Here is a 54,520-nt window from a genome sequence, read left to right as displayed (position 1 = left end):
ACGGGCCGCCGTCGAGCACCGTGAGCGCCGTGTCGAGGTGGTAGTAGCGCGGGTCCACGAGCTCGAGGGTCACGACCTCGATGCCGAGCAGCGCGGCGACCTCGGCGTGCGCGGCGCGGGAGGTGCGGAAGCCGGTGCCCGCCAGCATGACGTCGCCGGCGAGCAGCAGGTCGCCCTCGCCCTCGTTCTGCTCGGCCGCCTGACCGAGGCTGACGACGCCGTCGCCCGCGGCGGCGAACCACCGCTCGTAGGCGACGCCCTCGGGCCGCCGCTCCGGGTAGGTGAACCGCGCCGCCAGGGCGCGGCCGCCGAGCACGACGCCGCCGTTCGCGGCGTACACCATGTCGGGCAGGCCGGGCACCGGGTCGATCACCTCGACATGGTGGCCGTGGGCCTCGTAGGTGGCGCGCAGGCGCTCCCACTGCGCGAGGGCGCGGCCGGTGTCGACCGGCACTCCCAGGTCCATCCACGGGTTGATCTCGTAGACCACGTCGAAGTAGGTGGGCGGGCACATGAGGAAGCGGCGCGGGGTGGCCGTGCGCTCCGGCGTGCGCTCGAGCCTCGCGGGCTGGGGAACCGTGGCCGACGTCGTCGTCGGCGTGGTGAGAGCCGTCATGACCGGGACGCTAGGGCCGCCGACGTTGCGCCGGACCCGCGATCCGTTGCGCGTCTCGGGACCCGAACCGACGGATCGTGCGCGACGGTGGAAGAAATCGGGCATGGTGGCGGCATGGAGACGCGCGTGGAGACGGTATGGACGTCCTGAACCGCAGGATCGTCGGGCACCTGCTGCGCGACGGGCGCGCGACCTACGCCGACATCGGCGCCGACGTGGGGCTGTCCGCGCCGGCGGTGAAGCGGCGGGTGGACGTCATGCTCGCGCGCGGCGAGATCACCGGGTTCACGGTGCGGGTCGCACCGGAGGAGCTCGGCTGGGGCGTCGAGGCGTACGTGGAGCTGTTCTGCCGGGGCAACGTCTCTCCCGCCACCCTGCGCCGCGACCTGGCGACCATCCCCGAGATCGTGCGGGTCGACACCGTGACCGGCGAGGCCGACGCGATGGTGCAGATCATGGCCGGGAACATGGCCGACGTGGAGCGCACCGTGGAGGCCATCCGCGCCAGCGCCCGCGTGGACAAGACGCGCACGTCCCTGGTCATGACGCGCGTCATCGACCGGCCCGCGCGCTCCTCCTCGGCGGAGGGGGCGTGACGTGCGCGCCCGTCGCGCCGTCGCGCTCGCCGCGGGCCTCGCCGTCGGCCTCGCCGTCGTGGCGACGGCCTGCACCTCCCCGGGTGACGACGTCGCGCCGCTGCCGAGCGGCGTCGCGCAGGGCCTGAGCGCCGAGCTGCGGCAGGACCGCACGCAGTACGCCGACCACCGGGCCAAGGTGCACGTCGTCAACGGTTCCGACAGCACGGTGACGCTGCTCCGCGGCTCCCTCGACGCGCCCGGCTACGGCCCGAGCAGCGCGGACGGTGCGGTCCGTGCGCGCACCCTCGCGCCCGGCGCCGGCCGCGACCTGCGGCTGCGGCTCGGGGAGGTCGACTGCGACGCCGAGCCGCCTGCGGCCCTGTCGGGCGCGGACGCGCAGACGACGCCGGTCGCGACGGCGACCGTCCGCGTCGCGGCGGGCGGGTCGTCGCCCGGCGTGGACGGCGCGGGCGCGGGGACCGCCGTCGAGGTGGAGGTCACCGACCCGCTGGCCCGCCTCGCCGCCGTGCACGCGGAGGTGTGCGCCGAGCGCCTCGTCGCCACCGGCGTCACCCTGCGCGTCACCGACGTGCGCACGGCGACCGTGCCGACGCCCGACGGCGACGCGCCCGGCGGCCGCATCACCCTCGCCGTCGAGCCCGTGGCGGGCGGCTCCGAGGTGCAGATGGTGGAGATCTCCGGCACCACGCTGCTCTCCCCCGCCGCGGGCACCGCCTGGACGGGCGACGACCTGGCCGGCCAGGCGGACGGCCAGGTCGTGCTCGACGTCGTGCCCGCACGCTGCGACCCGCACGTCGTGGCCGAGGACAAGCGCGGCACGTTCCTGCCCGTGCACGCCGAGGTCGACGGCGCGCCGCAGCCGGTGATCTACGTGCCGATGACCGACCAGCAGCGCGCCGCCATCTACGACCTGGTGCACGACGCCTGCGGCTGGGGCTGACCGCGGCGTCGCGCACCCCGAGCGGGTGAAATCTGCGCACGGGCTCCCCTTATTGAGGGTGCATCAGTAAGGTCCCTCCAGACCCGTCGACGACGACGGGCCGCGGCCACGAGCCGTGCGGACGCCTGCGTCGCCGACGACGCGGACCGGAGTGAGGCCCCGATGAACCCGACCACCCCCGTGCCACGACGATCACGCGGACCGGCCGTCTCGGCCGCCGCGGCCGTCACCGCCCTCGCGATCGCAGCACTCCTCGCGCTCGTGGTGCTCGTCCTGCTGAACGGCAAGGTCGCCGACGGCGCCACCCGCCTGGACGCGGGTGCCGTCCAGGTGCACGACGGAGCCGGCCGGTTGTCCGACGGCAGCACGCAGCTCGCCGACGGCGCCGGCGAGCTGTCCGACGGGGCCGGCGAGCTGTCCGACGGCACCGCCCGACTCGTCGACGGCGCCGACGACCTCTCGTCCGGCACGGCCGAGCTCGCCGACGGGGCCGCCGAGCTGTCCGAAGGGCTCAACGACCGCCTGAGCCCCGGCGCCACCCGCGCCTCTGACGGCATCGTCGAGCTGCATGACGGCACCGTCCGGCTTCACGACGGCAGCGCCGACCTCGCCGACGGCACGTCCCAGCTCCACGACGGCAGCGTGACCCTCGCCTCCGGCTCCGAGAAACTTGCCGACGGCGCCGCCCGTGCCGACGCCGGTGCGGGGAAGCTGGCCACAGGGTCCGACAAGGCCGCCGACGGCGCCCTCAACGTGGCGGGCGGGGCGTTCGCCCTGCGCGACGGTAACCAGGCTGCTGCCGACGGCGCCGACTCGTTGGCCTCGGGCACGGCCCAGCTCGCGACCGGCTCGAGCGCCATCGCCGACGGTGCGAAGCCGCTCGCGGCGGGGGCAAGCTCGGTCGCCGACGGCACGAAGGCCCTCGTCACCGGCAGCGGCGCGCTCGCCCAGGGCTCCGGTGATCTCACGGTCGGTGCGGCCGCAGTCTCCGACGGGGTCGCCAGTCTCTCGGAGGGACTTGACTCGCTCATGGACAGCGGCCCGAAGCTGGAGACCGGAGCGAAGGACGCCTCGGCCGGAGCCGCCACCCTCGCATCGGGCGCCAAGACGCTGCTCGATGGCACCCAGCAGGCCGCCGCCGGCGCATCGAAGACGGCCAGGGGCGCGACGGATCTCGCGGCCGGAGCGGACCAGGCCGCGATCGGCGGTGCAAAGCTCGCCGACGGCCTGAAGGCAGCCCAGGCAGGCGCCTCGAACGTAGCGGCCGGGACGTCCGGGATCGCCAAGCAGCTCACGGATCTCGCCTCTGCCACCACCGACCCCGACGCCCGTGCACGGCTCGAGGCCCTGGCCGCTCAGGCGGAGAAGGTCGCGGCGGGTGCCTCTGGCGTCGCTGACGGTGTCACGCAGGGCCGTGACGGCGCGACGACGCTGGCCGGGTCCCTGAACGAGCTCGGTGCAGGAGCGGCGAGCCTCCGCGACGGCGCCCAGCGCCTCGATGCAGGGCTGAACGACAAGGAGGAGGGCCTCGTCGCCGGAGCAGCGAGGCTCTCGGCCGGCTCCTCCGACCTCGCGGACGGCACCGTCGCAGTCAGCGACGGCGTCTCGGCCGTGCTCGCCGGCGGCAAGCGGCTCCAGGCCGGCGCCAGCGCAGCCGCCACCGGGGCGAGCAGGGTCGCGGCCGGCTCCGTCGATCTCGACGCCGGGATGAAGGACCTCGCCGGCAAGAGCGTCACTCTGAACGACGGCGCACAGCGTGTCTCTACCGGCAATGCCACCATCGCCCAGAGCACCGCGGCGCTCGCGGCTGGCGTCGCCACGGCCGACACTGGCGCACGCTCTCTGGCCACCGGGACGGCGACCCTCGCCACTGGTGCCGACCAGCTGGCCGCTGGCTCGCTGCTGGTTGCAGCGGGTACGGACCAGGTGGCGACGGGCGCGACCGAGCTCGCGGGCAAGACGCCCGCACTCGCGGCTGGGGCCGACGCCGCCGCGGCGGGCAGTGCGAAGCTCGCCGCCAAGCTGGGCGACGCCGAGGCAGGCGCCTGGCGCCTCAACACCAAGCTGGGTGACGCGGAGGCCGGTGCGAGCCGCCTGGAGGACGGCCTGGACGAGCTCGCGACCGGCGCCACGGACGCTGCCGCAGGTGCCGAGCGGCTCAGGAAGGGCAGCGTGCGCCTGGACGCGGGGGCGGCCGAGCTCGCCACGGGCTCCGGCGACCTGGCCGCCGGTGCGGGACGCCTGCTCACGGGCGCGACGCAGCTCTCGGAAGGCAGCACCGAACTCGCGGACGGAGCGGCCACGCTCGCCGCAGGGACGACCGAGCTCGCGGACGGCACAGGCACGATGAGGTCCGAGATGGAGTCCAGCCCCGCCGGGGGCGCCGCGCTCGGCGGCGGGATCCTGCTCGCCCTCGGCCTGCTGGCGGCCGTGGCCGCCACGGCGCTGCACGTCCGGCGTCGCTCCTGACGTCCGCACGCCGGCGCAAGGACGGCCCGGCCCGACGCTCAGGAGAGCGTCGGGCCGGGCCGTCGTCGCGTCAGCGCTGGTCGGTCACCATGCGCCGAAGATGACCTCCCACAGGCTCTTCACCCGGATGGTGGTGGTCGTCGTGGCCGCCTCGGTGGCGTCGTCGCCGGAGTAGCGCAGCTCCACCTCGACGGTGCCGGGCTTGAACGGTCCGACCCACAGGCGGGCGTCGCCCTTCTTGTTCAGCGTGTCGACGTCGACCTTCTTGCCCTGGATCGTGGCCGTCACCTTGCCGGTGGGCGTGCCGTCCGGCGTCTCGACCGACACGTCGAGGCGCGCGGGCTGGAGCCACGCGACGACCGTCTTCGGCGCGTCGACCGTGAGGGTCGGGGTGGCCTTCGCGGGCTCCGTCACCTCGATCGGCACCGTCACCTCGGTGCCGGTCGCGGCGCCCCTGAGGGTGAGGGCGGTGGCACCGGCCGGGGCGTCCGCCGGGAGCTGGACGGCGACGGAGGCGGTGCCGATCGTGTCGTCCGGCGTCGTGCCGGCCGCGGTGGTGACGGCGGCGGTGCCGAACTCGGTGTCGCCGAGGGACACCGTGAGCTCGGGGTCGGTCACGTCGCCGGGGGCGGACATCGACCAGGACGAGACGTCGAAGGCGACGGTCGCGCCGGGCTCGTACGCCTCGGGGGCGTCGGACGGGAACGAGACGCCGACGGCGCGCTGGCTCGGGTCCACGGCCAGGGGCTCGTCGGCGGTGTGCGTCGCCATGTAGTCGACGAACGCGGCGAGGTCGGCCTTGCCGGTGTCGCGGGCGTTCGCGCCGTCCGCGAAGGCGCGGAAGTTGTCGCCGCCCGACGCGAGGAACGAGTTCACGGTGACCGAGTACGACGTGGCGGGGTCGACCGCCTCGCCGTCCAGCCAGATGCCGGTGACGCGGTCACCCTCCTCACGGTTCGCGTCGAACGTGTAGGTGAAGCCCTCCGAGACGCCGAGCCGCAGGAACGGCCGCGACGGCACGTTGCCGTCGGCGTCGCGCTGCCACTGCTGCTCGAGGACGGTCTTGAGCTGCTCGCCCGTGAGGTCCATGTTGACGAGCGTGTTGGCGAACGGCTGCACCGCGGCTGCCTGCTTGTAGGTGAGCGTGCGCGGGAAGGCGTCTGTGCCGGAGCCCACCATGTCGGCGCGGAGGCCGCCCGGGTTCATGAACGCGATCTGCGCCTCGCCCGACTCGGGGGCCTCGGTGGCCCAGCGCTGCACCTCGGCGACCAGGTTGCCGAGCGTGGACTCGCCGCCGCGGTTCTCCGCACCCGAGGACAGCTTGGCGCGGTTGAACGCCCCGCCGATCTCGCCCAGCGGCTCCGCGCCGAGCACGTCGGCCTCCTTGACCGCGTCGGCGACGATCGTCGCGACGTCGGGGTCCGCCGGGTAGGCGCCGGCGAGCGGCAGGATCCCGGTCTCCACGCCGACCGGCTCGCCGGTCGCCGCGTCCACCGAGTACGTGAGCTGGTTGAGGTTGTAGCCGTACTGGCCCGCGGAGACGACCGGGCGCTCCGTCACGGCCTCGCCGGACCACGCGTCGACCGGGAACTTGCAGTCGTACGCGAGGTGCGTGTGCCCGGAGACGATGGCGTCCACCTCGGGGCTCACGTCGTTGACGATGCTCGCGAACGCGTTGTCCGCCGTCGGCATCGCGGCGCAGTCCGTGGACTCCGCGCCCTCGTGCACCAGCATGACGACGAGGTCGGCGCCCTCGGCCTTGAGCGCGTCGGCCTCCTCGTTCACCGAGTCGACGATGCCCCGCACGTCGAGGTCCGCGATGCCGGCCGGGCTGACGAGGGCGGGCAGCTCCTCCGTGACGGCGCCGACGAAGCCGACCTGCACGTCGCCGAAGTCCTTGATCCACGTGGCCGGGACGGCGTCGTCGCCGGTCGCCCTCACCTTGAGGTTCGCGGCCACGTACTGCCACTCGGCGCCGCCGTACGGGTTGGTCTCGGCGTCGTAGGGCGCCATCACCCGGTTCACGAGGTCGTCGTAACCCTGGTCGAGCTCGTGGTTGCCGACCGCCGACACGTCGAGGCCCGCGGCGTTGAGGGCGTCGATCGTGGGCTTGTCGTGCTGGATGAAGGACTCGAACGTCGAGGCACCGATGAGGTCGCCCGCCGCCGCGAAGACGGTGTTCGGGTTCTCGGCGCGCAGCTGCTGCACCGCGCCGGCCAGCACCGCGGCGCCGGCCTCGGTGCCGTTCGCCTGGATGCGGCCGTGGAAGTCGTTGGTGGCGAGGATCTGGACGTCGACGATCGGGTCGGCGCTGGCGGACACGGCGCCGGTGGTGGCGATCCCCGCGAAGGCGAGGGACACGCACGCGACGCCGGCGGTCCGCCGGCGGAGGGTGGGCCGAGCAGAGGTCATGGGACGCTCCCGGTGACAGTGACTGTGGTGGGCGTCACCGTAGCGGGGCCGTGCGACAGCGGCATGACGACCGCGAGAACCGGGGAAGAACGGCACCTTCCGCGCCGGGTCGGGGACTACCTCGGCGGATGCCGGACTACCTCGGCGGGTGCGGGACTACCTCGCCGAGATCGTCTCGGGCTCGGGCTCCGGTGCCGCGGACAGGCGGACGGCCGGGTCGCTCAGGTGCCCCGTGCGGCGCAGCCACCACTCGGCGAGCAGCGTCGTCAGGGGCGGGACGGCGGCCGCGAGCGCCACCAGCGTGCGGAACCAGCCCCAGCGGAGCTTCACCGCCGCGACCAGCGCGATCACCACGTACGCCACGAAGGCCGCCCCGTGCAGCCGGCCGAACAGCCAGACGCCCGCCTCCGTCGTCTCCGTGACGTACTTGAGGAACATGCCGACCAGCAGGCCCGCCCAGGTGAACGCCTCGATCACGGCGATCACCGCGTACACACGGCCGGTGCGGGACAGGGGCTGGCGGGCGGGCGACAGGGGCGCGGCAGGCATGAGGGACCTCTCGGGACGCGGGCGGTCGGGCCAGTCTGCACGACGTCGGCGCACCGCCGTCGCGGGGAGATGACAGGCCGTCGGGTCAGGCGAGCGGACCCAGGGCGGCGCGCCGGTCGGTGCCGGTCAGCGCGGCCGCGAGCGCGGGCTCGTCGAGCGCGTCGACCAGCCGCTTCTCCTCGTACCGGAAGTGCGTCTCCATGACGGCGTCGATGCCGTCGAGGTGCCGGTCGAGGGTGGCCGCGTCCGCGCCGGCGTCGACCGCGTGGGACAGCGCCCCGAGCAGGTGGTCGAGGACGCGGTGGTCCTGCTGCAGCTCGGCGACGACGCCCGCGAGGTCCGGGCGCAGCTGGAGGAGCGCGGTGAAGACGCTGCCGTCCTCGCCGCGGTGGTGACCCTCCAGCGCCTGGCAGAACCCGTGGCAGTAGAGGCCGATCAGGCGGCGGGGGTCGGCTCCGCCGGTCGGGGTGGGCGCGACGCCGTCGGCGGTGTCGACGGCCTCCCGCGCGACCTCCAGGGCGTCGCGGAGGCGGGCGTGGACGGCGAGCAGCTCCTGCCCCCACGCCACGAGGCGGGCGGTGGGATCGGAGGGATCGGTGGGTGGGGCGGTGGTCTCTCGGTACGGGTCGGTCACGATGCGCCGAGCCTAGTCGGAGCGGGCCGCCGAGGACGCGCCGCGCGGCGGTCGAGGCCCTGGTCACGGCGCCGTCGCCCGCCGTCCACCTGGCGTCCGTCGGGCGGCCACGTGCGGCCGATGGGATGGTCGGGCAACGACCGATCCCTACCCCTGGAGACGACATGGACCACCGCAGCTCCGCCGCCCCGGCCGGCATCACCCGCCGCGGCGCGCTCACCGCGGCCGGCGCGCTCAGCGCGCTCGGCGTCGCCGGCGCCCTGGCCGCGCCGGGCGCCGCCGCCACGACCTCCGCACGACCGGCCAGGGGCGCGCTGATCGGCCCGGCCAAGGGGTCGACGCTGCACGCGATGAGCTTCAACATCCGCCTGGACCGAGAGGACGCCACCCAGCCGGGCGAGCCCGACCACTGGCCGGACCGTGCCCCGCTCGTCACCGCGTTCCTCGCCCTCGAGCAACCCACGATCCTCGGGGTGCAGGAGGCGCAGTTCCAGCAGCTCGTCGCCGTCGAGCAGGGGCTGGGCAAGCACTACCGCACCGTGGGCTACGGCCGGTCCGGCGGCGCGGACGGCGAGTACTCGGCGATCTTCTACGACGCGCGCCGGCTCACGCTGCTGTGGTGGGACCAGTTCTGGCTGTCGGACACGCCGGACGTCATCGGCTCCGCCACGTGGGGCAACTCGGTGACCCGCATCGTCACCTGGGCCAGGTTCCGCGACGAGCGCACCGGCTCCGAGCTCGTGCACGTGAACTCGCACTTCGACCACCAGTCCGAGAATGCCCGCGTGCGCAGCGCCGAGGTGGTGCGCGACCTCGTCGCGGAGCTCGGGCTGCCCGTCGTCTTCACCGCCGACTGCAACGCGCCCGCCGGGCGGTCCGCGCCCTACGACGTGCTCGTCACCGACGGCGGCCTGCTCGACACGTGGGTGGCCGCCGACCGCCGGCTCACCCCCGACGTCGGCACGTTCCCCAACTACGGCGAGCCGGTCCCGGGCAACGACCGCATCGACTGGGTGCTCGCCACCGGCGGCACCGAGGTGCTCGCCGCGACCATCAACACGTGGACGCAGGACGGCCGCTGGCCCAGCGACCACACCCCGGTGCAGGCGCTGCTGCGCCTGCCGTGACGCCGTGGAGCGATGAGTCCGGCCGCGCCGCGCCGTCCCTCCTGCATGACGCGACCTTCTGATGCCTCGCCCGTCGGGCCCGCGGACGGCGACGCCCTCGGTCCGGAACGCTTCACCGACGGCACGGCGCGGCTGTGCTTCCAGGCCGTCGGCGACCCGGCCGACCCGACCGTCCTGCTGGTCGGCGGCGTCGGGTCGTCGATGGACTGGTGGCCCGCCGACCTCGTCGTGGCGCTCGCCGACCGCGGGCGGCATGTCGTCCGGTACGACCACCGGGACACGGGCCGCTCCACCACCTGCCCGCCCGGGGCGCCGGACTACACCGGCCGCGACGTCACGGAGGACGCGCTGCGCGTGCTCGACGCCGTGGGCGCCGACCGGGCGCACCTCGTGGGCCTGTCGATGGGCGGCGCCATCGTGCAGGAGTTGGCGCTCGAGCACCCCGACCGCGTCGCGTCGGCCACGCTGATGTCCACGACGCGGGCGTTCGCCGGGCCCGACGACGCGGCCCTGCCGCCGTCCGACCCCGCGCTGCACGGCCTGTGGGACGGCCCCTCCCCCGACCCGGCGGACACGGCCGCGCTGGTCGCCGCCGTCGTCGCCGAGGACCGCGCGCTCACCGGGCGGGGCGACTTCGACGAGGCCCGCACCCGCGCCCTCGCAGCCCGCGCGGTCGAGCGGTCCACCGACCCGACCGCCGGGACGAACCACTTCGCCGCGGAGCCCGGGGCCCCGTTCGAGGGCACCCTCGCCGACCTGACGGTGCCGACGCTGGTCGTGCACGGCAGCGAGGACCCGCTGTTCCCCGGCCACGGCGCGGCGCTGGCCGCGGAGATCCCGGGCGCACGGCTGCTGGTGCTCGACGGCGTCGGCCACCAGGTCGCGCCGCCGTCGTCGTGGGACGTGCTCCTCCCGGCGCTCCTCGCCCACACCTCGGCCCCCGCCTGAGGGCCGACCGGCGAGCGCCTGCCCGGGGATGAGGGCCAGGATGGCGGCATGTCCTCCCTCATCCTCACCACCTGGGGCCACGCCGGCGTCCGCCTGGAGCGCGACGACCACGTCCTCGTCATCGACCCCGGCACGTTCACCGACCCGCGCATCCTCGACGGCGCCGACGCCGTGCTCGTCACGCACGAGCACCCGGACCACGTCGACGTCCCCCGCGTGGCGGCCGCGCTGGCGACCGCGCCGACCCCCGAAGGCGGCCCGGAGCTGTGGGCCCCGGCGCCGGTCGTCGCGCTGCTGACCGGGGCGGGCGCCCCCGCCGCGCGGCTGCACGCGGTGGACGGCGGCGCGTCGTTCGACGCGGCCGGGTTCGCCGTGCAGGCCCTCGGCCACGTGCACGCGGCTATCCACCCGGACCTGCCGCCGCCGGCCAACGTGGCCTACCTCGTCGACGGCGCCGTGCTGCACCCCGGCGACTCGTTCACGCCCGCCCCCGGCGGGGTGCGGGTCGACGTGCTGGCGCTGCCCGTCGCGGCGCCGTGGCTCAAGCTCGCGGAGGCGGTCGACTACGTGCGCCAGGTGTCGCCGCGCGTCGCCGTGCCGATCCACGACGCGATCCTCAACGACGCCGGCCTGGCGCTGGTCGACCGCGTCGCGGGCGGGCTCGGCGGCGACGCGTACCGGCGGCTCGCCCCCGGCGAGCCGCTGGAGGTCCGCACGGCGTGACCTCCGCGTCCGCCGTCAGCGGCTGAGGGGCACGACGTCGGCGAGCGGCGCCTGCAGCTCCGCCGACCCGCCCGCGGGCCGGAACCCCAGGGCCACGTTGATCGCCAGCATCGGGGCGTTCGTCTCGTTGTTCCACGTGGAGATGCGGCGCGCGGCGGGGCGCAGGCGCGTGTGCTCGCGCAGGTTCACCGCCTTGAGGAGCATCCCGAGGCGGTGGCCGCGGTGCCCGGGCAGCACCACCGTGCTGTCCTGCTCGCTGAGCTCGGGGCGGTCGTCGTCCCCGACGAGCAGCGTCATCCCCGCCAGCGTGCCGGTGGCGACGTGCTCGACGACGGTGACGAGGCCGGTCCGGCCGCTCTCGGCCCGCTTCGTCTCCTCCAGGCGGATGCGCGCGCCGTCCCACCGTTCGGCCTCGAGCGCGAGACCGCCGTTCGGCTCGTCCTCGGACAGGCTGTGCTCCAGCGCCGCGAGCTGGTCCACCCACCGCTCCGGCGCCGGGTCCTGCCAGGTGTGCAGGCGGTAGGCGTCCCCGGCCCGGTCGGCGGCGTCGGCGGCGAACCGGTCCACGACGTCGCCCGGCAGCGGGACGTCGAGGACGGAGCGGCGCGCCACGATCTCCAGGCCCAGGCCTGCCCGGCGGGCGAACCGCATGCCCGGCAGGTCGGCGGAGACGTGCCCCGGTCCCTCCCGGGGCGCGAGCGCGTCCGGGGCGTCGGCGGGCGGCTCGACGGCGAGCTCGACCTCCGCGAACAGGGTGGTGCGGCACTCGGTGAGCGCGACGCGGCGCAGCCGGTCCGCGATCGCCGACCCGATCCCCCGCCCGCGGTGGGAGGGCAGCACCGCGATGCGCACGACGGCGAGGTGACGGTTGTCGGAGACGGGCAGGACGAGCTCCCCGTGCCCGACGACGCGCGGCACGCCAGGCGTCGCCTCGCCGTCCACGGCCACGAGCCGGTGGCACCGCGCGTGCTCCTGGTGGCGGTCGCCGACCAGCAGGTCGACGGCCCTGGGCGCGAGGTCGTCGTGCCCCAGGTCGGCCAGCCCCACGGCCCGCTCGAGCGCCGCGACGCCGTGGTACGCCCAGGCGTCGGCGACATCGAGGCCGTCGGCGCGGGGCGGTTCCACCAGGCGCCACGCCGGTGCGGGCGCGGGGGTGCTCATGCCTCCACGGTGCGCCGCGGCGGGGGTCCGCGTCACGTGCTTTTCGGGGGCCGACGTCGCGGTTCGCCCGCCCCGGCGCGTAGGGTGCCTGACCGTGACGACCGAGACCCCGCTGCCGGTGACCACGGGCCGACTGGTCCTGCGCGCGCACCGCGCGGAGGACCTCGAGCCCCTGCTCGCCTACTACGCCGACCCCGAGGTGGCGCGCTACCTGCTCGAGGAGCCGTGGACGCCGGACGTCGGCGAGGCGCAGCTCGCGAAGCGGCTCGCCCGCACGAGCATCGACGAGCCCGGCTCCGCCCTCGCGCTCGTCGTCGAGCACGACGGCCAGGTCGTCGGCGACGTCGCCCTGTGGACGACGGGCGACACCGTCTCCCGCGGCGAGATCGGCTGGGTCTTCCACCCCGACCACACCGGCCAGGGCTACGCGACCGAGGCCGTGCGCGCCGTCCTCGACCTGGCGTTCGGCTTCTACCGCATGCACCGCGTCGTCGCGCAGCTCGACGCCCGCAACGAGCCCTCCGCCCGGCTGTGCGAGCGCGTCGGGATGCGGCGCGAGGGGCACCTGCGGCAGGACTGGTGGTCCAAGGGCGAGTGGACGGACACGCTCGTCTACGGCGTCCTCAAGGGTGACCGCACGGCCTGACGCCGCCTCCGGGCGGCGACGCCCGACAACCTTTGTCGCGCCGTCGGCGTCTATGTCCCGTGAACACACGAGACAGGCAGCACCCATGACGGCCGACGGCGCCGTGCCGCTCGTCGCCGAGACGAGGGCCGAACCCTTCCGGGTCGTGGCGGCGGGCGAGACCCCGGCGGACCGCTTCACGGCGTTCGCCGCGGCCAGCACCCCCGCGCTCTCCCGGATCGCGTACCTCCTGTGCGGGGACGAGCACCGCGCGGGCGACCTGGTCCAGCTCGCGCTGGAACGGACCTACCGGGCCTGGGGGCGGATCGAGGACGGCGACCCCTTCGCGTACGCGCGCCGCGTGATCGCCACGGCCCGCATCGACGGGTGGCGACGCACCCGCCACGACGTGCTCTCCGACCCCGCCGACCTGCGCCCCGCGCCCGTGCCGGACGCGACCCGGACGGTGGTCGACCGCGACCGCCTCGTCCGCGCGCTGCGGCAGCTCCCCGAGGCGCAGCGGCGCGTCGTCGTCCTGCGCCACCTGCTCGACCGCTCGGAGGCGCAGACCGCGGACGAGCTGGGGATCTCGACCGGCTCGGTGAAGTCGAGCGGGTCCCGCGGCCTGGCGAGGCTGCGCGAGCTGCTGGCCGCCGACGGCACCCACGACAACACACCGGCACCGACGAGGAAGGGGACGGTCCGATGACCCTCCAGGACGATTTCGTGACCGAGCTCCGGCACGCGGCCGACCGGGTCGAGCCGGTCGCCGCGCTCGACGGTGCGGCGATGGGCCGCCGCGCCGTCCGCCGGGTGCGGGCGCGGCGCGCCGCCCTGACAGGCGTCGGTGCGCTCGCCGCCGTGGGCGCCGTCGCGGGCGTGTGGCAGGGCACGTCGCCGGACGGCGTCGTGAGCCCGGCGTCCCAGGACGTGCCGGCGGGCTGGACGCCCGTCGCCGTCGGCGGCGTGCGGCTCGCCGTGCCGCCCGGGCTCGAGCCGAGCGTCGACGGCGTCTGGGAGCAGGGCCCGGCCGACGAGGGCGGGGACTTCGTGCAGGTGGAGCAGTCCGCGGGCATGCCGCTCGTGCCGCCGGGCTCGGGGCTCACGCCGACGGACGTCAGGGTCCCGGGCGCGGAGTCGGCCCGGTACGTCACCGAGGACCACGGCGACGACCCGTCGTCCGACCAGGACTTCGTCGGGCGGCTCCAGGTGACCCTGGAGTCGGGCGACGTGGTGCAGGTGAGCCTGGTCTGGGTGGACGGCGCCGAGGCCGACGAGGTGTTCGCCGACCTGGTGGGCTCGGTGTCGGTGGACGAGGACCCCGGCTCCCTGCCGGCCCCGGAGGGGGCGGCCGCCGCCCTGCAGCCCCTCGAGGGGTACGCCGCCGGCGTCCCGGAAGGCTGGGAGAGCGCGGAGTTCGTCGGCCTCGGGTACGCGGTGCCGCCCGGCTGGGCCTCCGACCGGGAGGTCGCCGACGCCTACCCCGCCGGGGCGACCGTCCGGTCCGCCAGCGCCGACGGGACGGCCGGCCTCACGATCCGCCAGGCCACCGGAGCCGCGGGGTGGCCCGGCTCGATCGCGCCGTCGCCGCTCGACCCGGCGTCCACGTTCTCGCTCGACGGGGCGGACGTGGTCCAGGTCGGGTCGCGGGCCGAGGACGGCACGGACCGCACCACCGCGTACCTGCGGCACGAGGGCGGTCGCGGGTACGTCGTGACCGTCGAGGCGCCCGCCACCCCGGACGGGCGCGAGCTGGCCCGCCGGCTGCTGGGCACGCTCGGGTTCGCCGCCGGGGCCCAGGTGCCCGGTCCGGACGACCTGCCGCAGCTCCCGACGACGGCCGTCCCCGACGGCTGGCACACGGTGGAGCGGGGCGACGTCCGCCTCGACCTGCCCCGCGGATGGGCCCCGGTCGAGACCCCCGACGGCGCCGGCTGGGGCTCCGAGGGCGGCGCGGAGACCCTCACCGTCGGCACGCGCGCGCCGGCGGCCGTCGAGGAGGAGCCCTCGTACGGGTTCCGGTACGACGTGCCGGGAGCGGACGGCGGCGCCGTGATCCAGCAGGGCGACGACGTCACGACGGACGGGACGCCCCGCTTCCTGGCGACGGTGGAGCTGCGCACCGGCGACGACACGGTGGTGCTGTCGTACAGCGGCCCCCGCGGCGCGGACTCGCGGGAGCGGTTCGGCAGCATCGTGCGGTCGCTCCGGGTCGCCGGGAGCTGAGCCTCACCCCTCGGCGGGTCGTCGCGCCTCGCGCGTCGGCCCGCCGTCGGCGTGCCGGTGCACCACCTTCCAGCCGGCGGCCTCCCGGCGGTAGACCTGGGTCACCCGCAGCACGTAGTCGCGCGGGCGGCCGTCGACCGACGTCGACGTGACCTCCCGGTGCACCGTGTAGGCCAGGTCGCCGCCGACGTCGGCGGCGACGAGGTCGACCTCGGCGGACGCCACGTCCGAGAACGACGCGGCCAGCCGCGCGAACACCTCCCGTACCTCCTCGGGGCCGTCGGCCTCCATCCAGGCGCCGAAGAGGGTCACCGGCGGGCGGCGGGACCAGGTGCGGTCGCGGGGGCGGGCGTCGCCGTCGTGCAGCGCCGACTCCGCCGCCCGCCACGTCGTGCGGAACCAGTCGAGGAAGTCCTCGCGGTCGCCCGTGCCCGCCGTCATGGCCGCATTGAACCTCGGTCCGCCCGCGCTCGGTAGGGCCGGGCGGGGCACGATGGGGCGATGACGTCCGACATCGTGGTCCGCCCGGCGAACGAGGCGTCGTGGGACGACCTGCAGACCGTGCTCGGCCCGCGCGGCGAGGGGGCACGCTGCCAGTGCCGGTGGTACCAGACGCCCGGCTCGCGGTGGCTGGAGACGACGCGCGAGGAGCGCGCCGAGGAGCTGCGCCGGGACACCCGCTGCGGGGAGCCCGGCGCCGCCACGACGAGCGGCCTCGTCGCCTGGCTGGACGGCGAGCCGGCCGGCTGGTGCGCCGTCGAGCCCCGCACCGCGTACGCCCGGCTGCGCACCGCGCGCGTGCCGTGGTCCGGCCGCGACGAGGACAAGGACGATGACGGCGTGTGGGCCGTGGTCTGCTTCGTCACCCGGGCCGGGTACCGCCGCCGCGGGATCAGCGCGGCGCTCACGACCGCTGCGGTGGAGCATGCGCGCTCCCGCGGGGCGCGCGCCGTGGAGGGCTATCCCATCGTGGTCGAGCCGGGTCGCGCGGACGACACGGGCACGCTGTTCGTGGGGGTGGCGTCGGTGTTCGAGGCCGCCGGATTCCGCGAGGTCAGCCGCCCGACGCCGCGGCGCGCGGTGATGCGCGTCGACCTCTGAGCCCGGCACCGCTCAGCGTCGCTCGATGTGCTCCGCGAGGAACTCGCCCCACGTCTGCTTGCCGACCGCACGGTCGGGCGCGAGGTTGCCGCCCGCCGCGTACGCCCGCGACGCCGCGCCCGGCACGCGGACCGGCATCGTGGGGCGCCGCGACCCGACCGCGTCGAGGTAGTCCCGCACCATCCCGCGGAACGTGAGCACCTCCGGCCCGGCGACGTCGGGCACGCGGCCCTGCGGGTCGCCGAGCGCCAGCTCCACCAGGCGCGCCGCGACCTCGTCGGCCGCGATCGGCTGCGCCCGCCAGCCGGACGGCGTGGGCACCACCGGCAGCTTCGCGAGCGCCCGGGCCGCGATGAGCACCAGCTCGTGGAACTGGGTGGCGCGCAGGTTGGACCACGGGATCCCGGACTCCTCCAGCACCCCCTCCTGGGCCAGCTTGCTCTCCATGTATCCGAGCGCGCGGCGGTCGAAGCCGGACCTCACCGGCACCTTCTCCGCGCCCACCACCGACACGTTGACCAGGTGGGGTTCCGTCCCGGCGTCCCGGACCGCCCGGACCAGGGCCCGCGCCATCGGCTCGTTGTGGAGCTGGTCGCCGGCGAGGTGCACGACCACCTCGGCGTCGCCCACCGCCTGCGCCAGCCCCTCTCCCGTCGTCCAGTCCGCGACGACGTACCGCACGCCGTCGCCCTCCGGGTGCGGGCTGCGGCTGACCACCCGCACGTCCGCGCCCGTCCGCACCAGCCGCGGCACCACCAGCCTGCCGAGGTGCCCTGTGCCACCGGTGACCAGGATGCGTGCCATGCCGTCCTCCTCCGTCGCCGCGCCCCGACGGCGCGTCCTGCACCCCCGACGAGACGACGGACGAGGACGTGACCGCCGCCCCCGACGGCGCTGCTATGTTCCGCGGGTGATCGACGACCTGACCGCCGACCGTCTCGAGGACTGCGCGCGGCTCTTCGTCCGCACGTTCTCCGCACCCCCGTGGCACGAGGAGTGGACGGAGGCGGACGCCGCGCAACGACTCGGCGACCTGCTGGCGACGCCGCGCTCAAGGGGCGTGTGCGCGGTCGCGGACGACGGGACCGTCGTCGGCTTCGTCCTCGGGCACCGTGAACGGGTCGGCCCCGAGGACCACCTGCTGGTCAAGGAGATGTGCGTCGCGCCCGACCGTCAGCGCGAGGGCTGTGGGTCCCGGCTGCTGGCCGCCCTGGAGGACCGCCTGCCCGACGTCGAGCACTGGTACCTCCTGACGATGCGGGACGGCCCCGCGGCCGCGTTCTACGAGGCGCACGGGTTCCGTCCCGCGTCGCGGGTCGGCGTCTACGTCCGGCCCTGAGGCGGCGGGCGAGGACGTGACCGCGACTCAGGCGGCCGGGTCCCGCAGGCGCGGCAGGGTGGCGACGAGGGTGTCGCGGATGTAGGTCAGCTCGGGCGTCGGCTCCCACTCGGCGTCGCTCTCGGCATCGCTCTCGGCGTCGGTCTCGGCACCGTCGCCGGCCTCCTCCCACCCGCCCGCGGCGTCGTCCTGCGGGGTGCTGTAGACCCACCACAGGTTGTTCCAGGGGTCGACGAAGCGGGAGAAGACCTCGCCGAAGAACGCGGTGGGCTCCGTCACGACGTCCGCGCCACCGGCTCGCGCCCGCTGGAGCACCGTGTCCACGTCCTCGACGTAGACCTGCAGCAGGGACGGGGTGAACGGCCAGCCGGGCTTGCGCTCGCCGAACATGACGGTGGTTCCGCCGATCTGGAGCTCGGCGTGCAGCAGCAGCCCGTCGTGGTCGACGGTCCGCGCGTCGGGGTGCTCGACCCCGTCGAACACGTCGACGAGGAAGAGGATGAGGTTCTCGACGTCGCGGCTGATGATGAACGGGTTGATCGTCGAGAATCCTGGGGGGACGGCCATGGTGGCTCCTTTCGTCCCCGCCATCACACCGCGCCGGCCGGGGCCCGGTCTTGAACGAGAACGTCACCCGGCGGGACGTCGGCGGGCGGCGGCCGCGAGCACCGCCGCCGGGGTCCGCCCGCGGATGAGGCGCAGGCTGCGGGTCAGGTGCGCCTGGTCGGCGAACCCGGCCCGCGCCGCCGCCTCCGCCGGCGCGACGCCGCCCTGCAGGAGGGCGTACGCCCGCTCGGCCCGTCTGACCTGCTCCACCTGCCCCGCCGTCAGCCCGACGGTGCGCCGGTAGCGGCGTTGCCAGGTGCGCGGCGACGCGCCGTCCCGCTGCCCGTCGAGCGCCGCGCGCACGCCGTCGTCCACGCCCAGCGGGCCGAGCCGCACCATCTCGTCCACCCAGTCCTCGAGCTCGTCGAAGGCCGGCAGCGTCGTCCACCGCTCCCCGAGCCGGACCTGCCCGGAGCGCACCGGCAGGTCGACGGTGGCCCCCAGCACCGGCTGCTTGTCGAGGCCCGCGACCACCACGAACGGCGCCAGCTCCACGCCCCAGTAGCTCTCCCCCACGACGCTCGTCGTGCTGCGGGCGCTCAGGCTCGGCCCGTCGAGCTCACCGCCGAGGCTCCCGTCGGCGCGGCGGATGAAGGAGATGCCCCAGTACTCCGAGCCCGCGACGAGGTACTCCCCCTGCTCCTCCACGGTCGCGCGCCACACCGTGCGCACCGCAGGGGTCGAACCCGGCCGTTCGAGCCACATGACGTCACGGTATCGCCGGTCCCCCGCCCGGGGCCGCGGGGTCGAGCGGGAAGCGACGCCGCAGCAGGATCCGCTGGACCAGGGTCCACACCACCGTCACCAGGAGGTACAGCCCCGCGGCGAGCGGGACGACGCAGGCGACGGCGGCGGTGACGAACTGGAGCGCGCCGAGCGCGCGCTGCATCCCCGGCGCCCCCACCGACGCCGGGGTCGCCGAGGGCACGGCGAGCGGGCCGCCGGGCAGCGCGGCGCGCCGCGTCAGCTCGCCCACGAGCGCGACGGCGAGCACGAGCGCGCCGAGGACGACGACCGCGGCGACGCCCGGCGCCCCACCCGAGAGCACTCCGACGAGGCTGCTGCCGAGCGGCACCCCGAACAGGGTGTGGCCCAGCAGGGCGTTGGCCCCGCCGGCGATCTCCGCGTGGACGAACACCGCGTAGATCACCCCGACCACCGGGGCCTGCAGCAGCAGCGGCAGGCAACCGGCCAGGGGCGTGGTGCCCTCGTCGGCGTAGAGCTGCATCGTGGCGCGCTGGAGCGCCTCGGGGTCCTTGCGGTGCCGGCGTCGGAGCTCGGCGACGCGGGGCGCCAGGCGCACCCGCGTGCGCTCGGCACGTGCCTGCGAGACCCCGACGGGGACGAGGGCCGCCCGCACGACGAGCGTCACGGCGACGACGGCGGCCGCCGCGGCTCCGGCGCCGAGGGCGGGTTCGAGCAGGTGGGACAGGCCCATCAGGGCGTGGTACGCGCCACCGAGCACGGCGGCGACAGGGGGCAGGGCGAAGAGATCCATGGGGGTGCGTCCTCGGTCGAACGGAAAGGGTTCGCGTTCGCCGAGCACCCCGCGGGCGTGCGGGGTCGCCGCGCATGGCGCGCGACGTCGAGCCGTCCCGGCGGGGACGGTCAGGGGATGGCCCGGGGGGAGCTCAGCCGGCGAGGACGCCGGGAGCCCGGGGCCGCGGGCGGCCGGGGGCGTGGGGATCGCTCTGGGCGACCAGCGGCGGCAGCTCGCCGTCGCGCCGCACCACCGGCGCGGTCACGGGCAGCAGACGCGGTCCGCCCGCCGTCGCGCGAGCCACGAAGCTCAGCGCCATCGCGGCCAGGCCGGCGGCACCGACCAGGAGGAGCAGGGTCGTCAGCGTCGGCGTGCCGAGCAGGACCGCGAGCGACGACGACACGTCGCGCGCCAGCACGAGCAGGGCGTCACCCACGTCGTCTCCCCTCGTGGTCCTGGTCCTGAGGCCGTCCCGTCACGATAGCGCGCGCCCTCAGGTCTCGTCGGCGAGGCGGCCGAACGTCGCGAGCGGCCCCACGAGCACGCCGCCGTCCACGGGCAGGGTGACGCCCGTGACCCACGCGGCGTCGTCCGACGCGAGGAACGCGACGGCGGCGGCCACGTCCTCCGGCTCGCCCACGCGGCCGAGCGGGTACATCGGCGCGAGGCGGTCGGGGCCGCCCTGGTCGTCCCAGACGCGGGTGCGGACGGTGGCGGGCGCGACGACGTTCACGCGCACCCCGTCCGGCCCGAGCCGCACGGCGAGGTTCTTCGCCAGCACCCCCAGCCCCGCCTTCGCGGCCGAGTAGGCGTCGCCGCCGAACGCCGCGAGGCCGTTGACCGACCCGACCAGCACGACGGCGCCGCCCGGCCGGGTCAGGTGCGGCGCGGCGGCGCGCACGACGCGCGCCGGCCCGGCGAGATTGAGGTCGACCGTGGCCGCCCAGTCGGCGTCGGTGCCGCCGTCGAGCTGGTCCGGGTGCGGCAGCGCCCCGCCCGCCACGTTGACCAGCGCGTCGAGGCGGCCCCACCGCGCGACGGCGGCGGCCGCGGCCGCGTCGACGGACGCCGGGTCCGTGAGGTCGCAGGGCACGACGAGCGTGCGCCCGCGCGCGTCGGGCCCGAGGGCCGCCGCCGTCTCCTCGGCCGCGGCCGTGTCGACGTCGGCCAGCACCACCGTCGCCCCCTCGGCGGACAGGCGGCGGACGACGGCGGCGCCGATGCCGTGCGCGGCCCCCGTCACGAGCGCGACGCGCCCCGCGAAGCGGTCCATCCTCGTCCCTCCCGCCGTCCCGGCTCAGGCGCCGACGTAGTCCGCGAGGTGCTCGCCGGTCACGGTGGAGCGGGCGGCCACGAGGTCGGCGGGCGTGCCCTCGAAGACGACCGTGCCGCCGTCGTGCCCGGCGCCGGGGCCGAGGTCGATGATCCGGTCGGCGTGCGCCATGACGGCCTGGTGGTGCTCGATGACGATGACGGTCTTGCCGGCGTCGACGAGCCGGTCGAGGAGGCCGAGCAGGTTCGCCACGTCGGCCAGGTGCAGGCCGGTGGTGGGCTCGTCGAGGATGTACGTGCCGCCCTTCTCGCCCATGTGCATGGCGAGCTTGAGCCGCTGCCGCTCGCCGCCGGACAGCGTGTTGAGGGGCTGGCCGAGCTTCACGTACCCGAGCCCGACGTCCTCCAGGTGGGCCAGGATCTTGTGCGCGGCGGGGATCTTCGCCTCGCCCTCGCGGAAGAAGGCGTGCGCCTGCGCGACGGACAGGTCGAGCACGTCGGCGATGTTCTTGCCGCCGAGGGTGTACTCCAGCACCGACGCCATGAACCGCTTGCCGCCGCAGTCCTCGCAGGGCGTCTCGACGGTCTCCATGAAGCCGAGCTCGGTGTAGATGCGGCCGTTGCCCTTGCAGGTGGGGCACGCGCCCTCGGAGTTCGCGCTGAACAGGGCCGGCTTCACGCCGTTCGCCTTGGCGAACGCCTTGCGGATCGGCTCCAGCAGCCCGGTGTACGTGGCGGGGTTGGAGCGCCGCGAGCCCTTGATCGCGCCCTGGTCGACGACGACCACGCCCTCGCGCCCGGCGAGGTTGCCGTGGATCAGCGAGCTCTTGCCGGAGCCCGCGACGCCCGTGACCACCGTCAGGACGCCGGTCGGGACGTCGACGTCGACGTCGCGCAGGTTGTTCTGCGACGCTCCGCGGATCTCCAGCGCGCCCGACGGCTCCCGGACCGACTCCTTGACGCTGACCCGGTCGTCCAGGTGCCGGCCCGTGAGGGTGCCGCTCGCACGCAGGCCTTCGAGCGTGCCCTCGAAGCAGATGGTGCCGCCGTCCGTGCCGGCGCCCGGGCCGAGGTCGATCACGTGGTCGGCGATCGCGATCGCCTCCGGCTTGTGCTCGACGACGAGCACCGTGTTGCCCTTGTCGCGCAGCTCCAGGAGCAGGCCGTTCATCCGCTCGATGTCGTGCGGGTGCAGGCCGACGGTCGGCTCGTCGAAGACGTAGGTGACGTCCGTGAGCGCGGATCCGAGGTGCCGGATCATCTTGGTGCGCTGCGCCTCGCCGCCGGACAGGGTGCCCGCGGGCCGCTCGAGCGACAGGTAGCCCAGCCCGATCTCGACGAACTTGTCGAACAGGTGCAGCAGGGCGCCGACCAGGGGCGCGACGCCCGGGTCGTCGATCCCCCGCGCCCACTCGGCGGCGTCGGTGATCTGCATGCGGCACACGTCGGCGATGCCGGCGCCGTTGACCTTCGCCGACCGGGCGGACTCGTTGAGGCGGGTGCCGTCGCAGGAAGGGCAGGGCACGAACACCGCGGCCCGCTCGACGAACGCCCGGAGGTGCGGCTGCAGCGACTCGGGCGCCTTGCTGAACAGCGACTCGCGCAGCTTGGGGATGAGGCCCTGGTAGGTCATGTTCATCCCGAGCGCCTTGACCTTGCCCTTCTCCCGGTAGAGGAAGTCGTGGCGCTCGGCCTCCGTGTAGTCGCGCACCGGCTTGTCGCCGTCGACGAAGCCCGACTCCGAGAAGCCCTTCACCATCCAGCCGTCGGCCTTGTAGCCGGGCACGAGGATCGCGCCGTCGCGCAGGGACAGCGACTCGTCGACGATGACGGACAGGTCCAGGTCGGAGACGGTGCCGCGGCCCTCGCACTCCGGGCACATGCCGCCCAGGTACACCTGGTTGCGCACGACCTTCTTCTCGACCTCGCCCCCGGCCTTGCCCGTGCTGAACACGCCGCTCGCCGTCGAGGTCGGGATGTTGAAGGAGAACGCCGTCGGCGGGCCCACGTACGGCTCGCCGACGCGGCTGAACAGGTTGCGCAGCATGGCGTTCGCGTCGGTGACCGTGCCGACCGTGGACCGCACGTTGGCGCCCATCCGCTCCTGGTCCACCAGGATCGCGGTGGTGATGCCCTCCAGGACGTCGACGTCCGGGCGCGGCAGCGACGGCATGAAGCCCTGCACGAACGTCGAGTAGGTCTCGTCGATGAGCCGCCGCGACTCGGCGGCGATGGTCGCGAACACCAGCGAGCTCTTGCCCGAGCCCGACACCCCCGTGAACACGGAGAGGCGGCGCTTGGGGATCTCGACGTCCACGGCGCGCAGGTTGTTCTCGCGGGCGCCCTGCACGCGGATGACGTCGTGCGCGTCGGCGGCGTACGAGGACGTCGTGGCGGGGGACTCTGCGCGGGACTCGGTGGCGGTCACCGGGGGCTCCTTCGGTCGTGGCGGCTCGGGTGCGCCGTGGATGTGCTCGTGCTGTCCTCGGGTGGGGTCACACGCGGGTGAGCGGCAGGTGCGGCGGGGCGGGCAGCTCGACGCCGATCGCGTCCCCGGGGCGGACCGTGCCGCCGCGCGACACGATCCCCATCACCCCGGCGAGCCGCTCGACCCCGCCGTCGGCCCCGCGGCGCAGCACCTGCTTGAGCAGGCCGGGCTGGAAGTCGTCGATCTGCCGGCAGGGGTTGCGCAGCCCGGTGACGGTCACGACGGCTGCCCCGATCGTCAGCCGGGTGCCCACGGGCAGCGCCAGCAGGCCGATCCCGCGGGTGGTGAGGTTCTCCCCCAGGTCCCCGGGGGCCACGGCGTGGCCGGCCTCGCGGAGCAGGTCGAAGAGCTCCGCGTGGATGAGGTGCACCTGGCGCAGGTTCGGTTGCGACGGGTCCCTCGCGACGCGGCTGCGGTGCTGCACGGTGACCCCGGCGTGCACGTCGCCCTCGACTCCCACCCCTTCGACGAGGAGCACCCCGTCGAGGGCCGGCTTGCTGAAACCGTGCACGGCGCTCGCGTGCACCGCGACGACGCTCGCCGTCGTGCCGTACGACGGGGCGGTGGTCGAGGGGTCCGTGACGGTCACCAGGGGTTCTCCTTCGCTCGGGCGTCAGCCGTGCAGCTCGGCAAGAGCCTTGTCGATGCGGCGGGCGCGTGTCGAGGCCTGCTTGGCCCCGTCGACGTCGAGCACGAGGCGGCGCCGGCGGCCCGGCGGAAGGGCATCGTACGCCGTACGGGCAACAGGGTCGGCGTCGAGCGCCCGGGCGAGGTCGTCGGGCTCGACGACGACGCGCGGCGCGGTGTCGAGCGCCAGCTCGACCTCCACGTCGGCGCCGACCTCGAGGCCCGCGGCCTCCCGGTTCGCCCGGCTCAGGCCGAGCAGGTGCCGGCCCCGCATGATCGCGACCCGGCTGCGCCACGTGTGACCGTTCACCGTGATCGTCACCGGTGGCCGGGCGCCGCCGCCGAGGGCCTCGACGACCTCCCGCGGCACCTCCAGACCCTGCATCTTCTGGGCGGGCTCGACGACGGCACGGAACCTCATGGCCACTCCTTCGCTGCCGTCGGCCCGGGTGGTGGTCGTCCGGGTGAGGCGGGGGATCCCGGGGACGCACACGTCAGGCGCCGGCCGGGACGAGGCGGACGACCGGGTACTGCCGGTCGCTCGTGCTCTGGTGCTTGTCGATGGTCGGCGCGGCCGCCGCGATCGCCGGCCACGCCCGGGCGCGCTCGGCGTCGTCGAGGACGTGCGCCGTCACCGGCGTGGTGCCCGACCCGTGCAGCTCGACGGCGACCTGCTCCGGGTGCGCGACGAGGTTCGCGAACCAGCCGGGGTGCCGGCTGCCTCCGCCCGACGCGACGACCAGCCGGCCGCCCGCGCCGTCGTCGAACCAGGCCAGCGGGTTCTCGCGGGCCTCGCCGGTGCGGCGGCCGACGGTGTGCAGGACCAGCAGCTCCATGCCCATCATCTGCCCGCCCTTGCGGCGGATCTTCTTGGCGGTGCTGGCGTTGGCCTGCCGCTGGATCCACAGGGACAGCGGTCCAGGGGTGCCCTTCGGGCGCTTCGTCGTCTGCTGGGTCACGGCGCTCACCCGACCTGGTCGATGCGGACCATGTTGCCCGCGGGGTCGCGGAACGCGCAGTCGCGCACGCCCCACGGCTGCTCGGTGGGCTCGGAGACCACCTCGGCGTCGGCGGCCTGGAGCTTGGCGAAGACGCCGTCGAGGTCCTTGGTGCCGAGGATGATCGACTGGTAGCTGCCCTTGGCCATGAGCTCGCGGATGGTGCGCTGCTCGTCCTCGGTGATGCCGGGGTCGGCGGCGGGCGGGTTGAGGACGAGGCGGGTCTCGGGCTGAGCCGGCGAGACGAACGTCAGCCAGCGCATCTCGCCCTGCCCGACGTCCTGGACCAGCTCGAAGCCGAGCAGGTCGCGGTAGAAGCCCAGGGAGGCCTCCGGGTCGGTGTGCGGAAGGAAGGTCGTGTGGATGGTGATGTCGATGTCGCTCATGGAATTCACGCTAGGTGGAGGTCCACGGCCGGCGCTTCTCGATTCCTGACCGGTCGGGTCGCCTGCTTCGTGACGCACGACGGCAGCTCCCCCGCCGCCGACGACCGGGCCCGCCGCGCGTACTCGCTGGGGGCCATCCCCACCAGCTCCGTGAACCGCGTGCTGAACGTGCCGAGCGACGACGACCCCACCTCGAAGCACACCTCGGTGACGCTCAGGTCGCCCCGGCGCAGCAGCGTCATCGCCCGCTCGATGCGCCGCGTCATGAGGTAGCTGTAGGGCGACTCCCCGAACGCGGCCTTGAACTGCCGGCTCAGGTGCCCGGCCGACATGTGCACGCCCCGGGCCAGCGCCTCGACGTCCAGCGGCTGCGCGAACTCCCGGTCCATCCGGTCGCGCACACGACGCAGCAGAGCGAGGTCGCGCAGGCGGTCCGCGTCGCTGCTGGTCACGGTGCGATGCTTCCACGACCCACCCACGCCCGCCCGGCGTCCGCCGCGGGCGTCAGCCCGCCACCCGGGCGTGCACGTGCATGTCGTGCCAGCCGTCGAGGTGCCGCACGGACTGCCGCAGCACGCCCTCGGCCTCGAACCCCGCCTTCTCGGCCACACGGCACGACGGCGCGTTGTCCATCGAGTGCACCAGCTCGAGCCGGTGGAAGCCCGCCTCGAACGCCCACGCGGCGGCGACGTCGAGCGCGGCGGGCGCGACCCCGCGTCCGCGCGCCGCCGGGGCCGTCCAGTACGCGACGACGCCCACGCCGTGCGGGTCGAACGTCTTGACGACCATGCGGCCCAGGACGACGGCGTCGGCGGCGGCGTCCGCCACCGCCCAGCTCGACTCACGCCCGTCGGCCCAGCCGGCGCGCCAGCCGTCGAGCACCTCGCGCGCCTCGTCGTCCGACCCCAGGACGCGGACGTGCCACCGCTGGATCGCGTCGTCGGCGTACACGGCGCGCACCGCCGGGGCGTCCTCGGGCCGCCACGGCCGCAGCCGGGCGCCCACGGCGGGTACCTCCAGCGCCGGCTGCTCGGGGGCGGAGAACGGCGCGAACGTCACGGGCAGGAGGGTGGGCATGCGGCGATCCTGGCACCGTCGTCGACCGGTGCGCCAGCCCGTTCGCGCTGCTCAGCGACGCGAACCCAGGGCGCCCAGGCCGCGCACGACGACGTCCGCGACGGTGGCGGCGTACCGTCCGTCCGGGTCCAGCTCGGGGTCGAAGACCGTGACGGACGCGCCCACCGCCCACGGGGCGAGCGGCCGCAGCAGCTCGACGAGCTGGTCCGGGTCGAGCCCGCCGGGGTCCGGGCTGTCGACGGCGGGCATCCACGCCGGGTCGAGCACGTCCACGTCGAGCTGGAGCCAGAACCCGTCCCGCATCCCGTCGACCGCCAGCACCCGGTCCGCGACCGCCGCCCCGCCCGCGTCGACCACCTCCGCGGCCGGGACGACGCCGGCCAGCAGCCCGCGCGCCTCGGCGGCGTGCTCGTCGTCGTCCCGGCACCCCACGTGCACCGCACGGGCCGGGTCGACGTACGGCCCGAGCCCGTCGACGTCCGCGACCTCCGGCACGTGCAGCCCGACGGCCGCCGCGAGGTCCTCCCCCGCCAGGCTGCCCCAGGCGTCGCTGTTGCCCGGGTGCCGGAAGTCGGTGTGGCCGTCCACGTGGACCAGCCCGCCGCCCCGTGCCGCCCCGACCGAGCGCAGCGCGAGGCCGGCGCCGACGAGCAGGCTGCAGTCGCCGCCGAGCACCAGCGGCGCCCGCCCGCCGTCGACCAGCTCCACGACCCGCCGCGCGAGACGCCGCGCGTGGTCGACGACCGCCGCCTGGTTGCGGATCGTGCCGGGCGGGCGGCGGCCGTCGTCGTCCACGTACGGGGCCGGCTCGACGACGCCCGCGTCGACGGCCCCCGCCGCCTCCAGGCGCCGGTGCAGGCCCGCCACGCGCAGCGCCTCCGGCGCGCGCCAGGTACCCGGCGCCCTGCCCGGGGCCGGCGGGCGCAGGCCGAGGTTCGTCGGGGCCGACAGCAGCGCGATCACGCGGCCAGCGTGGCACGTCACCCGTGCTCGTGCGCCGCGGCCGCGCCCCGCGGCCCGTACCCGTCGCCCACCACGGGACCGGAGGCGTCGTGCCCGCCGTCGTGCCCGCCGTCGTGACCCGAGAGCGCCGCCGACGGCCCCGGCCCGGCGTCGGACCCCGGCTCGACGACGAGGAGCTGGCCCATCATCCCCTCGTCCTCGTGCAGCAGCATGTGGCAGTGGTACATGTACGGCAGCACGTCGTCCGTGTAGTCCTCGAACCGCATCAGCAGCCGGTAGGTGCGGCGCGGCTCCAGGTAGACGGTGTCCTTCGGGCCCGCGAGCTCGGGCGGCGGCGCCTGGCCGTCGACCGTGAGGACGCGGAACTGCACGTCGTGCACGTGGAAGCTGTGCGGCATGGGGATGGTGTTGCGCACCTCCCACACCTCGGTGCTGCCGACGGTCGCGACCTCGTCGATGCGCCCGGCGTCCATGCGCTCGCCGTTGATGGTGCGCTCGTCGAGGTCGAACGTGCGGGTCACGGTCGCGTCCTCCTCGTGCAGCGCGTCCTCGGCGGCGTGCTCCGACGGCCCCCACGACGGCACCGGCGAGGGCGCGAGCTCGTCCGCGGCACGCAGCTCCAGCACGTCGAACGCGTCGTTGCCGCCCATCGCGAACGGCGCGGCGACGCTGCCCAGGTCCGTCTCCGCGGAGCGCAGCCGCGTCGTCTCGCCCGGCGACATCGCGACCACCACCTCCGCCCGCTCGCCCGGGGCGAGCCGCACCCGGTCGAGGCGCACCGGGGCGTCGAGGAGCCCGCCGTCCGTCGCGACGAGGTCCATCCCTCGGTCCGCGAACCCGAGGGAGTACGTGCGGGCCGTCGACCCGTTGAGCAGCCGCAGCCGCAGCCGCTCGGTCGTGACCTGCTGGTACGCCCCCGCGACGCCGTTCGTCACGACCGTGCCGCCGAGCGTGCCCGGCTCGCCGCCGTCGTCCTCCAGCACGAGCCGCCCGGCGTCGTCGAGCACCTTGTCCTGCACGACGACGGGGACGTCGTCGACGCCGTACTCCTGCGGCAGGTCGGCGGCCCGCGACGCGTCGTCGTCGAGCAGGAACAGCCCGGCCAGGCCGCGGTACACGTGCTCCTCCGTCTCGCCGTGCGGGTGCGGGTGGTACCAGAGCGTCGCGGCGGGCTGGTCGATCCGCCAGGTGGGCCGCCACGTGGCGCCCGGCTCCACGGGCTGGTGCGGGCCGCCGTCCACCGCAGCGGGCAGGTGCATGCCGTGCCAGTGCACGGAGGTCGTGACGTCGAGGTCGTTGGTCACCTCGACGGCCACCTTCTCGCCCCGCTCCGCCCGGAGCGTGGGGCCGAGGTACGGCCCGTCGAAGCCCCAGGTCGGGGTCCGGGTGCCGGGCAGCAGCTCGGCCGTGCCCTCCTGCGCGGTGAGGCGGAACGTCCGCACGCCGTCCACCACGTCGGACTCCGCGAGCGGCGGGACCGGCAGCGCGCGGTCGAACGCCGGCTCGTCCACCGGCGTCACGGAGCCGGGGATCGCGCCGCACCCCGAGGCCACCAGGGGGACGACGGCGGCGAGCGCCGCCGCGCGCAGCACCGCGCGGCGCGTCGGTCGTCGTGCCGGCGTCGTCATCGGGCGCCGCCGCGGGCCTTCTGGACGCCGAGCGCGACGACGCCCGCGAGCGCGCCCCAGCCGGCGTCCATCGCGAGGGCGGGGAGCGCCGTCCAGGCCGGGGCGCCGTCGTCGCCGAACCCGACCGACATGCCGCCGAACAGGGTCGAGACGAGCAGGGCGACGACGCCGAAGGCGAGGCCCGTCAGGGTCAGGGTCGCGACCGGCCGGGGCACGCGGCCGAACCCGACCACCCCGATCCACACGACGGCGGTGAGCGCGACGATGCCGAGCGCGCGCGGCGCGCCCGTGCCGCCGAGGCCCGTGAGCCCGGTGAGCGGCCAGAGCAGCGCCATCGACGCGAGCCCCGCGACGAGCGGCCAGGAGATGCCGGCGCGCGGCGGCGCCGTCGTCGAGGGCGGCGCCGAGGGCTGGGGGCGGGGCTGGGGAGCGGGCTGGGGAAGGTGCTGGTTCGAGGTCATGCCCCGACGATCCCCGTCGCCCGGGGGCGCCACATCGGCCCGGGAGCGTCTCCTGCTGTCGCCCGGGGGCGACACCGACCCTGACCGGACCCGGACCACCCCGCCGCCGAACAGTGGCGGCGCCTAGCCTGGCGGCATGACCTCGTCCGTGACGGCGCCGCCGAGTCCGTGGGTGACCGACGTCGTCCTGGCGCTGGCGTCGACGCTCGTCGTCGCGGTCGTCATCGCGGCCGACCCGTCGGGCCAGGGCGACGCCGGCGCGGCGGCCTACCTGTTCGCGGTGGGGTTCGGCGCGCTGGTGCTGCTGCGCCGCGTCGCCCCGCGCACGATGCTCGTGCTCACGTTCCTCGGCGTGTGCGCGTACTACGCCCTCGGCTTCGCGCCGATCGGCATGGTGCTGCCCGCGGTCACCGCGCTGTACGCGGCGGCGGAGCGCGGCCGGACCGGCTGGGCGGCCGGTACCGGCGTCGTGCTCGTCGCGGTCGCCACCTGGTTCCGCGTCACCGGCGACGACGTCGACCCGAGCGCCGCGCTCACGGCCTACGACCTGGTCACCAACGTCGCGCTCACCGCGGCGGCGGTCGCGCTCGGCGTCGCCGTCCGGCTGGCGCGCGAGGCCCGTGAACGCGCCGCGCTGGTCCGCGAGCTCACGGCGGAGCAGGAGGCGCACGCCGCGCAGGAGCGGCTGCAGGCAGAGCGGCTGCGCATCGCCCGCGACCTGCACGACACCGTCGGGCACCACCTGTCCGTGGTGGCGCTGCACGCCGGCGTCGCGGACGAGGCGGTCGGGCGGGACGACGTCGCCGCGCGCGACGCGCTCGCCCGCGTCCGGGAGGCGGCGTCAGGCACCCTCGACGAGCTGCGGGCCACGGTGAAGGTGCTGCGCGAGCCCGCGCCCGGCGCCGCGCCGCGCGGCGCCCTCGGCCTGGCGGGCCTCGACGGCCTCGTCGCACCGGTGCGGGCCGCGGGCGTCGACGTCGAGGTGGTCGACGCCGTCGCGCCCGGCGCCCTGGGCGACGCGATCGACGCCGCCGCGTACCGCATCGCCCAGGAGGCGCTGACCAACGTGCTGCGCCACGCGGACGCCCGGCACGTCCGGGTCGAGGCGGACGTCGACGACGGACGCCTCCGCCTGGCCGTGACCGACGACGGCCGCGGCACCGGTCCCGCCCCCGGCACCGGGGCAGGGCTGGCCGGGATGCGCGAGCGCGCGGGCCTGCTGGGCGGCCGGCTCACCGCGGGCGACGCGCCGGGCGGCGGGTTCGCCGTCGTCGCGGACCTCCCGGCGAGGCTGGACGCATGATCCGGGTGGTGCTGGTCGACGACCAGGAGCTGGTGCGCGCCGGGCTGCGACCGCTGGCGGAGCTCGACGGCGACATCACGGTCGTCGGCGAGGCGGCCGACGGCCGTGCCGGCCTGTCGCGGGTGCGCGAGCTGCGGCCCGACGTCGTGCTGATGGACGTGCGGATGCCCGCCCTGGACGGCATCGGGGCGACGCGGGCGATCGTCGAGGACCCGGCGCTGCGGGACGTCCGCGTGCTCGTCCTCACCACGTTCGACGAGGACGAGCACGTGGTCGAGGCGATCCGCGCGGGCGCGGCCGGCTATCTCCTCAAGGACGTCTCCCCCGACGACCTGCGCGCCGCGATCCGCACCGTGGCCGCCGGCGACTCGCTGCTGTCCCCCGCCGTCACGGCCGCGGCGATGCGCGCCGTCGCCGCCGCGCCACGCCGGCTCGACGACGCCGCCGTCGCCGGCCTCACCGAGCGCGAGCGCGAGGTGCTCGTGCGGGTGGGCCGCGGGCTGACCAACGACGAGATCGCCCGCGACCTGTACCTCAGCCCCGCCACCGCGCGCACGTACGTCAGCCGGCTGCTCACGCGGCTCGACGCCCGCGACCGCGCCGCGCTCGTCGTGCTGGCCTACGAGACGGGACTCGTGCGCCCGGGCGGCTAGGACGCCGAAGTCGTACAGTCATGTTCAAGAACTGCGGCGGCCTGCCGACCGAGGAGCTGACCATGGCCACGACCTACACGTTCGACGTCTTCTCCAGCCTGGACGGGTTCGGCGCCGCGCACGGCGACTGGACCGGCTACTGGGGCAAGCAGGGACCCGAGCTGCTCGAGCACCGGCTCCACCTGTTCGACACCGAGCAGCGGATGGTCCTCGGCGCCACCACGTACCGGGCGTTCGTGCAGATGCTCGCCGCGGGCACCGCCGACTCCGACGTGCGCGACCCGTGGGTCACCCGCATGGTCCGTACGCCCGCGACCGTGGTGTCGAGCACCCTGCGCGAACCCCTCGAGTGGCCGGGGGGCGCGACCGTCGCCGCCGGCGACGCGGTCGACGTCGTCGGCCGGCTCAAGCAGGAGTCCCCCGTGCCCCTGCGGTCGCACGGCAGCCTGTCGCTCAACCGGGCCCTGATGGCCGCGGGCCTGGTCGACGAGCTCCGGGTGACCCTGTTCCCGGTGATCACCGGGCAGACCGGCGTCGACCCGCTGTTCCGCGGGGCCGCGGACTTCGACCTCGAGCTCGTGGAGACGCGCACGCTCGACGGCCGCACCCAGGAGCTCGTCTACGTGCCCACCCGGCACGGCTGAGGACCGCTCAGACCAGGCCGAGCTCCCGCGCCCGCACGCCCGCCTGGAACCGCGAGCCCGCGCCGAGGGCCGCCATCAGCTCGGCGACGCGGCGACGGTACGTGCGCACCCCCATCCCCATGGCACGGGCGGCGGTCTCGTCCTTGACGCCCTGACCGAGCAGGTCGAGCACCTGGGGCGCGATCGCGCGGATCTCGGCGATGCCGGCGTCGAAGACGGCGAGGTCGGTCGCCGACCGCCAGGCCGCGTCGAACAACGAGGTGACGCCCTGCACCGCCTCGGGCTGCGTGATCACGCTGTAGGAGCGGCGTCCGGCCTGGAGGTCGCCCGCCAGGATCACGAGCCGGCGGTCCAGCACGATCGTCTCGTTGATCTCGTCGGTGGTGATGCGTACCTGCGCGCCGTACCGGTCGCGCAGCAGCTTGAGGTGCCGGGTGGCGACGGGGTCGAGCAGGACGCCGGACCGGTAGACCTTGCGGACGGTCGCCGCGCCCCGCGGCGGACGTTCCGCCGCGAGCCCCTCCGCCCGGTGCGCCGCCTGCCAGGTGAACAGGTCGTTGGCGGCGCACGCCACGTCGGTCGCGGTGGCGAACAGGTGCGCGGTGCGGGCGAGGAGCTCCTCCTCGCCCCGGACGATCGTGACGGCCTCTCCGGTCTGCATGCCCTCGATCCTGCACCCGGGTGGCAAGGTCCTGCCAGGGGCGGCAACAAGCTGCCATCCGCGTCCGTCCCGGCGTGACCGCGGCGAGGCTGGGCAGCATGACGACCTCGACCACAGCCTCCACCACCACCACCGCCACCACCCCCACCACGGTGTCCGCCGCCGTTCCCGACGCCGCCGCTGCCGGCACCTGGCAGCTCGGCGACCGCACCGTGAACCGGCTCGGCCTCGGCGCCATGCGGCTCGTCGGCTCCTTCGGGTCCGCGACCCCCCGACCGCGCGAGGACGCGATCGCCGTGCTGCGCCGCGCCGTCGAGCTGGGCGTGAACCACGTCGACACCGCCGCGTTCTACTTCTTCCCGGCGAGGTCCGCGAACGAGCTGATCGGGGCCGCCCTGCAGCCCTACGCCGACGACCTGGTGATCACCACGAAGATCGGCGCCTCCCAGTCCCGCGACGGCGCCTTCGAGCCGTACGCGCGGCCCGACCAGCTGCGCAGCCAGGTCGAGGAGAACATCCGCCAGCTCGGACTGGACCAGCTGGACGTCGTGAACCTGCGCTGGGGCACCGGCCTGGGGCGCGAGCCCGGGTCGGTGGCCGAGCACGTCGGCGCCCTCGCCGAGCTCCGCGACGCGGGCCTGGTGCGGCACGTCGGCGTCTCCAACGTGCTGCCGGAGCAGCTCGAGGAGGCGCTGGAGATCACGCCCGTCGTGTGCGTGCAGAACCGGTACGGACTCACGGAGCGGGCCGACGACGGCCTCCTCGCCCGGTGCGGCGAGCTCGGCATCGCGTACGTGCCGTTCTTCTCCATGGGAGCGGCCGTTCCCGGGGCGGTGCCCGGAGGCACCCCGGACGAGACCGGCGCGGAGCAGGTGGCCGCCGTCGCCGCACGGCACGACGCGACGCCGACCCAGGTGCGGCTCGCCTGGACCCTGCACCGCGGGCCGCACGTCCTCGCCATCCCCGGCACCGGGAGCGTCGCGCACCTGGAGCAGAACGTCGCCGCCGCGGCCCTGCGGCTCACCGACGACGACCTCGCCGTCCTCGACGCGATCGCCTGACCCCACCGAGCACCGCCGAACAGGCGGTTGTGCACCTTCTGACGTCTCAGAAGGTGCACAACCGCCTGTTCGGCACCTCGTCGTCCGGCGGCAGCCTGGCGTGAGTACACGACACCATGTACCGTCGCGCTCATGGAGACCGTGACGCTCACCCACACCGCCGCGCTGGCGCGGCTCGGGCACGCCCTGTCGGACGGCACCCGCGCACGCATCCTGCTCGCGCTGCGCGACGCGCCCGCCTACCCCTCCGACCTCGCCGCGACGCTGGGCGTCTCCAAGCAGGTGATGAGCAACCAGCTCGCGTGCCTGCGCGGCTGCGGCCTGGTCGTGGGGCGCCAGGACGGGCGCCGCACCGAGTACCGGCTGTCCGACCCGCACCTCGCGCACGCGCTCGGCGACATGCTGCGGCTCGCGCTCGTCGTCGACCCGGACTGCTGCGGCCCGGACTGCACGTGCGCGACGCCCGCCGCCCACGGGCCCACCGGCTCCCAGGACGCCGCGTGACCCACGACCACGACCACGCGCAGGTCGCCGCCGACCACCGCGGGCGCCTCGCGATCGCGTTCGGCATCACGGCCACGATCCTCGTGGCGCAGGCCGTGGGCGCGTGGCTCACCGGCAGCCTCGCGCTGCTGGTCGACACCGCCCACATGCTCACCGACGCCGGCGGCCTCGCGCTGGCCCTGTTCGCCGCGCACCTGTCCCTGCGGCCGGCGTCGCCGCAGCGCACCTGGGGCTACCGGCGGGCCGAGGTGCTGGCCGCGCTGGCGCAGGCGGCCGTGCTGCTGGTGGTCGGGGTGTACGTGCTGGTGGAGGCGGTGCTGCGCCTCGCCGAGCCACCGGAGATCCCGTCCACGCAGCTCGTCGTCTTCGGCGTCATCGGCCTCGCGGGCAACCTCGCCTCGATGGCGGTCCTGGCGAGCCGCCGCGACGCCAACCTCAACCTGCGGGCCGCGTTCCTCGAGGTGCTCAACGACGCGCTCGGGTCGGTGGGCGTGATCGTCGCCGCGATCGTCATCGCCACCACCGGCTGGCAGCGGGCCGACGCCGTCGCCGCGCTCCTCATCGGGGCCCTCATCCTGCCGCGCGCGGTGAAACTGCTGCGGGCCGCCGGCTCGGTGCTGCTGGAGTCCACCCCGCCCGGCCTGGACCTCGACGAGGTGCGCTCGCACCTGCTGAAGGTGGAGCACGTGCGCGACGTGCACGACGTGCACGCGTCCCTCATCGCCACCGGCCTGCCGATCCTGTCGGCGCACGTCGTGGTCGACTCGGGCTGCTTCACCGACGGGCACGCCGGCCGCATCCTCGACGAGCTGCAGGAGTGCGTGGCCACCCACTTCGACGTGGCCGTCGAGCACTCCACGTTCCAGGTCGAGCCCGAGACCCACCCCGAGCACGAGCACCCCACGCACGCCTGATCCCCCGGTCCGGGCCGCGCCGGGCGCGCGTCGTGCTGGCGGCACCCCCCGACCGATGCTGTGCTGGGCACATGTCCGAGCGCATCGAGACCGACCCGACCGGCCACCCCGACGAACCGCACGCCGGCGGCCTCGCCCAGCGGCTGAACTGGTTGCGGGCGGGCGTGCTGGGCGCCAACGACGGCATCGTCTCCGTGGCGGCCGTCGTCGTGGGCGTCGCCGGCGCGACGCCGGAGCGGGCGCCCGTGCTCACGGCCGGGCTCGCGGCCCTCGTGGGCGGCGCGATCTCGATGGCGCTCGGCGAGTACGTGTCGGTGTCCAGCCAGTCGGACAGCGAGAAGGCGCTCATCGCCAAGGAGCAGCACGAGCTCGCGACCATGCCGGACGAGGAGTTCGACGAGCTCGTCGGCCTCTACCGCCAGCAGGGCCTCAGCGAGGGCACGGCCCGCCAGGTCGCCACCGAGCTCACCCACCACGACGCCCTCGGCGCCCACCTGTCCGCCGAGCTCAACATCGACCCCGACGACGTCGTCAGCCCCTGGCACGCCGCCTGGGCGTCGCTGCTCGCGTTCCTGTGCGGCGGCGTGCTGCCGATGCTGGCCGTGCTGCTCATCCCCGAGCCGTGGAAGGTCGCCGGCACGTTCGTCGTCGTCCTCGCCGCCCTCGGCGCCGCCGGCTCGATCGCCGCGTGGATCGGCGGGTCGTCCCGCTCCCGGTCCGTGGTGCGCGTGGTGGTCGGCGGCGCGCTCGCGCTCGGCGTCACCTTCGCCCTCGGCTCGCTGCTCGGCACCACCGGCGTCGTCTGACCCCCCGTCCTCGTTCCCGACCTGCAAGGAGCCTCCGTGCCGACCCCTACGCCCACGTCCCCGCACGCCGCCACCGACCTCGCCCCGCGCCTCGGGCGGACCGTGCTGTACCAGCTCTACCCGCAGAGCTTCGCCGACGGGAACGGCGACGGGATCGGCGACCTCCCCGGGATCACCGCCCGGCTCGACTACCTGCGGTGGCTCGGCGTGGGCGCCGTGTGGCTCGACCCGTGCTTCGTGTCCCCGTTCGCCGACGCCGGCTACGACGTCGCCGACTTCCTCACGATCGCGCCCCGCTACGGCACCAACGACGACCTGGCGGAGCTCACCGAGGAGGCCGGCCGGCGGGGCATCTCCGTGCTGCTCGACCTCGTCGCCGGGCACACGTCCGACCAGCACCCGTGGTTCACGGCGTCGGCGGACGACCCCGGCGACGACCGGTACGTGTGGAGCGACGCCCCCGTCGACGGCTTCGAGCCCGGCCCGGGCCGCCGCGGCGGGTTCTACCTGCCCAACTTCTTCCCCGTGCAGCCGGCGCTCAACTTCGGCTACGCGCGCCAGGACCCCGACGAGCCGTGGCGCAGCCCGGTCGACGCCGCCGGCCCGCAGGCCAACCGCGGCGCCCTGCGCGAGATCATGGCGCACTGGTTCGACCTCGGCGTCGCCGGGTTCCGCGTCGACATGGCGGCGTCGCTCGTCAAGGACGACCCGGGACTCGTCGAGACCGGCCGCCTGTGGCGCGAGAACCGCGACTGGCTCGACGCGACCTACCCGGGCCGCGTGCTGATCAGCGAGTGGGGCGACCCGCGCGTCTCCGTGCCGTCGGGCTTCCACGCCGACTTCTTCCTGCAGTTCGGGGGCGACGACGACGGCCTGCCGCTGCGCTCGCTGTGGAACAACGGCGCCGGCACGGTGCAGCCGTCGTGGGGCGAGGTGCCGAGCTGGGCCGACGCCGAGGCACGGGGCGACGCGGGCACGTTCGTCCGGGCCTGGGAGGAGGCCACCGGGGCCATCGCGGCCGCCGGGCGTGGCGGGCTCACCGGCCTGCCGACGTCGAACCACGACTTCACGCGGCTGGTGGCCGGGGCGCGCGACGCCGAGCAGGCTCGTGCGGCCCTCGTCCTCACCCTCACCTGGCCGTCGATGCCGTCGGTCTACTACGGCGACGAGATCGGCATGCGCTTCGTCCCCGACACCCCCACGCTCGAGGGCTCGCGCCTCAACCCGACCTACGACCGGGCGGGCTCGCGCACCCCGATGCAGTGGGGCGACGTGCCGGCCGGGCGGCTCGGCCCCGACGTCGCGGAGTCGCGCTACCTGCCCCAGGACCCGGACCCCGACCGCCCGACCGTGGCCGCCCAGCTCGACGACGAGGGCTCGGTGCTGCACCTGGTGCGCCGCCTCGCGCACCTGCGCACGGCGGACCCGCGGCTCGACGCCGCCGCCGACGTCGACGTGCTGGCCACCGGCTACCCGTTCGCGTACGTGCGCGGCGGCACGCTCGCCGTCGTGCTCAACCCGGGCCGCGCCGCCGTGTCGGTCGCAGTGCCCGGGGCGGCCCGTGCGCGCGAGATCGAGGTCCGGGGGCACCGCGTCGAGGGCGACGTCGTGCACCTCGACGGGCACGGGTACGCCGTCCTCGACCTCGCGTGAGCTGGTCCGTGTCAGGAGGTCGCGGCACCCTGGGCGCATGGAGCTCGAGGTGCGCGGTGAGGTGTTCCAGTGGCGCGGCCCGGCGCCGTACTACTACGTCGCGGTGCCCGACGCCGAGGCGGAGCAGATCGCGGCGGTCGCGCCCCTGGTCACCTACGGCTGGGGCGTGATCCCCGTGACGGGCCGCCTGGGCGCGACGACGTTCACCACGTCCCTGTTCCCGAAGGACGGCGGCTACCTCGTCCCGCTCAAGGACGCCGTGCGCCGGCCCGAGGGCGTGGACGACGGCGACGAGGTCGTCGTGCGCCTGACGCTCGACGGCGTCTGAGTCATCCGGGGAGGACGGCGAGCAGGTCGACGTGCACCAGCGCGCCGCCGCCGAGCGTCGCGGCGACGACCTGACGCGCCGGCCGGTCCGCCGGGTCGGGAAACAGCGCCGTCCACTCGCGGTTGAGGGCTTCCCGGTCGGCGGGGTCGGCGAGGTGCACCGTCAGCTTGAGGACGTCGCCCGGGCCGCCGCCCGCCGCCGCGAGCACGGCACGCACGTGCCGGAAGGCGTTGGCGCACTGCGCGTCGAGGTCCTCCGGCATCTCCCGCGTGCCCGGGTCGCGGCCCGTGAGCGCGCCGGTGGCGAGGAACGGACCGATCCGGCTCGCCACCGGCACCGGGTTCGCGTGCGCGAACCCGGGCACGTCCACGGTCGTGCGGCGGCCCACCGTCAGGCCTCCCGCTCCGGCTCGGCGACGACGGTGTTCTCGAGGGCGCCCAGGCCCTCGATCTCGGCGCGCACGACGTCGCCGACCTTGAGGAAGCGGCCGGTGGGCGCGCCGATCCCCGACGGCGTGCCGGTGGCCAGCACGTCGCCCGGCTCGAGCGTCATCACCTGCGTGAGGTAGGCGATCTGCTCGTAGAGGTCGTGGATCATGTCGTCGGTGCGCCAGTCCTGGCGGACCTCGCCGTTCACGGTGAGCCGCATCCCCAGGTCGAGCGGGTCGGCCACCTCGTCGTCCGTGGTGAGCCACGGGCCGAGCGGGCCGTGCGTGTCGAACGACTTGCCCAGCGTGAACGTGGGCGACCGCTTCTGCAGCCAGTCCCGCACGGAGACGTCGTTCGCCACCGTGTAGCCGGCGATCACCGACCGCGCGTCGTCCACCGGGACGTGCCTGCACCGCTTCCCGATCACGACGGCGAGCTCGATCTCGTAGTCCAGCTCGTCGGAGACGTCCGGCTTCACGATGCCGGCGTGCGGCCCGACGATGCACGAGACCTGCTTGTTGAACCACAGCTGGCTGGTGGGCACCGGGATGCCCGCCTGCCGCGCCTCCTCGGCGTGCGCGGCGTAGTTCATGCCGATGCCGAGGTACTTCTGCGGGTCGTCCACCGGCGCCTCGAGCACGACGTCGGACAGCGCGTGCCGCTCCCCCGCCGCCCCGGCGAGCGCGTCGCGGCGCGCGCCGAGGTCCGGCAGGATCGCGCGCAGCGACGTGCCCGCGACGGCGGAGACGTCGGTGACCGTGAGCGAGCCGGGGTCGGCGGCGTCGCCGTCCACCCGCCCCAGCCGGACGGGGCCTTCCCCGAGCCGGAACCGTGCGATCTTCATCTGTCGTTCCCGTCCTTCGTGTCCTCGGCGGGCGCCTGCTGCTGCGAGGGCAGCGCGCCCCACACCTGCTCGCCGTCGGGTGTCATCTGGAAGCTGACGAACCGCCAGGCGCCGTCGTCGCCGCGCACGACGACCTGGGTGACGACGCCGGCGAGCACCCGGGGCGCGCCGTCCGGCCCCCGCATGTGGTTGACGATGCGCCCGGTGACGACGCCGACGTCCCCGACGAGGCGCACCAGGAGGTCGTCGCGCACGACGTCGACGTACGCGCGCCGCGTGGCGACGTGCTCCAGGAGCTGCGCCTTTGTGTGCACCAGCCCGGGGGCGTGCACGTGCACGAGGGCGTCGTCGAACATCGCGTCCAGGGCGTCGACGTCCCCGGCGACCAGGGCGTCCCGACGGCGCTCCTCCAGGGCGAGGATCTCGGCGCGGCTCGCGGCGTCGGCCACGGTCACCCCGCTGGGCGCAGGGCTTGTCGCGGCGCTGGGCGCAGGGTGGTCGTCGTGGGGCATGGCGGTCCTCCTCAGGCCGGCCGGGCGGCGGTCAGCGCGTGGTCGGTGCGGAAGCCGGTGGTCTCGCCGGCCTCGAAGCCGGGGCGCGGCTGGCCGACCATCGCGTGGTACTTCGAGAAGATCTCGTCGGCCTCGGCCAGCGGCAGCACCGCCTCGATGTCCTCGAACGGCTCGCACCGCGTGCGGTCGGCGACGATCCGGCGGATCACCTCGTACCCCTCGCCACGGTGCGCCATGACCATGCCGTTGACCTTGGCGAGCCGCTCGGCCTCGAACGCCTTGAGCGCGGCGACCGGGTCGTCGATCGTGGCGAGCTTCTCGGCGAGCACGGCGCCATCGACGATCGCCTGGCAGGCGCCGTTGCCGCCGCGCGGGTACATGGCGTGGGCGGCGTCGCCGACCAGCACCACGCGCCCGTCGGTCCAGCTCTCCAGCGGGTCGTGCCGGATCAGCGGGAACAGGTACACCTCGCGGGCGTCGCGCAGCATCTGCTGCACGTCGAGGAACGGCAGCTTCACCGTGTCGAACAGCGGCACGATCTCGGCGACGTCGCCGACGGCGTTCCAGTCCTCGACCGTCTCGTCGCGCTCGCGCTCCACCACCCAGTTGACCAGGGTCCTGCCCGTGCCCTCGAAGTCGTCGGCGATCGGGTACACGATCATCGTCGCGATCTGCGGGGCGCCGATGTGCAGGATCGTGTGCCCGTCGCGGTACGGCTCCATGAGCGTGGTGCCGCGGTACATGGTGATGCCGGAGTAGTGCGGCTCGGCGCTCTCGGGGTGCATCTGCCGCCGCACCACCGAGTTGATGCCGTCGGCGGCCACCACGACGTCGGCGGGGACCTCGCCGCGCGAGCCGTCGGCGCGCTCGACGTCGAGCGTGACGCCGTCGCCGTCCTGCGCGTAGCCGAGGGTGCGCACGCCCTGCACCACGGAGTCCGGGCCGAGCCGCTCCAGCACCGTGCGGTACAGCAGCATCTGGAGGCGGCCGCGGTGCACGAACCGCTGCTCGTGCAGGTAGCCCATGTGCACGCCGCAGCGCTCGGCGTAGATCTCCTGGCCGTGGTTGTTGTAGAAGATCGAGTCGCGCGCGTCGACGGAGATGGCCCGGAACTCCTCGAGCAGCCCGAGCTCCTCGAGCTCCTTGGTGCCGTACACCTTGACGTCGATGCCGACGCCGAGCGGACGGAGCTCCGCCACGGTCTCGTAGATGCGCGGGCGGAACCCGCGCTGGTGCAGCCGCAGCGCGGCGGCCAGGCCGGCGGGGCCGGCGCCCACGATGGCGATGTCGAGCTGGGGATCTGGCATGGACGTCCTCGTCTCTGGTGGGGTGGTTCGGGGCCGCGGCGTCAGCCGACGACGGCGGGGCTCAGGTCGTGGGCGAGCTCGCGCAGGAAGCGGGTCGTGGCGACCCAGGCGCGCTCCGCGTTGCGCGGGTGGTACGCGACCGCCTCGGGCGTCGGGGAGAAGCGGGCGTGCGGGCTGGTGAAGGCGTGCCGGGTGCCGCTGTAGAGGTCGGTCTCCCAGTCGAGGCCCGCGCCGGTCATGGCCCGCTGCAGGGCGTCGCGCTGCGCGGCGGTGGCCATGGGGTCCTGGTCGCCGGTGCACAGCAGCACCCGGGCCGTGGGATCGCACGCGCCCCAGCCGGCGTCGGGGTCGAGCAGGTCCAGGCCTCCGTGCACGCTCACCACGCCGCGCACCGCGCCGCCGGTGCGCAGGTGCTCGAGCGCCGAGGAGCCGCCGAAGCAGTACCCGAGTGCGACGATCGCGTCGTCGTCGATCTCGGGCTGCTCGGCCGCGGCCTCGTGGGCCGCCGCGACCCGCGCCGCCCAGCGCGCCCGGTCCGCGACCATGGCGCCGATGAGCGGCCCGATCTCGTCCTGCGTGCGCGGGCGGGCCCGCTCCCCCCAGACGTCGGCGGCGAGGACGGCGTACCCGAGCCCGGCCAGCCGCTCGGCGACCGCGAGCATGTCGTCGCTCAGGCCGAAGGCGTCGTGCAGGAGCAGCACGCCGGGCGCCGCCTCCCCGCCGGCGGGCGCGCGCAGCGCGCCGATCATGCGGGTGCCGTCGTGGGAGTACTCGACGTCGCGTGCGATCAGGTCGTTCATCGGGTGCCTTCCTGGGGCCTCGTCGTCCGGGAGGGGTCGAGGAGGCGGACGGCCCGCAGCGGTGCGGGTCCTCGCTCGACGGTGAAGCGTGCGCCGATCGTAGGAACACTTCCTACACGATTTCAAGTGTGGAACGACGGCCGAAGCTCAGGAATGTGGGTCACGGCAGGGAAGTTCGCACCCCTCAACGGCAGGAACGCAGGCGTCTCACGACCTTCACCCGGCGACTCCGCGCCTCAGGGGGTTGATCCGCCTCGACGGATCTGCATATGATTTCTCACACGATCTGACGGTCCGTCGGGTCGCTCATGAGTACCACAGGCACGACGGCCGCGATGCTGCGAGCGCCGTGCGAACCTCCTGAACGCAAGAGCCCACCGCGCCGGTGCGGGTCGCACGCCGATGTGCTTCAGGGAACGACCGCTAGACGGGAGCAGCCAGCGACATGACCGTCGTCGACATCAACATCCACCACCTGCCCGAGGACCTGTTCACCAACGAGAAGATCCTGAACGGCTTCCTGAACAGCGCCCCGCGCGGCTTCGGGGAGATCGCCCGCGTCGAGACGATGGCCAGCGGCAAGAAGCACCTCATCCTGGAGAAGCCCGCCGGCCACCAGAACCTCAACTACGTCGAGGGCGACTACTCCGCCGAGGCGAAGCTCGCCGCGATGGACGACGCCGGCGTGGACTACGGCGTCATGCGCGTGCCCGTCTGGCAGGAGTGGCTCGACCTCGAGACCTGCAAGGCCGTCAACGACAACGCGGCCGACATCGTCAAGCGGTCGAACGGGCGGCTGTTCTTCACCGCCTGCGTGCCGCCGTGGGGCGGCAAGGAGAACATCGACGAGCTCAAGCGCTGCATCGACCTCGGCGCCGTCGGCGTCCAGCTCGCCTGCCACTACGGGCAGCTCTACCTGGACGACCCGGTCTTCGAGCCCTACCTGCGCGAGATCGAGAAGCTCGACATCCCCGTCATCGCCCACCACACCCCCTTGCCGGTCGAGTGGCGGTCGGTGGTCGACTACACCAACCTGCGCCGCGAGTACGGCCGCATCGTCGACCAGGCCACCGCCGTCGGGCGCGAGCTGTTCAGCGGCATGTTCGACCGCATGCCCGGGCTGCGCTTCATCCACACCATGTTCGGCGGCAACTGGTTCGCGAACCAGGCGCTGCTCATGCCGCACGCGTCGAACAAGGCGGAGTCGCTCACCCGCCTCGACCCGACGGGTGGCGACAAGATCCAGAGCTACCTCGACAACAACCTCTTCTTCGACATGACCCACCCCCACTCGTGGGGCAAGCAGCAGGTGGAGGCGGCGATCGCGATCGGCGGCGCCGACCACTACCTGTTCGGGTCCTCGTTCCCCGTGTTCTACGGCTGGATGAGCCAGGGCGTCGAGTTCGTCAAGAACGAGCTGGAGATCACCGACGCCGAGCGCGAGCTCGTGCTCTCGGGCAACGCCGCCCGCCTGTTCAACCTCCCCCTCTGACCCGAAGACCCGACCCGACAGCCGCCGAGAGGGGGCCCGGCGCCAGCGCCGGTGCCCCCGCCTCGGCCTCCCCTCGAACCCGTGCATGCCGGCGCAAGGAGGCGCCCCCACCATGTCGATGTTCACGCCAAGGCCCCTGCCGAAGTCCGCACCGACGTCGCACCCGAGGCCCGCCTTCCTCGTGCGGGGCCTGGCCACCGCGGCGATCCTCGCGCTGGGCCTCACCGCCTGCACCTCCGGCGGCGGCGCCGCCGAGGACCCCGGCGCCTCTCCCGCCGCGAGCGCCGGCTCGGGCCCCGTGCCCGGCTCCGTCCTGCGGGTCAACTGGGGCGGCTTCCCCGAGAGCTGGGCCCCCGGCGCCGAGATGGAGGCCGGGTTCCTGCGCATCCCCTACGAGAACCTGGTCGCGCTCGGCGCGGACGGCGAGATCGAGCCCGTCCTCGCCACGACCTGGGAGCAGACCGACGACGCGCTCACGCTCACCCTGCGCGACGACGTCACGTTCCACGACGGCACGCCGTTCGACGCCGAGGCCGTCAAGGTCAACCTCGAGACCGTGAAGGGCACCCCCGGGCCGTACGCCGGGCCGTTCCAGGTGATCTCGTCGATCGACGTCGTCGACGCGCAGACGGTACGGCTCAACCTCAGCGAGCCGACGCCGTCGCTCCTCACCACGCTGACCACCCGGGCGGCGCCGATGGCGAGCCCCAAGGCGATCGAGGCCGGCACCATCGCCCAGGTCCCCGTCGGGACCGGCCCCTGGGCCTACGACGAGGCCGCCTCCGTGCCCGGCACGCGCCTCGTCTTCGGCCCCGCCGAGGACTACTGGGGCGACCCGGTGGGCTTCGAGACCGTGCAGCTCGTCGCGATCCCGGAGGACAACGCGGCCTCCGCGGCGCTGGGCAACGGCGAGATCGACATCACCGACACGGAGACCAACCAGTTCACCACCCTGGACGGCACGCCCGGCGTCGACCGCCTGTCGTACCCCGCCATCCGGAACAACCCGATCTTCTTCGACCGCGGCCCGGGCGGGATGTTCGAGGACGTGGCCGTGCGCCAGGCCGCGTGCACCGCCATCGACACCGAGGTGCTGGCGAAGCTCGAGCCGGACTGGACGGTCCGCACGCAGCACTTCGCGGAGGGCGAGCAGGGCTACAACCCGGACATCGCCGGGTACACGCACGACGCCGCGAAGGCGCAGGAGCTGTACGACTCCGCCGGCAACCCGCCCGTCGACGCCGACATGCTCGCCACCGTGTTCAACGAGAACCAGATGAAGGTCTACGCCGAGCAGATGGGCGAGATCGGCATGAAGGTCACCGTGCAGAGCGCCCCGCCGCCCCAGTACTTCTCCGAGTGGAACAGCGGCAAGTACCCGCTCGGGCTCGGCGGCAACGACGAGCTGACGCCGTTCGACTGGTACCGGGCGTGGTTCGCCGCCGACGCGCCGGGCAACCCGTCCGGCGTCGAGAGCGACGAGCTCAAGGCCGCCGCCGACGCCGCCATCGCGGCCGGCACCGGCGACGAGGCGGACGCCCTGTGGGCGGAGGTCACGAAGATCATCTCCGACGAGGCCCTGACCTGCGCCCACGTGGCCGGCGAGGAGCTGATCGCCTGGAACACGACCACCGTGACGGACGTCGAGGCGCCCACGCAGCCGTGGGAGACCAACCTCGTGAACTACCGCGCGCTGCGCCCGGCGAGCTGAGATGGGCAAGCTCGTCGCCTACCGGCTGCTGTTCGCCGTCCCGCAGCTCCTGGTCATCTCGATCCTGGTGTTCTCGCTGACGTACCTCGTGCCCGGCAGCCCCGCCGCCGCGATGCTCGGCACGTCCGCGACGCCCGAGGCGATCGCCCACGTCGAGGCCCAGCTGGGCCTCGACCGGCCGCCGCTCGAGCGGTTCGTCGAGTGGTTCGGCGCGATGCTCACCGGGGACCTCGGGACGTCGTTCCGCGCGGGGATGCCGGTGACCGACCTGCTCGCGCAGCGGCTCCCGGCCACCCTGTCGGTGGTGGCGGGCGGCATCGTCGTGGCGCTGGTGCTGGGCGTGGGGGCCGGGGTGTTCACCGGCACCCGCCCCGGCACCCTCGCGGACCGGCTGGTCACGGGCGGCACCGTGCTCGGGCTCGCGATCCCCGAGTTCTGGCTCGGGCTGCTCCTCACGACTCTCTTCGCGGTGCAGCTCGGCTGGGTGCCGATCGTCGCGTGGACGCCCCTGACGGCCGACCCGCTCGCCTGGCTCCGCGGCCTCGTCCTGCCGTCGCTCGCCCTGGGCGTCACGGGCGGCGCGATCATCGCCCGCCAGACGCGGGCCGCGATGGTCACCTCGATGGCGGCGCCGTACGCCGACACGCTCACCGCGGCGGGCGTGCCCCGCCGCACGCAGATCGCGCGCTACGGCGTGAAGAACGCGCTCGTACCGGTGCTGGCGTCGACGGGCGTCACCTTCGCCATCCTCATCGGCGTCAGCTTCGTCGTCGAGAAGGTGTTCGCGCTCCCCGGGCTCGGCAGCCTCATGCTCACCAGCGTCATCGGGCAGGACTTCCCCGTCGTGCAGGGCGTCGTGCTCGTCACCGCGACGCTCGTGATCGTCGTCAACCTCGTGATCGACATCTGCTACGGACTCATCAACCCGCAAGCGAGGCCCCAGTGAGCAACGCCGTCATCCTCGACCCCGCCGACCGGTCCCCCGCCGGCGCGCAGGCGCGCGGCGTCGCCCAGGCGTGGCACCGGCTGCAGCGCCAGCCGTCGACGCTGTTCGCCGTCGTCGTGGTCGCCGTCCTCGTCTTCGTCGCGGTCGCCGCGCCCCTGCTCGCGCCCTACGCGCCGGCGGCCACGGACTTCGACGCGCCCCTCTCCGGCCCGACGGCGGACCACCCGCTCGGCACCGCCGACCTCGGGCAGGACCTGCTGAGCCAGCTGATCTACGGCGCCCGCACCGCGCTGGTCGTGGCCGGCGGCTCGGTGCTCGTCGCGATGCTCATCGGCGTGCCCGTCGGCCTCCTGCTCGGGTACAAGGGCGGGTGGTACGACCGGATCGGCTCGCGCGGGCTCGACATCGCCGACGCCCTGCCCGGCCTCATGGTCGGCTTCGTCGTCATCGCGGTCCTGGGCCGCGGCATGGCGGTGCTGGTGCTCGCCATCGGGCTGGTGTTCTGCATGAACTTCGCCCGCATGACGCGCGCCATCACGCTCACCGAGCGCAAGAAGCTGTACGTCGAGTCGGCGCACGTGTCCGGGCTGCGCGAGCGGCAGATCGTGTTCGGCCAGGTGCTGCCCAACCTCGCCGGCCCGCTCGCCGTGCAGGCCGCCGTCTTCCTCGGCTCCGCGATCAAGGTCGAGGCGGCGCTGTCGTTCCTCGGCCTCGGGCTGGGCGACGACCAGCCGTCGTGGGGCGGCATGCTCGGCGCCGCCGCGGAGCACCAGGCCGACAGGCCGCTCATGGCCGTGGCCCCCGGCCTCGCGATCCTGCTCACCGTGCTCGCGTTCAACCTGCTCGGCGACGGCATCAACGACGCGCTGTCGGGCCGTCGGACGACCGGCCGCCGGCGCACCGCGCTGCTCGGCCGCCTGCGCCCGCCCGCGTCACCCACGCTCGCCGAGGTCCGTGCGGCAGGGGCGCCCGGGCGGTCCCAGGACGCCGCGCCCGTCGGGCCCGCTCCCGCAGCCGCACCGGCCGGCGCCACGCCCGACGACGACCTCGAGGCCGCCGCAGACACCGTGCTCGACGTGCGCGGCGCGACGATCGTCGCGGACCGTCCGGACGGCACGAGCGTCACGCTGGTGCACGACGTCTCGCTGCGGGTGCGCCGCGGCGAGATCCTCGGCCTGCTGGGCGAGTCCGGCTCGGGCAAGTCGATGCTCGCGAAGGCGGTGCTCGGGCTGCTGCCGCCGGGCGTGCGGCTGGCGGAGGGGTCGGTCCGGCTGAACGGCACCGAGCTGGCGGGCTGCTCGGAGCGCGAGCTGCGCGCCGTGCGCGGCACCGGGCTCGGCGTCGTGCTGCAGAACCCGCAGGCCAACCTCTCCCCCGTGCACACGGTGGGTCGTCAGCTCGTCGACGTGCTGCGCGCGCACCACCCGCTGTCGAGGCGCGACGCGCGGGCCCGGGCGGCCGAGCTGCTCGACCTCGTCGGCGTGAACGACGTGCAGCGACGGCTCGACCAGTACCCGTACCAGTTCTCGGGCGGCATGGCGCAGCGCGTCGCGATCGCCATCGCGCTGGCCGGCGAGCCGGACCTGCTCATCCTCGACGAGGCGACGTCGGCCCTCGACGTCACGACGCAGAGCCAGGTGCTCGACCTCGTGCTGGACCTGCGCGACCGACTCGGCATGGCGATCGTCAACATCACGCACGACCTGGGGGTCGCGGCCGAGACCTGCGACCGCGTGGCCGTGCTGTACCGCGGCGAGCTGGTCGAGGTGGCCGGCGTCGTCGCGCTCTTCGACCAGCCGCAGCACCCGTACACCGCGGCGCTGCTCGCCGCGCACCCGACGGCCCACCACGACGTGGAAGTGATCGCGTGAACGACTCCCAGCCCCTGCTCGACGTCCGAGACCTGCGCGTGGACTACGACGTCGCGGGTGCGGCGGGGTGGCGACGCCGCACCCTGACGGTCGTGCAGGGCGTCAGCTTCACCATCGCGGCCGGCGAGACGTACGGGCTGGTCGGCGAGTCCGGCTCGGGCAAGAGCACGACCGGCCGCGCCATCCTGCGCCTGGCGGACGTCAGCGGCGGCCAGGTCCTCGTCGACGGCCGGGACGTCGCCGCGCTGGGACGGCGCACGCCGCTGTCGTACCGTCGCGACGTCCAGGCGGTCTACCAGGACCCGGCGGCGTCGCTGAACCCGCGCCACCGGGTGGGCCGGGCCCTCACCGAGACGCTCGCCCGGCACGGGCTCGGCGACCGCGACAAGCGGCGGCGTCGTGCCGCCGAGGCGTTCGAGCAGGTGGGCCTCACGACCGGCCACCTGTCCCGGTACCCGTCCCAGCTGTCCGGCGGGCAGCTGCAGCGCGTCGCCATCGCGCGGGCGCTGGTGCTGGGGCCGCGGCTCGTGGTGTGCGACGAGGCGGTCAGCGCCCTCGACCTGTCCACGCAGGCCCAGATCCTCACGCTGCTCACCGACCTGCAGGCCGCGAGCGGCGTCAGCTACCTGTTCATCACGCACGACCTCGGCGTCGTGCGGCACGTCGCGCACCGCGTCGGCGTGCTGCGCGGCGGGGAGCTCGTGGAGCAGGGCGAGACGCGGCAGGTGCTCGACCGCCCGCGGCACGAGTACACCCGGGCCCTGCTCGCGGCGAGCCCGTCGTCGCACCCCGACGGCCGGGAGGAGCGGCGTGCCGAGCGCGCCGCGCGCCGGGCCGCGGCGGCCCAGGACCTGTCCCAGGAGGCGGCATGACCGAGCAGCTCGACGACTTCTTCTCCACCGCCCGCGTCACGACGGGCGGCGACGCGCCCACGTTCGGCACGGAGAGCTACCGCGACCACCTGTACCGCCTCGACGACCCGGTGCTCGCGCAGTGGCGCGGCCTCGGCTACGAGGAGTTCTCGGCCCGCAAGCGCGAGCCCGGCTTCGTGCAGGAGCTGCTGGCGTCGTGGCGGGCGCTGTACGACGAGCCGTTCGTCGGCGTCACCACCGACGGCACGGTCCGCGACGTGCACCGCCTCGAGCCCGTGGTCGACGTCGACCCCGCGCCCTCCGCGGCCGCGCGACGCTTCCGGGGCCTGCTCGACGTCGCGCAGCGGGACGCCGTCGCGTACCCGGTCGACGCCCGCGAGTGGCAGGCGTGGAGCAACCCGGAGTTCGTCATCCACCGCACGGGGCTCCGGCTGGAGGAGCTCCCCGCCGAGACGGTCGACGCCGCCCTGGCGATGGTCGAGGCGTCGCTCAGCCCGGAGGGCTACGCCCGCGTCCGCGAGGCGATGGGCCTCAACGCGTTCCTCGGCGACCTGGTGGGCCTGCCCGACCTCATGAACGAGCGCAGCTACTGGGTGGCGCTCTTCGGCGAGCCCTCGCCCGACGGCGCGTGGGGCTGGCAGCTCTTCGGCCACCACGTGGCCGTGAGCTTCGTGTCCGTGGCGGGTCGGCACGTCGTCGCGCCGGTGTTTCTCGGGGCCGAGCCCGCGGAGTCCGACGGCGCCCGCCCCTCGCTGTTCGCGGCACGGCAGCGGCTCGCGCTGGAGCTCGCGTCGTCGTGGACCCCCGGGCAGCGCGCCGGGGCCGTGGTCTACGCGTCCGTGCTGGACCCGGCGATGCCGCCGGGGCGGCTGCACCCCGCCGACGAGCGGCACGTCGCCGGCGCCTTCCGCGACAACCGGGTCGTGCCGTACGAGGGCCTGCGCGCCTCCGACCTCGACGACGACCAGTGGGCCACGCTGCGGGCGATCGTGGAGGACGCGTTCCTGCTGCTCGCCGCCCCGCAGCGCGCACTGACGATGGCCGACGTCGACGCGCACCGCGCCGAGACCTTCGTGTCCTGGTACGGCGCCACGGACGGGACGCAGCCGTTCTACCTGCGCGTGCACAGCCCCGTCGTGCTCACCGAGCTGGACCACCACGCCGGCGTGTGGCTGAGCAACCAGCTCCCCGCGCGCTTCCACGTGCACACCACCCTGCGCGTGCCGCACGGCAACGACTACGGCCGTGCGTACGTGACGGCGGACCTGCGCTGATCGGGCGCTACGGCCCGGCCACCCGCCGGACCACGGCGTCGAGGGTGGGCCAGGGTGGCCCCGCACGCAGCGCGCGCAGCAGCTCCTCCCCGAACCGCGGCCCGTCCGGGAACTGGTCCTCCCGGTCCCAGCGCCACGCCGCGACCATCGCCAGGACGAGCTCGCGGCAGCGGTCGAGCAGCCCGCGGTCGACGCCCCTGTAGTGCCCGGAGACCTCGTCGGGGACGTGCGCGAGGTCGAACTCGACGGGCCCGCGGCAGCACGTCTCGAGGTCGATGAAGAGCGGCCCGTCCTGCGTGCTCAGCACGTTGCCCGGGTGGGGCTCGCCGTGGAGCACCTGCTCGCGCCCGGCCCCGTCGACCGCCTCGTGGAGCCGTCGCAGCCGATCGCCGAGGAACCGGCGCTCGACGTCGGGCAGCGCCGGAGAGAGCGCCGGGTCGGCGACGATCCGTTCCGCCTCGGCGATCCGCTCGGTGAACCGCGGGAAGCGGCCCTCCACGCCGCGCATCCCGGCGTGCAGGCGTTCCAGCGCCCGGGCGTAGTCGTCCGGCGGGACGACCGGGGCCACCGGCTCGTAGTAGACCCACAGGGTCACCGCGAAGCCGTCGCGCACGTGCACCCGCGGGGCGACACGGGGCTCCAGGGCACCCACCGGCGACCCGGCGCGGGCGAGCTGTCCGGCCAGCCCGACCTCCATCCGTGCGACCTCGTGCCCCACGGGGGCGACCCGCGCCAGCACCCCGCACGGTTCGAGGCGCAGTGCGAGCTTGTTGGAGTCGTGGAGCACGGTGGCGACGTCGACCGGCAGGCCCACGGACCGGACGACGGCGGTCGCGGCATCGGTCGCACGCTCGAGATCGGGCCTGTCCACACGAAGGATCGTGGCACCGGGACAGGGTGGACGACGAGGCTTTTCGACAGGGCCTCTCGGCGCGGTCGTCCGTCGGGCGGCGCCTACCGCGCCTGCGGCGCCGACTCCTGCGCCAGCTGCGCCTCGTGCTCGGCGATGGCCGTCACGGTGTTGAGCTCGTGCCGGCGGGCGGCGGTCTCGATCATGTCGGGGTCGGCACCGCCCTCGATGAGGTCGACGAGCCCGTCGTGCTCGGCGAGCGACGCGTGCGCACGCCCCGGCGCGTACCAGAACGCCGAGCGGCGGATGAGCTCGAGCCGTGTCCACTCGTCCTCGACCAGGCCGGCCAGGCGCTCGTCGTCGCAGCGGGAGCACAGCAGCTGGTGGAACTCGCGGTTGAGCGCACCGAACCGGGCGGGTTCGAAGTTCGCCAGGGCGGCGGCCATCTCCTTGTTGAGGGTGCGGGCGCGCTCCAGGTCCTCGGGCGAGAGGTTCGGCGCGGACAGGGCGGTCGCGTAGCCCTCGAGCCGGGCGAGCAGCTGCATGGTGCGCTCCCAGGACCCGGTGTCGAACGTCTTGACGACCGCGCCCGCGTTGCGCACGATGTCGACCCAGCCCTCGGCCTCCAGCCGCCGCACCGCCTCGCGCCAGGGCACGGAGCTGATGCCGTAGTCCCGCACGAGCTGGTCGATCACCAGCCGGTGCCCGGGCGCGAACGTGCCTTCCATGATCCCCTTGCGCAGGATCTCGTAGCACTGCTCGGCCTTGCTCACGGCCACGGCCACAGGTGCCTCCTCGGTGGGTCGGCGGTGCCCCGTCGCGTCGTCGCGCGGGCGGACCGCCCCGTCGTCAGTCGTCCCGGGAATCATATCGGAGATCACACAGGATCCGGCAGGGTCGCGCGGACGGTCTCCAGCAACCGTGCCACCTTCGGGTCACGTGCCGCAGCCCCGGGCCGCGTGAGCACCAGCGCACGCAGGCCCGCCGGCTCGGGCTCGATCCGGCGCACGGTGAGGTCGAACCGCGCCAGGCTCGCCCGGTCGGGGTCCGGCAGGATCGCCCGGGCCACGCCCGCCTCGACGAGCGGGATCCCCGCCTGGATCGTCTCCACCGTGCGGATCGACGACGGCGCGACCCCCCACCGGCGCAGCGCCGCCTCCACCGCCTCCGGAAGGCTGGGGACGGCGGCGGTGCGACGCGGCAGCAGCAGGAGCTCGCCGTCGAACGCGCGCAGCGGGAGCGGCTCGCCCTCGGCGCCGGCGTCGGGAGCGTCCGGCGGCAGCGCCGCCACGAGCGGCACCTCGCCCCAGTCGACGACGTCGAGCACCTCACGGTGGCGGGCGACGAACCGGCGCGGGTCGGCGACCATCACGGCCGCCACGTCGACCGCGCGCTGCTGCAGCATGTCGATCGCCGTCCACGGCGGCGGGTCGACGAGGCGTACCTCGACGTCGGGGGCCGCCGCGGCGTGCGCCCGCACCAGGGCCGGCAGCCGGTGCCACATGAGCACCGGAACGGCGGCCACGGTCAGCGAGCCCGCGGTGCCCGCGCCGAACCGGCCCAGCGCCGCGACGATGTCGTCGACCTCCCCCAGCACCCGCGACGCCGCGTCGAGCAGGTAGCGGCCGGCGCTCGTCGGCTCCACGCCGCGCGGGGTACGGACCAGCAGCGGGACGCCGACGTCCGCCTCGAGCTTCGAGATCGCGACGCTCAGCGGCGGCTGCGACAGGTGCAGCCGCGCGGCGGCGGCCGTGATCGACCCGGCCTCCACGACGGCGGTGAAGTACCGCAGATGACGCAGCTCCATAGTCCGCGATGGTAGTCGGACGCCTCGCCATACTCCTGAGATATGGCGGCGAGAGGACATCGGTAGTTCCGCGGACGGGTCCGCGTCACCAGACTCGGAGGCATGCTCCCGACCACAGCCCCCGCCCCCCCGTTCACGCTGACGCGCGCCAGCCACGTCGTGCTGGCCGTCACCGACCTCGCCGCGAGCCGCGACTTCTACCGCGACGTCATCGGCCTCGTCGTCACCGCGGAGACCGACGACGCCGTCTACCTCCGCGGGCTCGAGGAGGACGCCCACCACAGCCTCGTGCTCGAGCAGGCCACCGAGGCGAAGGCCGTCTGCCTGGGCCTGCGCGTGCGCACCGACGCCGACGTCACCGCCGCCGAGCGGCACCTCGCCGCGACCGGCGTCGAGCACGAGCGCGTCGAGCGCCCGCACCAGGGGCCCACGCTGCGCTTCCGCGACGCCGTCGGCACCCGCGTCGAGCTCACGTCGTCGATGGACCTGGTGCCGCGCAAGATGGCGGACTTCCACGACTTCCGCGCCGGCGCGCCACAGCGCATCGACCACTTCCAGGCCGTCACCCACGACGTGCGCACCGCCACCGAGTTCTGGACCGGGCTCGGGATGCGGACGTCGGAGTACACGGGCCAGTACCGCGAGGACGGCACCGACGAGCTGTGGGGCACCTGGATGGAGGTGAAGGGCAACACGCACGACCTCGTGTTCACCAACGGCCGGGGGCCGCGCCTGCACCACTTCGCCTACACGGTGCCGGACGCGACGTCGCTCATCCACGCCGCCGACGTCACCGGGTCGCTCGGCCTGGGCCACGAGATCGACCGCGGGCCCGGGCGGCACGGGATCAGCAACGCCCTGTTCCTCTACGTGCGCGACCCCGACCAGCACCGCATCGAGCTGTTCACCACGCACTACCAGCTCATCGACCTGGAGAGCGAGGCGATCCGGTGGGACGTGAGCGACCCGCGCCGCGCGCAGCAGTGGGGCATGCCGGCGTCCGAGCGCTGGTTCTTCGAGGCCAGCGAGTTCCCGGGCGAGCCCGTCCACGAGCCGCTGCTGCACGCCACCCCGCCCACGCTCGAGGCCTTCCTGGGCCTGCACTGATGCGCGGCGACGGGGCCGACCGGGCCCTCGCGGGCCTGTGGCTGGCGGGCGGCAGCCCGCTGCTCGCGGAGACGTGCGCGGACTCCGGCCTCGACCTGCTGCTCGTCGACCCGGAGCACGACCCGCGCGGCACCGGGCCGACCGTCGAGACCGCGCTCGCCCAGGTCCGCGCGACGCGCGGCTACCCGGTGACGACGCTCGTCCGGGCGCCCGACGACGCGACGCTGCACGCGCTGCTGCACGCCGGCGTCCGGGACGTGGTCGTGCCCGTCGCCTCCGTCGACGACGCCGGGGAGGTCGCGGGAGCGGTACGGCGCGCGACCCGCGGCCAGGGCACGGTGCTCGTCCAGGTCGGCACCCCGGAGACCCTGGCGGCCGCCGCCGGCCTCGTCGCCCTCGAGGGCGTCGCCGGCGTCCTCCTCGACACCCCCGACCTCGCCGCCGCCCTGGGCCGGTCGGGCCACGCCCACCCGGACGTCGTGGCGGCCGCGCTCCAGGCCGTCCGCGCGGTGCGCGCGGCGGGCGGCGTCGTCGGCGTCGACGCGTCGGACCCCGTCGTCGCCGACGCCTGCCGGGAGGCGGGCGCGTCGTTCGTCGTCGTGGGGGACGAAGTCACCCTCCTCGCCCGCGAGACGACGAGGCTCGCCGCCCGTCTCGCTGGTCCAGCTCTCGCCGAGGTAGTCCGAGTCCCCGCGAGGTAGTGGACTGGTCCACTAC

At 74.9% G+C, this 54,520-nt stretch carries 59 protein-coding genes and 1 pseudogene (1 of these 60 cut by a window edge); 29 read left to right on the top strand and 31 right to left on the bottom strand.

The features are described 5' to 3' along the window. A protein-coding gene (gene ddaH, locus ACFVS0_RS19190) for a dimethylargininase (RefSeq protein ID WP_430588857.1) crosses the window boundary here: on the bottom strand, positions 1-616 show its 5' portion. Its footprint begins 329 nt before the window's first position; only the first 616 of its 945 coding nucleotides appear in the window; the start codon lies at positions 614-616; its stop codon lies beyond the left edge, outside the window. Between the two features lie 137 nt (positions 617-753). Here ddaH and ACFVS0_RS19185 point away from each other — a divergent pair, with 137 nt between their 5' ends. The 4 genes and pseudogenes from ACFVS0_RS19185 (at position 754) to ACFVS0_RS19170 (ending at position 4,624) form a co-directional block, all read left to right on the top strand. Then, positions 754-1,212 carry an Lrp/AsnC family transcriptional regulator gene (locus ACFVS0_RS19185; RefSeq protein WP_430549148.1) on the top strand — a complete coding sequence of 153 codons (459 nt, stop codon included), beginning with the start codon at positions 754-756 and terminating at the stop codon, positions 1,210-1,212. A gap of 1 nt (position 1,213) precedes the next feature. After that, positions 1,214-2,155 (top strand): hypothetical protein, encoded by a 942-nt coding sequence (locus tag ACFVS0_RS19180; RefSeq protein ID WP_430588856.1) that lies wholly within the window; start codon positions 1,214-1,216, stop codon positions 2,153-2,155. Between the two features lie 162 nt (positions 2,156-2,317). Beyond that, a pseudogene (locus ACFVS0_RS19175) lies at positions 2,318-2,506 on the top strand (hypothetical protein); the annotation flags it as partial. Beyond that, entirely contained in the window at positions 2,507-4,624 is a 2,118-nt protein-coding gene (locus ACFVS0_RS19170) for a hypothetical protein (RefSeq protein WP_430588865.1), read from the top strand. It begins immediately after the preceding pseudogene. Positions 4,625-4,708: 84 nt separating this feature from the next. On the opposite strand, the gene ACFVS0_RS19165 is transcribed toward ACFVS0_RS19170, so the two are convergent. From ACFVS0_RS19165 to ACFVS0_RS19155, 3 genes are all read right to left on the bottom strand, one after another. After that, positions 4,709-7,036: a bifunctional metallophosphatase/5'-nucleotidase gene (locus ACFVS0_RS19165; protein WP_430588855.1), complete on the bottom strand. Its 2,328-nt coding sequence runs from the start codon at positions 7,034-7,036 to the stop codon at positions 4,709-4,711. Between the two features lie 156 nt (positions 7,037-7,192). Then, positions 7,193-7,585 (bottom strand): DUF3817 domain-containing protein, encoded by a 393-nt coding sequence (locus tag ACFVS0_RS19160; RefSeq protein WP_430549152.1) that lies wholly within the window; start codon positions 7,583-7,585, stop codon positions 7,193-7,195. Between the two features lie 85 nt (positions 7,586-7,670). Then, positions 7,671-8,219: a hemerythrin domain-containing protein gene (locus ACFVS0_RS19155; protein ID WP_430564687.1), complete on the bottom strand. Its 549-nt coding sequence runs from the start codon at positions 8,217-8,219 to the stop codon at positions 7,671-7,673. A gap of 164 nt (positions 8,220-8,383) precedes the next feature. Here ACFVS0_RS19155 and ACFVS0_RS19150 point away from each other — a divergent pair, with 164 nt between their 5' ends. The 3 genes from ACFVS0_RS19150 to ACFVS0_RS19140 are packed head-to-tail and all read left to right on the top strand — an operon-like array spanning position 8,384 to position 11,017. Next, a complete protein-coding gene (locus ACFVS0_RS19150) occupies positions 8,384-9,346 on the top strand; it encodes an endonuclease/exonuclease/phosphatase family protein (RefSeq protein ID WP_430588854.1) in 963 nt (320 codons plus the stop codon). Between the two features lie 45 nt (positions 9,347-9,391). Then, positions 9,392-10,294 carry an alpha/beta fold hydrolase gene (locus ACFVS0_RS19145; protein ID WP_430588853.1) on the top strand — a complete coding sequence of 301 codons (903 nt, stop codon included), beginning with the start codon at positions 9,392-9,394 and terminating at the stop codon, positions 10,292-10,294. Positions 10,295-10,342: 48 nt separating this feature from the next. Further along, entirely contained in the window at positions 10,343-11,017 is a 675-nt protein-coding gene (locus ACFVS0_RS19140) for an MBL fold metallo-hydrolase (protein ID WP_430588852.1), read from the top strand. Between the two features lie 15 nt (positions 11,018-11,032). On the opposite strand, the gene ACFVS0_RS19135 is transcribed toward ACFVS0_RS19140, so the two are convergent. Beyond that, entirely contained in the window at positions 11,033-12,178 is a 1,146-nt protein-coding gene (locus tag ACFVS0_RS19135) for a GNAT family N-acetyltransferase (RefSeq protein ID WP_430588851.1), read from the bottom strand. A gap of 94 nt (positions 12,179-12,272) precedes the next feature. On the opposite strand from ACFVS0_RS19135, the gene ACFVS0_RS19130 reads away from it, so the two are divergent. From ACFVS0_RS19130 to ACFVS0_RS19120, 3 genes are all read left to right on the top strand, one after another. Then, the gene (locus ACFVS0_RS19130) at positions 12,273-12,824 is read left to right on the top strand and encodes a GNAT family N-acetyltransferase (protein WP_430549158.1); all 552 of its coding nucleotides are present in this window, start codon (positions 12,273-12,275) and stop codon (positions 12,822-12,824) included. 85 nt (positions 12,825-12,909) lie between these two features. Further along, on the top strand, positions 12,910-13,512 hold the full coding sequence (locus ACFVS0_RS19125; protein ID WP_430564692.1) for a SigE family RNA polymerase sigma factor: 603 nt from the start codon (positions 12,910-12,912) through the stop codon (positions 13,510-13,512). Next, entirely contained in the window at positions 13,509-15,029 is a 1,521-nt protein-coding gene (locus ACFVS0_RS19120) for a hypothetical protein (protein ID WP_430588850.1), read from the top strand. Before ACFVS0_RS19125 ends, ACFVS0_RS19120 begins: the two co-directional genes overlap by 4 nt. Before the next feature lie 3 nt (positions 15,030-15,032). Here the strand turns inward: ACFVS0_RS19120 and ACFVS0_RS19115 are convergent, their stop codons facing one another. Beyond that, a complete protein-coding gene (locus tag ACFVS0_RS19115; protein WP_430549161.1) occupies positions 15,033-15,470 on the bottom strand; it encodes a YybH family protein in 438 nt (145 codons plus the stop codon). 60 nt (positions 15,471-15,530) lie between these two features. Here ACFVS0_RS19115 and ACFVS0_RS19110 point away from each other — a divergent pair, with 60 nt between their 5' ends. Beyond that, complete coding sequence (locus tag ACFVS0_RS19110) at positions 15,531-16,130, top strand: GNAT family N-acetyltransferase (RefSeq protein WP_430588849.1); 600 nt, start codon at positions 15,531-15,533, stop codon at positions 16,128-16,130. A gap of 12 nt (positions 16,131-16,142) precedes the next feature. Here the strand turns inward: ACFVS0_RS19110 and ACFVS0_RS19105 are convergent, their stop codons facing one another. Continuing rightward, positions 16,143-16,934: an SDR family oxidoreductase gene (locus ACFVS0_RS19105; RefSeq protein WP_430588848.1), complete on the bottom strand. Its 792-nt coding sequence runs from the start codon at positions 16,932-16,934 to the stop codon at positions 16,143-16,145. A 106-nt stretch (positions 16,935-17,040) separates the two neighbouring features. Between ACFVS0_RS19105 and ACFVS0_RS19100 the strand changes: the two genes are divergently transcribed. Next, positions 17,041-17,469, top strand: coding sequence for a GNAT family N-acetyltransferase (locus ACFVS0_RS19100; RefSeq protein WP_430588847.1), 429 nt, complete (start codon positions 17,041-17,043; stop codon positions 17,467-17,469). A 27-nt stretch (positions 17,470-17,496) separates the two neighbouring features. Here the strand turns inward: ACFVS0_RS19100 and ACFVS0_RS19095 are convergent, their stop codons facing one another. From ACFVS0_RS19095 to ACFVS0_RS19025, 15 genes are all read right to left on the bottom strand, one after another. Further along, a complete protein-coding gene (locus ACFVS0_RS19095) occupies positions 17,497-18,036 on the bottom strand; it encodes a VOC family protein (RefSeq protein WP_430588846.1) in 540 nt (179 codons plus the stop codon). 63 nt (positions 18,037-18,099) lie between these two features. Beyond that, positions 18,100-18,780, bottom strand: a complete 681-nt coding sequence (locus ACFVS0_RS19090) for a helix-turn-helix domain-containing protein (RefSeq protein ID WP_430564698.1) — start codon at positions 18,778-18,780, stop codon at positions 18,100-18,102. 4 nt (positions 18,781-18,784) lie between these two features. Continuing rightward, positions 18,785-19,573 (bottom strand): YidC/Oxa1 family membrane protein insertase, encoded by a 789-nt coding sequence (locus ACFVS0_RS19085; RefSeq protein WP_430588845.1) that lies wholly within the window; start codon positions 19,571-19,573, stop codon positions 18,785-18,787. Between the two features lie 133 nt (positions 19,574-19,706). Then, entirely contained in the window at positions 19,707-19,991 is a 285-nt protein-coding gene (locus ACFVS0_RS19080) for a DUF6412 domain-containing protein (RefSeq protein ID WP_430588844.1), read from the bottom strand. 57 nt (positions 19,992-20,048) lie between these two features. Continuing rightward, positions 20,049-20,828, bottom strand: coding sequence for an SDR family NAD(P)-dependent oxidoreductase (locus ACFVS0_RS19075; protein WP_430588843.1), 780 nt, complete (start codon positions 20,826-20,828; stop codon positions 20,049-20,051). Positions 20,829-20,852: 24 nt separating this feature from the next. Beyond that, positions 20,853-23,255 (bottom strand): ATP-binding cassette domain-containing protein, encoded by a 2,403-nt coding sequence (locus tag ACFVS0_RS19070; protein WP_430549170.1) that lies wholly within the window; start codon positions 23,253-23,255, stop codon positions 20,853-20,855. A gap of 67 nt (positions 23,256-23,322) precedes the next feature. Beyond that, positions 23,323-23,904, bottom strand: coding sequence for an MOSC domain-containing protein (locus tag ACFVS0_RS19065; protein ID WP_430588842.1), 582 nt, complete (start codon positions 23,902-23,904; stop codon positions 23,323-23,325). Between the two features lie 24 nt (positions 23,905-23,928). Beyond that, on the bottom strand, positions 23,929-24,363 hold the full coding sequence (locus ACFVS0_RS19060) for a YdeI/OmpD-associated family protein (RefSeq protein ID WP_430588841.1): 435 nt from the start codon (positions 24,361-24,363) through the stop codon (positions 23,929-23,931). Positions 24,364-24,436: 73 nt separating this feature from the next. Beyond that, complete coding sequence (locus tag ACFVS0_RS19055; RefSeq protein ID WP_430588840.1) at positions 24,437-24,901, bottom strand: nitroreductase family deazaflavin-dependent oxidoreductase; 465 nt, start codon at positions 24,899-24,901, stop codon at positions 24,437-24,439. Positions 24,902-24,906: 5 nt separating this feature from the next. Next, positions 24,907-25,317, bottom strand: a complete 411-nt coding sequence (locus ACFVS0_RS19050; RefSeq protein WP_429763216.1) for a VOC family protein — start codon at positions 25,315-25,317, stop codon at positions 24,907-24,909. Between the two features lie 14 nt (positions 25,318-25,331). Continuing rightward, on the bottom strand, positions 25,332-25,778 hold the full coding sequence (locus ACFVS0_RS19045) for a helix-turn-helix transcriptional regulator (RefSeq protein ID WP_430549174.1): 447 nt from the start codon (positions 25,776-25,778) through the stop codon (positions 25,332-25,334). A gap of 52 nt (positions 25,779-25,830) precedes the next feature. After that, positions 25,831-26,403: a GNAT family N-acetyltransferase gene (locus ACFVS0_RS19040; RefSeq protein WP_430549175.1), complete on the bottom strand. Its 573-nt coding sequence runs from the start codon at positions 26,401-26,403 to the stop codon at positions 25,831-25,833. Between the two features lie 51 nt (positions 26,404-26,454). Then, complete coding sequence (locus tag ACFVS0_RS19035) at positions 26,455-27,366, bottom strand: arginase family protein (RefSeq protein ID WP_430588839.1); 912 nt, start codon at positions 27,364-27,366, stop codon at positions 26,455-26,457. Between the two features lie 17 nt (positions 27,367-27,383). Continuing rightward, entirely contained in the window at positions 27,384-28,994 is a 1,611-nt protein-coding gene (locus tag ACFVS0_RS19030; protein WP_430588838.1) for a multicopper oxidase family protein, read from the bottom strand. Continuing rightward, complete coding sequence (locus ACFVS0_RS19025; RefSeq protein ID WP_430588837.1) at positions 28,991-29,455, bottom strand: hypothetical protein; 465 nt, start codon at positions 29,453-29,455, stop codon at positions 28,991-28,993. Before ACFVS0_RS19025 ends, ACFVS0_RS19030 begins: the two co-directional genes overlap by 4 nt. A 136-nt stretch (positions 29,456-29,591) precedes the next feature. Between ACFVS0_RS19025 and ACFVS0_RS19020 the strand changes: the two genes are divergently transcribed. The 3 genes from ACFVS0_RS19020 (at position 29,592) to ACFVS0_RS19010 (ending at position 32,055) form a co-directional block, all read left to right on the top strand. Next, positions 29,592-30,758 carry a sensor histidine kinase gene (locus ACFVS0_RS19020; protein WP_430564707.1) on the top strand — a complete coding sequence of 389 codons (1,167 nt, stop codon included), beginning with the start codon at positions 29,592-29,594 and terminating at the stop codon, positions 30,756-30,758. Continuing rightward, entirely contained in the window at positions 30,755-31,411 is a 657-nt protein-coding gene (locus ACFVS0_RS19015) for a response regulator (protein WP_430549180.1), read from the top strand. Before ACFVS0_RS19020 ends, ACFVS0_RS19015 begins: the two co-directional genes overlap by 4 nt. A 62-nt stretch (positions 31,412-31,473) precedes the next feature. Then, on the top strand, positions 31,474-32,055 hold the full coding sequence (locus ACFVS0_RS19010) for a dihydrofolate reductase family protein (protein WP_430549181.1): 582 nt from the start codon (positions 31,474-31,476) through the stop codon (positions 32,053-32,055). 7 nt (positions 32,056-32,062) lie between these two features. Here ACFVS0_RS19010 and ACFVS0_RS19005 read toward each other — a convergent pair whose 3' ends face one another. Continuing rightward, the gene (locus tag ACFVS0_RS19005; protein ID WP_430564709.1) at positions 32,063-32,716 is read right to left on the bottom strand and encodes a DNA-binding response regulator; all 654 of its coding nucleotides are present in this window, start codon (positions 32,714-32,716) and stop codon (positions 32,063-32,065) included. 98 nt (positions 32,717-32,814) lie between these two features. Between ACFVS0_RS19005 and ACFVS0_RS19000 the strand changes: the two genes are divergently transcribed. The 6 genes from ACFVS0_RS19000 to ACFVS0_RS18975 all read left to right on the top strand — a co-directional run bounded on the left by ACFVS0_RS19000 (position 32,815) and on the right by ACFVS0_RS18975 (position 37,982). Continuing rightward, the gene (locus ACFVS0_RS19000; RefSeq protein WP_430588836.1) at positions 32,815-33,777 is read left to right on the top strand and encodes an oxidoreductase; all 963 of its coding nucleotides are present in this window, start codon (positions 32,815-32,817) and stop codon (positions 33,775-33,777) included. 132 nt (positions 33,778-33,909) lie between these two features. Beyond that, the gene (locus tag ACFVS0_RS18995; RefSeq protein WP_430549184.1) at positions 33,910-34,281 is read left to right on the top strand and encodes an ArsR/SmtB family transcription factor; all 372 of its coding nucleotides are present in this window, start codon (positions 33,910-33,912) and stop codon (positions 34,279-34,281) included. Beyond that, complete coding sequence (locus ACFVS0_RS18990) at positions 34,278-35,195, top strand: cation diffusion facilitator family transporter (RefSeq protein WP_430549185.1); 918 nt, start codon at positions 34,278-34,280, stop codon at positions 35,193-35,195. Before ACFVS0_RS18995 ends, ACFVS0_RS18990 begins: the two co-directional genes overlap by 4 nt. Positions 35,196-35,266: 71 nt before the next feature. After that, complete coding sequence (locus ACFVS0_RS18985; protein ID WP_430564791.1) at positions 35,267-36,001, top strand: VIT family protein; 735 nt, start codon at positions 35,267-35,269, stop codon at positions 35,999-36,001. 36 nt (positions 36,002-36,037) lie between these two features. Then, positions 36,038-37,654 carry an alpha-amylase family glycosyl hydrolase gene (locus ACFVS0_RS18980; RefSeq protein ID WP_430564790.1) on the top strand — a complete coding sequence of 539 codons (1,617 nt, stop codon included), beginning with the start codon at positions 36,038-36,040 and terminating at the stop codon, positions 37,652-37,654. Positions 37,655-37,691: 37 nt separating this feature from the next. Continuing rightward, entirely contained in the window at positions 37,692-37,982 is a 291-nt protein-coding gene (locus ACFVS0_RS18975) for a DUF1905 domain-containing protein (RefSeq protein ID WP_430588835.1), read from the top strand. Position 37,983: 1 nt separating this feature from the next. Here the strand turns inward: ACFVS0_RS18975 and ACFVS0_RS18970 are convergent, their stop codons facing one another. The 5 genes from ACFVS0_RS18970 to ACFVS0_RS18950 are packed head-to-tail and all read right to left on the bottom strand — an operon-like array spanning position 37,984 to position 41,873. Next, positions 37,984-38,370: a RidA family protein gene (locus ACFVS0_RS18970; RefSeq protein ID WP_430588834.1), complete on the bottom strand. Its 387-nt coding sequence runs from the start codon at positions 38,368-38,370 to the stop codon at positions 37,984-37,986. 2 nt (positions 38,371-38,372) lie between these two features. Continuing rightward, complete coding sequence (locus tag ACFVS0_RS18965) at positions 38,373-39,254, bottom strand: fumarylacetoacetate hydrolase family protein (RefSeq protein WP_430588833.1); 882 nt, start codon at positions 39,252-39,254, stop codon at positions 38,373-38,375. Then, positions 39,251-39,766: a nuclear transport factor 2 family protein gene (locus tag ACFVS0_RS18960; RefSeq protein ID WP_430588832.1), complete on the bottom strand. Its 516-nt coding sequence runs from the start codon at positions 39,764-39,766 to the stop codon at positions 39,251-39,253. Before ACFVS0_RS18960 ends, ACFVS0_RS18965 begins: the two co-directional genes overlap by 4 nt. An 11-nt stretch (positions 39,767-39,777) precedes the next feature. Then, entirely contained in the window at positions 39,778-41,073 is a 1,296-nt protein-coding gene (locus ACFVS0_RS18955) for an FAD-dependent monooxygenase (protein WP_430564784.1), read from the bottom strand. A 41-nt stretch (positions 41,074-41,114) separates the two neighbouring features. Beyond that, entirely contained in the window at positions 41,115-41,873 is a 759-nt protein-coding gene (locus ACFVS0_RS18950; RefSeq protein WP_430564783.1) for a dienelactone hydrolase family protein, read from the bottom strand. A 445-nt stretch (positions 41,874-42,318) separates the two neighbouring features. On the opposite strand from ACFVS0_RS18950, the gene ACFVS0_RS18945 reads away from it, so the two are divergent. From ACFVS0_RS18945 to ACFVS0_RS18920, 6 genes are all read left to right on the top strand, one after another. Beyond that, a complete protein-coding gene (locus ACFVS0_RS18945; RefSeq protein WP_430549194.1) occupies positions 42,319-43,365 on the top strand; it encodes an amidohydrolase family protein in 1,047 nt (348 codons plus the stop codon). A gap of 112 nt (positions 43,366-43,477) precedes the next feature. Beyond that, positions 43,478-45,076: an ABC transporter substrate-binding protein gene (locus ACFVS0_RS18940; protein ID WP_430588831.1), complete on the top strand. Its 1,599-nt coding sequence runs from the start codon at positions 43,478-43,480 to the stop codon at positions 45,074-45,076. A 1-nt stretch (position 45,077) separates the two neighbouring features. Then, on the top strand, positions 45,078-46,022 hold the full coding sequence (locus ACFVS0_RS18935; RefSeq protein ID WP_430549196.1) for an ABC transporter permease: 945 nt from the start codon (positions 45,078-45,080) through the stop codon (positions 46,020-46,022). Then, the gene (locus tag ACFVS0_RS18930; protein ID WP_430588830.1) at positions 46,019-47,893 is read left to right on the top strand and encodes a dipeptide/oligopeptide/nickel ABC transporter permease/ATP-binding protein; all 1,875 of its coding nucleotides are present in this window, start codon (positions 46,019-46,021) and stop codon (positions 47,891-47,893) included. The genes ACFVS0_RS18935 and ACFVS0_RS18930 overlap by 4 nt, the downstream gene beginning before the upstream one ends. Next, positions 47,890-48,765 (top strand): ATP-binding cassette domain-containing protein, encoded by an 876-nt coding sequence (locus ACFVS0_RS18925; RefSeq protein ID WP_430588829.1) that lies wholly within the window; start codon positions 47,890-47,892, stop codon positions 48,763-48,765. Before ACFVS0_RS18930 ends, ACFVS0_RS18925 begins: the two co-directional genes overlap by 4 nt. Next, entirely contained in the window at positions 48,762-50,039 is a 1,278-nt protein-coding gene (locus ACFVS0_RS18920; protein ID WP_430588828.1) for a DUF3500 domain-containing protein, read from the top strand. Before ACFVS0_RS18925 ends, ACFVS0_RS18920 begins: the two co-directional genes overlap by 4 nt. A 7-nt stretch (positions 50,040-50,046) precedes the next feature. On the opposite strand, the gene ACFVS0_RS18915 is transcribed toward ACFVS0_RS18920, so the two are convergent. The 3 genes from ACFVS0_RS18915 to ACFVS0_RS18905 all read right to left on the bottom strand — a co-directional run bounded on the left by ACFVS0_RS18915 (position 50,047) and on the right by ACFVS0_RS18905 (position 52,696). Further along, positions 50,047-50,910: a phosphotransferase gene (locus ACFVS0_RS18915; RefSeq protein ID WP_430588827.1), complete on the bottom strand. Its 864-nt coding sequence runs from the start codon at positions 50,908-50,910 to the stop codon at positions 50,047-50,049. A gap of 83 nt (positions 50,911-50,993) precedes the next feature. Further along, complete coding sequence (locus ACFVS0_RS18910; protein ID WP_430549201.1) at positions 50,994-51,674, bottom strand: GntR family transcriptional regulator; 681 nt, start codon at positions 51,672-51,674, stop codon at positions 50,994-50,996. 92 nt (positions 51,675-51,766) lie between these two features. Continuing rightward, positions 51,767-52,696 carry a LysR family transcriptional regulator gene (locus tag ACFVS0_RS18905; RefSeq protein WP_430564776.1) on the bottom strand — a complete coding sequence of 310 codons (930 nt, stop codon included), beginning with the start codon at positions 52,694-52,696 and terminating at the stop codon, positions 51,767-51,769. 102 nt (positions 52,697-52,798) lie between these two features. Here ACFVS0_RS18905 and hpaD point away from each other — a divergent pair, with 102 nt between their 5' ends. Further along, complete coding sequence (gene hpaD, locus ACFVS0_RS18900; RefSeq protein ID WP_430588826.1) at positions 52,799-53,803, top strand: 3,4-dihydroxyphenylacetate 2,3-dioxygenase; 1,005 nt, start codon at positions 52,799-52,801, stop codon at positions 53,801-53,803. Next, positions 53,803-54,504 carry an aldolase/citrate lyase family protein gene (locus ACFVS0_RS18895; RefSeq protein WP_430588825.1) on the top strand — a complete coding sequence of 234 codons (702 nt, stop codon included), beginning with the start codon at positions 53,803-53,805 and terminating at the stop codon, positions 54,502-54,504. Before hpaD ends, ACFVS0_RS18895 begins: the two co-directional genes overlap by 1 nt. The last annotated feature ends 16 nt before the right edge of the window (positions 54,505-54,520 follow it).

The sequence above is a fragment of the Isoptericola sp. NPDC058082 genome, from assembly GCF_042885055.1.
Taxonomy (GTDB): domain Bacteria; phylum Actinomycetota; class Actinomycetes; order Actinomycetales; family Cellulomonadaceae; genus Isoptericola.
The sequence above is the reverse complement of the archived record's forward strand: the minus strand, read 5'-3'. Positions and strand labels throughout refer to the sequence as shown.

What these genes read in the sequence shown, in the direction of transcription:
- ACFVS0_RS19085 (WP_430588845.1), bottom strand. Translation starts at nt 19,573, where the DNA reads ATGGATCTCTTCGCCCTGCCCCCTGTCGCCGCCGTGCTCGGTGGCGCG.
- hpaD (WP_430588826.1), top strand. Translation starts at nt 52,799, where the DNA reads ATGCTCCCGACCACAGCCCCCGCCCCCCCGTTCACGCTGACGCGCGCC.
- ACFVS0_RS19040 (WP_430549175.1), bottom strand. Translation starts at nt 26,403, where the DNA reads ATGCCCACCCTCCTGCCCGTGACGTTCGCGCCGTTCTCCGCCCCCGAG.
- ACFVS0_RS19030 (WP_430588838.1), bottom strand. Translation starts at nt 28,994, where the DNA reads ATGACGACGCCGGCACGACGACCGACGCGCCGCGCGGTGCTGCGCGCG.
- ACFVS0_RS19095 (WP_430588846.1), bottom strand. Translation starts at nt 18,036, where the DNA reads ATGGCCGTCCCCCCAGGATTCTCGACGATCAACCCGTTCATCATCAGC.
- ACFVS0_RS18935 (WP_430549196.1), top strand. Translation starts at nt 45,078, where the DNA reads ATGGGCAAGCTCGTCGCCTACCGGCTGCTGTTCGCCGTCCCGCAGCTC.
- ACFVS0_RS19185 (WP_430549148.1), top strand. Translation starts at nt 754, where the DNA reads ATGGACGTCCTGAACCGCAGGATCGTCGGGCACCTGCTGCGCGACGGG.
- ACFVS0_RS18895 (WP_430588825.1), top strand. Translation starts at nt 53,803, where the DNA reads ATGCGCGGCGACGGGGCCGACCGGGCCCTCGCGGGCCTGTGGCTGGCG.
- ACFVS0_RS19150 (WP_430588854.1), top strand. Translation starts at nt 8,384, where the DNA reads ATGGACCACCGCAGCTCCGCCGCCCCGGCCGGCATCACCCGCCGCGGC.
- ACFVS0_RS19165 (WP_430588855.1), bottom strand. Translation starts at nt 7,036, where the DNA reads ATGACCTCTGCTCGGCCCACCCTCCGCCGGCGGACCGCCGGCGTCGCG.
- ACFVS0_RS19010 (WP_430549181.1), top strand. Translation starts at nt 31,474, where the DNA reads ATGGCCACGACCTACACGTTCGACGTCTTCTCCAGCCTGGACGGGTTC.
- ACFVS0_RS19115 (WP_430549161.1), bottom strand. Translation starts at nt 15,470, where the DNA reads ATGACGGCGGGCACGGGCGACCGCGAGGACTTCCTCGACTGGTTCCGC.
- ACFVS0_RS19015 (WP_430549180.1), top strand. Translation starts at nt 30,755, where the DNA reads ATGATCCGGGTGGTGCTGGTCGACGACCAGGAGCTGGTGCGCGCCGGG.
- ACFVS0_RS18905 (WP_430564776.1), bottom strand. Translation starts at nt 52,696, where the DNA reads ATGGAGCTGCGTCATCTGCGGTACTTCACCGCCGTCGTGGAGGCCGGG.
- ACFVS0_RS18955 (WP_430564784.1), bottom strand. Translation starts at nt 41,073, where the DNA reads ATGCCAGATCCCCAGCTCGACATCGCCATCGTGGGCGCCGGCCCCGCC.
- ACFVS0_RS19135 (WP_430588851.1), bottom strand. Translation starts at nt 12,178, where the DNA reads ATGAGCACCCCCGCGCCCGCACCGGCGTGGCGCCTGGTGGAACCGCCC.
- ACFVS0_RS19160 (WP_430549152.1), bottom strand. Translation starts at nt 7,585, where the DNA reads ATGCCTGCCGCGCCCCTGTCGCCCGCCCGCCAGCCCCTGTCCCGCACC.
- ACFVS0_RS18920 (WP_430588828.1), top strand. Translation starts at nt 48,762, where the DNA reads ATGACCGAGCAGCTCGACGACTTCTTCTCCACCGCCCGCGTCACGACG.
- ACFVS0_RS18985 (WP_430564791.1), top strand. Translation starts at nt 35,267, where the DNA reads ATGTCCGAGCGCATCGAGACCGACCCGACCGGCCACCCCGACGAACCG.
- ACFVS0_RS19120 (WP_430588850.1), top strand. Translation starts at nt 13,509, where the DNA reads ATGACCCTCCAGGACGATTTCGTGACCGAGCTCCGGCACGCGGCCGAC.
- ACFVS0_RS19075 (WP_430588843.1), bottom strand. Translation starts at nt 20,828, where the DNA reads ATGGACCGCTTCGCGGGGCGCGTCGCGCTCGTGACGGGGGCCGCGCAC.
- ACFVS0_RS18975 (WP_430588835.1), top strand. Translation starts at nt 37,692, where the DNA reads ATGGAGCTCGAGGTGCGCGGTGAGGTGTTCCAGTGGCGCGGCCCGGCG.
- ACFVS0_RS19090 (WP_430564698.1), bottom strand. Translation starts at nt 18,780, where the DNA reads ATGTGGCTCGAACGGCCGGGTTCGACCCCTGCGGTGCGCACGGTGTGG.
- ACFVS0_RS18995 (WP_430549184.1), top strand. Translation starts at nt 33,910, where the DNA reads ATGGAGACCGTGACGCTCACCCACACCGCCGCGCTGGCGCGGCTCGGG.
- ACFVS0_RS18950 (WP_430564783.1), bottom strand. Translation starts at nt 41,873, where the DNA reads ATGAACGACCTGATCGCACGCGACGTCGAGTACTCCCACGACGGCACC.
- ACFVS0_RS19025 (WP_430588837.1), bottom strand. Translation starts at nt 29,455, where the DNA reads ATGACCTCGAACCAGCACCTTCCCCAGCCCGCTCCCCAGCCCCGCCCC.
- ACFVS0_RS19000 (WP_430588836.1), top strand. Translation starts at nt 32,815, where the DNA reads ATGACGACCTCGACCACAGCCTCCACCACCACCACCGCCACCACCCCC.
- ACFVS0_RS19140 (WP_430588852.1), top strand. Translation starts at nt 10,343, where the DNA reads ATGTCCTCCCTCATCCTCACCACCTGGGGCCACGCCGGCGTCCGCCTG.
- ACFVS0_RS19125 (WP_430564692.1), top strand. Translation starts at nt 12,910, where the DNA reads ATGACGGCCGACGGCGCCGTGCCGCTCGTCGCCGAGACGAGGGCCGAA.
- ACFVS0_RS19020 (WP_430564707.1), top strand. Translation starts at nt 29,592, where the DNA reads ATGACCTCGTCCGTGACGGCGCCGCCGAGTCCGTGGGTGACCGACGTC.
- ACFVS0_RS19060 (WP_430588841.1), bottom strand. Translation starts at nt 24,363, where the DNA reads ATGAGGTTCCGTGCCGTCGTCGAGCCCGCCCAGAAGATGCAGGGTCTG.
- ACFVS0_RS18960 (WP_430588832.1), bottom strand. Translation starts at nt 39,766, where the DNA reads ATGCCCCACGACGACCACCCTGCGCCCAGCGCCGCGACAAGCCCTGCG.
- ACFVS0_RS19110 (WP_430588849.1), top strand. Translation starts at nt 15,531, where the DNA reads ATGACGTCCGACATCGTGGTCCGCCCGGCGAACGAGGCGTCGTGGGAC.
- ACFVS0_RS18945 (WP_430549194.1), top strand. Translation starts at nt 42,319, where the DNA reads ATGACCGTCGTCGACATCAACATCCACCACCTGCCCGAGGACCTGTTC.
- ACFVS0_RS19005 (WP_430564709.1), bottom strand. Translation starts at nt 32,716, where the DNA reads ATGCAGACCGGAGAGGCCGTCACGATCGTCCGGGGCGAGGAGGAGCTC.
- ACFVS0_RS19105 (WP_430588848.1), bottom strand. Translation starts at nt 16,934, where the DNA reads ATGGCACGCATCCTGGTCACCGGTGGCACAGGGCACCTCGGCAGGCTG.
- ACFVS0_RS18940 (WP_430588831.1), top strand. Translation starts at nt 43,478, where the DNA reads ATGTCGATGTTCACGCCAAGGCCCCTGCCGAAGTCCGCACCGACGTCG.
- ACFVS0_RS18965 (WP_430588833.1), bottom strand. Translation starts at nt 39,254, where the DNA reads ATGAAGATCGCACGGTTCCGGCTCGGGGAAGGCCCCGTCCGGCTGGGG.
- ACFVS0_RS19145 (WP_430588853.1), top strand. Translation starts at nt 9,392, where the DNA reads ATGACGCGACCTTCTGATGCCTCGCCCGTCGGGCCCGCGGACGGCGAC.